Raw genomic sequence first — 57,259 nt, forward strand, 5'->3', positions numbered from 1 at the left:
AATCCTGCAAGTCTGCTGGATCATGCAAGTAGAGTAGTTTTCACAGGCTCAGCGAGAAAATCTACTCTCAACAGGCTCTTTATACGTCCTATACACGACGCTGAAATTCTTCCCGGCGCTCATCAAGCCGCTCCCTGACTGTGACGCAGCTGGAACAGGTCGTAATTGGCCTGCATGGAGAGCCAGAACTCGGCGCTACCGGCACCCGCCTGTTCCAGTGCCAGAGCCATATCCGGTGTTACGGAGGCACTACCATTGATGAGCCGGTTCAGGGTGTTACGATGGCAGCCGAGCCGCTCTGCGACTACGGCCACGCTGTCGATTTTGTGGCCGTCCTCATCCTCGATCAGCCGTTGCCGGATGATCTGGCCCGGATGCGAGGGGTTATACATGGACATGGTGTTTTCTCCTGTCAGTGATAATCGTCATAGTCCAGCAGGTACACATTGCCGTCTCTAAGCTCGAAGAACAGTCGCCAGTTGCCCGACACCTTGATGGCGTGCTGGCCTTTCAGCTTCCCGGTCAGCGGGTGCAGTCCCCAGTTGCCGGCGGCAATATCGTCAAGGCAGGTTGCAGCGTCCAGCACAGTCAGGCGGTCACGGAGGCGATCAACATGATCAATGCGGACGCCCTTCGTAGTGCCTTTCTCGAAAAACAGCTTTAGCCCTTTGTGCCTGATGCTTTTGATCATTCGCTCGCCTTTGCCTACACCGACACAATTGTAGCGCGTCGCGCGACAATGTTCAAACTGAGCTTGCGCGTTTTCGTAAATCGCCCCCTGACACACGCGCCAAGCCGTAACTGAGCCGCGAAAAGATGCTGGCCACAGTGTTGCAGCTGCTGGATACTACGGTAATTTCGTGTGGGTAATACCCAGTACGCAAAAGAGAATAAATCATACGGTCTGAATACACTGCGAAGCTGCCATGTCGATATCAAAGGCAGCGAGATCCAGTTTCACTTTCGCGGCAGAGTTTTTAAGTGAGAACAGCTGTTTAAGCTGTAACTTCATCGTAATGTGTACCAATCCGGAGTGCCGATATGAAACTCGAAGCTTCCTGTCATTGTGGCGCGGTGCGGTTCAGCTGCGACAGCGTGGCGCCCTATCCGTTCATGTACTGCTACTGCAGCATCTGCCGTAAAACGGCGGGCGCCGGCGGCTTCTCCATCAATCTGCATGCCGACGCCGACTCGCTCGTAGTTGAGGGTGAGGAGTCGATCAATGTTTATCGGCCCTATATGGATCATCCAAAGCGGGACGAGCGCAGCCCCGGCGAGCGGCGTTTCTGCAAGCACTGCGGCAGCATGATGTGGGCCTTCGATCCGCGCTGGCCGGCACTGATCCATCCCTTTGCCTCGGTCATCGACAGCCCCCTGCCCGAGCCGCCTGAGCGATATCACATCCTGCTGGATTCAAAACCCGGCTGGGTACCGGTGCCCGCGGGCGACGGCGAATGCCGCTTCGATCATTATCCGGACTGTTCGCTGCTGGACTGGCACCGCAGGCACGGACTGGCAGAGGAATAGGCGAAACTGCAGCTGCTGGCGAACTCAAACCGGGTCACTTCCCGGCAAGGCCCGGCTTGCCCGGCCAAACAACACCGTCGCAATCAGCCCGATAACAGCAAACCCCGCCACGACCCCAAATACATGCTGGTGGCCCGCGGCCCCGGGAGAGGAATCGATAAGCCAGCCCATCAGCGGACCCATGAAGATATCCGGTGTGAAGCCGACAAAAGACACCACGCCCACCGCAGTGCCGGTCCGTATTAGCGGGACATTGCCCTCACCGAAAATGGCGAAATACAGGCCGCGCAAACCATAGATACCCGCACTGGTACCCGCGATGGTCGCCAGCAACAGCCACGGCAGTCCGGGCACGATCAAACCGGCCGCGATCGCCCCGCTGCCCAACATGACGACGGCAAAACTCAACAACAGCATGACCGAACCACTGAACCGGTCCGCCAGCAATCCCGCACCGATGGCCGCGACCGGGCGCATCCAGAACGAGACAGTGGCGATAGTGGCGGCCTCCACCTCGTTGTAACCGAAGGCGTCCCTGGCATACAGGGAAAAACCATCGGTGCTTTTGTAGGCCACGTAGGCACAGAGCACGATGACCGACTGGCACCAGACCGTAGGCATGGCCATGACTTGCCGCAGGCCCCGCAAACTATCCCGGGTACCGGCCAGGGTATCGCTCCGCGGCGTCGGCGGCACGAACAGCCAGACCAGCAGCGCCGACAGGACACACATCCCGGAAAATCCCTGGATGATTGTAGCCAGTGCCTGCTCGCGCTGGGCGAGGGTCGCGGTTTCCACATCCGCCGGCAACAGGGCCGCGAACACCAGAACCGATACCGACGCCATGACCGCCGCGAACAGTCCGCGGCCGCCGTCCAGCAGGCCAAAGGTCCTGCCCTGGTGAACACTGCCCAGCTCCCGGGTGGTTTTGATCAGGGCCCCCCAGAACAGCAGGATGGTGGTCAGTCCCCAGAATCCGTAGAGCAGGGTCAGCACGCCGATGGGCGGTATGGTGGCCATGACTACCCCGCCGAGGGAAGTCGCCAGCAATGCCGCCACCAGCAGGTTGCGGGCGGAAAAGCGGTCCGCCAGCGGGCCGCCGGCGAAGTAGGACACCATGGCGATGACGCCATACAGGGAAAACGCGGTGCCGAGCTGAAGATTGGTGATGCCGAAAATGTCGATGAAGGTGGGACGGAAAATGCGCGACAGGACGAAGGGCAGCAGAAAGATGGCCTCACCGGCAATGATGAGGGCGGCGAGCGCCAGGAAACCGGAATTTCCACGGACTCTGTCCCTGGTTGTCTTAATGGCAGAGATAACAACACCTGTTTTTATTCATTTGGTATGTCCCGGACTCACCGGATGTCTCGGAACTTCCAGATCCGGTAATCCCGTTGCATCTTGCAAATAGAGGAGTTTGCGCCTGGCGATTCTCAGAATTTCGTTTGGAAACCATCCTGTTGATTTGCTCTTCTTATCATACAAGAGGTCTCGGTCGATAACACTGACAATGGCGACGGGCTCTATCGCATTCTCCAGTGTATGATGAAGAGCCTGACCGAAACAACCAAAGGCCCCATCCATGTCCGTCCGCACTGGTGAACAGCCCGAAGGTTTCCGCGTTTACCTGCGGCCCCGGGTACTGGGCATGCTGCTTCTCGGTTTCTCCGCCGGGCTGCCACTGCTGCTGGTGGGTGGGACATTCAGCGCCTGGTTGCGCGACATCGGTGTCGAGTTGACGGCGATCGGCTTTCTCAGCTGGGTGGGGATTGCGCATTCCATCAAGGTGCTATGGGCGCCGGTAGTGGATCGGGCCCCTCTGCCCCTGTTATCCCGGCTGCTGGGTCGGCGCCGGGCCTGGATGCTCGCCGCGCAGATCACCATCGCCGTGTCGCTGGCCGGTATGGCACTGACCAACCCGCTGGAGAATCTCTGGCTGGTGGCGGTGTTTGCCGTGCTATCGGCTTTTGGGTCCGCCACACAGGACGTGGCCATCGATGCCTACCGGGTGGAGGCCGAAGCCCGCCACCGTCAGGCGGCCATGGCCGCCACCTATGTCACCGGTTACCGGGTGGCCCTGCTGGCCGCCGGCGCCGGCGCACTGCACGTTGCCAACATCGGCAGTTGGAATCTTGCTTACGGCGCCATGGCTGCGCTGATGGGAGTGGGCATGCTGACCACGCTGATCATCCGCGAGCCGGCGGTCACCATCGACCGGGCCACCGCCATCCTCGAAAAAAGGGTCACCGACTATCTGGATGACACCGATCACCAGGGAATGCGTCGGGATCTGACCGCCTGGTTTATCGGCGCCGTGATCTGCCCGTTTGCTGACTTCTTCAAACGCTACGGGATGGCTGCCGTGGTAGTGCTGTTGTTTATCGGTACGTTTCGTATCAGCGATATTTTCATGGGGGTACTGGCCAATCCGTTCTATCTGGACCTGGGATTCAGTAAAGCCGAAATCGCCAATGTGGCGGCTGCCTTTGGCCTGGCGATGACGCTGATCGGCGCCGCCCTGGGCGGCGTGCTGGTGGCGCGCTTCGGTATCGCCCCCCTGTTGATCGGGACTGCCCTGATGGCGCCAGTCACCAACTTGACGTTTTCCTGGCTGGCGCTGATCGGCCCGGAAACCTACGGGCTGGTCATCGCCATCATTGCCGACAACATCACCGGCGGCATGGCCATCTCGGTATTGATCGCCTATCTGTCCAGCCTGACCAACACCGCCTACACTGCCACCCAGTACGCGCTGTTCAGCTCGGTGATGACCCTGCCCGGCCAGTTCCTCGGCGGTTTCACCGGCATCCTGGCCGCCAGCGTCGGCTGGTTCTGGTTCTTTGTGACCGCCGCGATTCTCGGGCTGCCGGCGTTTCTGTTGGCAATTCTGTTGCTGCGGATCGCCCACCCCGACCAGGTTGAGCGTCCCGGCATGCGAGACGATAACAGCGCGGTTCCCTGAATCCTCGGGCGCGAATCGGGGCATTTGCAGGTATTATTCCCCCGGCCGCGATGACACCATCACTGCTGTGGCTGCGTGCTCTTCGCCATGCAGGTATTCACTTCGGCACAGAATGGGCACGTGTCTTCACCGTCGACCGCTGTCATGGACAAACCTCCCGATGTCACGTTCCGAAAACCTGACGCGATATTTCTGCCAGCTCACTTGCGCCAACCGGCCTGGCGGCGCCCGGTTCCAGATCACCCAGGCATACAGGCCCTACCGAGACGCGGTGCAGCGCGAGCACCTTGTTCTGGAACGCACCGAACATGCGCTTGACCTGGTGATACTTGCCCTCGACCAGCGACAGCCTGGCCCGGTACGCGGAGAGTATCTCCAACCGGGCCGGCAGTGTGGTGATGCCTTCATAGGCAAAGTAAATGCCAGACTGAAACGCAGCCACGTATTCCCCGCTCAAGGGCTCGGATACACTCACCTCATAGGTCTTGGGGAGTTTCGTCTGCGGCGAGCTGATCCGGCGTGACCACGCCCCGTCATTCGTCAGCAGTACCAGGCCCGTGGTATTGAAGTCCAGCCGCCCGGCAATATGCAGCTCATCCTTGCGGGGGTGCTGAACCAGATCCAGTATCGTCGGGTGCTTGGTGTCCTTTGTCGCACTGAGCACACCCGCGGGCTTGTTCAAGGCCAGATAGACCGGCTGCTCGCTCTGCAGGCAGACACCATCCAGCTCAACGCGGGTGAACTTCGTCACCGCCTGCTGAACCGAATCCGCCACAATGCCATCCAGCACTATCCGCCGTTGTGCCAGCAACAGGCGAGTGTCTGCCATGGAGCAATCACTGTTCTGGCTGATAAAACGATCGAGCCTGGTGGTATAGGGCTTCATGACAGACTGGCGAACCGCGGGGTCAGGTCTCGCATTGTAACATCCACTCACCCAGCCCAAGAAGATCAGGTACCGATCCCCCTCAATGAAAAACGAAATCTCCTTGAGCAAGACTGATCCAGGGTCGATAGTGATATGACGAAATCGTCGACTTGAGCCTTCCCCAATTACGCTGCGCATTTATTGTTGCAAATGAGAACCATTCGTATTAATGTCAGGCCATCCAACCACATTGGGAGATTTCAAATGAAATTACGCTTTGTCTGTAGCACACACCGCAGTTGGCTAGAGTCTGATATCGGAGCGACCCAGGCTTGCTGGCTGAGTAGTTATAATCAGGCTCTTGGTTTGTCTAATGCGCTGGAAACAATCAAAGCGGTGAATTATGCCGGTTCTGCACTGGAAGCCGCTGAGCTGCTCATCTTCACCCATGGCCGGCATGGCGCGGGGGACATTCAGCGTTTCATTGATTCCGCAGTGCTACTGTGCCACACCCTGAGCGGGATCGAGCAGCCGCGTCTGGTATGCGGCGTCATCGGTGGCTCTATTGCGCGGCTGCAGGAGTTAATGCTGCAAGGCATCGAGCGCACAACGGTGCTTCAGGGTTGCCAACGCCTGCTCACAGTGGCTGAGGAGTCGCCGTTGCAAAGCCAGGTGATTTCCCGCGGGGAGCTGACATTCCCGTCAATCCGGAACGTGCATTGAGGCAAAATCGCCACCGTCCTCATGCATGCAGCGGTGTAATACGTCACCGCCCGTTTGCGCGTTGTAGTGACGTGGACGCAGCCGCTTGCACAATATGTGTTCAAGCTAAAGCGGCATCCCTCGCTTCAGCTCGACTGATAGGTCCTGCACATGGCGGAGGATTCCACTGAACCGACACTTATCTCATCGGCCTGGCATTCATAATCATCGTTGAACCGGCAGCCGGTAACCTTGCAGGCACCAACACCAGCTGTATTCCGGTTCCTGGCGTGTCGACTGGCGACGTAGAAGGTGTCGCAATTGGGTGTGGCGCCATCGCCTACGGTAATTGCCCTGGCGTTGCAGGCGCTTTCAAGATTGTAGACACATTCCGAGACCTGACACCCCTTCACCCGGGGCATTTCCACTGCGATATTGGCCATGACAGTTTCTCCCTGTGGCTTTCCGGCCCTTGAACAGACCGCATTACTGTGGGTTTTTCTGAGTAAAGCACGGACAAGGTATTCCCTTATTGACTGCGATCAATTACGCGGTCTTAATTTCCCTACCCTCATGGTTGAATAACCGCGATATCGCGTAGCCCTGGTTAATCGGGGCTATGGGCTTCATTGCCTTTTATCTGGGGAACTGTGAGCATCAGCAGGAAACCGGCCAGCAGGAACAGCAGGATGGTGCTCATGCCCCAGCGCTGGCTGCCTGTTGCCGCCGTCACTGCGCCCACCAGCAGCGGGCCGGCAAAGGCCGTGGCCTTGCCGGAAAAAGCAAACAATCCGAACATCTGCGCCCGCAGGTGTTCGGGCGCTGCCCGCCCCAGATAAGAGCGGCTGGCGGATTGCAGTGGACCGACAAAAATGCCGAGCAGCATACCGAAGGTCCAGAACCAGGTTATATCCTGAACCAATAGAATTGCGGCGCAACTTGAGGTCAGGCCCGTCAGCGCCAGTAATACCGTGTTGCGGCCGCCAATGGCATCGTCCACCCAGGAAAACGCCAGCGCGCCCAGCCCGGCTGTGACATTGAGGGCAATGCCGAACTCCAATACCTCGGTGGTGCTCATATTGAATGTGCCGGCGGCGTAGACGCCGCCAAAGGTAAAAATGGTTGCCAGGCCGTCAGTGTAGAGCAGGCGGGCGATAAGAAAGCGCACGATATGCCGATACTTACGGACATTGACCAGAGATTCTTTCAGTTGGCCGAGCCCTTCCCGGGTGGATCGCCAGGCGGTGAGTCCGGATTTGGGTCGGTCTGGCGTAAAGAAAAAGATCGGCAGCGCAAACAAAAGATACCAGACGGCCACCAGCACGAAGGTGGCCCGTACATGCTCGGCTTCTTCTCGGTCGAACCCCCACAAAGCGGGGTCGGCCTCGACAAAACCGAAGAGCGCGATCACCAGGCTAACAACGCCGCCAACATAACCCAATCCCCAGCCCCAGCCGGACCAGCGACCGATATTCTCTGAGGTCGTCAGCTCCGGAAGCATGGAATTATAGAAAATGAACGCAAACTCCGCTCCCAGAATGGCCATGCCGACCCAGAAGGCCGCCCACCAGAAATCGCTGATGTCCGGGCGAACAAACCAGAGCATGGCACAGGCGATGACGCACAGAAGCGTAAAAACGATAAGCCATGGCTTGCGGCGGCCCGATTTGTCGGCGATGGATCCGAGAACAGGCGCCAGTATCGCGACCACTATACCGGCAACACCGACAATATTGCCCCAGTATTCGGTGCCGGCCACCTCGTCATCAATGACACCCTGGGAGAAGTAGCGGGCGAAAACGAAGGTCAGAATGATGGTGAAAAAAGCGCTATTAGCCCAGTCATAAAGAGCCCAGGACCACAAGGCGATCGGTTTGACCGGTTGCGGCGTGATTCCGGTTTGCGGGTCTGAGGTCATGTCGCAGGTTCCGTTCGCAGTTCGGATCAAGAATGAGAGACCAGATAACTTAAGCATACACGTTGTCAGGCTCCAGGCTATCAACCAGTATGAGCCAAGCGTTCCGGGTTTGAGTTTGATATCCTGAGAAACCGTGACTGAGACCACGTCGATACGGGAACCCGCGCTGGGGCGGCACAGTCCATTCAATGGATGCCGGATTTCGCGACCCGGTATCAGATCAGCGGAGTATTGACGGTAAAATGACAGGACTCCAACAGATGTTCGCCTCCGCCAAGATCGGCCGCAGTCTCAGCAAAGAGGCTTACAAGGAAGGGATCGAGGCACTGCGCACCGAATTGCTCGAGGCGCAGATCGCATTGCGCGAGCGCAATATTCCGGTCTACCTGATCATTGCCGGCATGGAAGGCGCCGGCAAAGGCCAAGTGGTGAATGCGCTCGACGAATGGCTCGATGCGCGTGGTGTCAGCGTCTACGCGTTCTGGGATGAAAGCGACGAAGAACGGGAGCGTCCGCGGGCGTGGCGTTTCTGGCGGGCGATGCCCCGACGTGGCGAGATCAGTGTGTTCTTCGGCGGCTGGTATCTGTGGCCGATCGAGCAGCGCTTCGCGGGCGCCTGGGACGACGCCGCTCTCGACCAGTCCATGAGCGGCGTGCGCGAACTCGAACGGATGCTGATCGACGATGGCGCAGTGATCGTCAAGTGCTGGTATCACTTCGCCGAAGATGTGCAGCGGCAACGCCTGAAGGCACTGACGCGCAGCGACCGCAGCCGATGGAAGATGCTGCCGGAGAAATCGCACTTCAGCGAACAGTATCAGCAGTTCGAGGAGATCGCCGACCGGGTCGTGCGCAGCACCGACATCGGCCGCGCTCCCTGGCATATAATCGAGGCAACCGATCCCCGCTACCGCGACATGACCACTGGCCGGATCCTGCTGAATGCAATCCAGAAAGCCCTGGCCCAGCCACCGCACGCCGATCGCAGGCTCGACGACTCACCGACCAATACCGATGACGAGCTGTTGCCGAATTCGCCAGAGACGCGCATCACCCTGCTCGACAGTATCGACCTGAGCCAGACCATCGAGCGCAGCGAATATCGCAAGCGGCTCGACGAACTGCAGGCCGAGCTGAATGATCTGGCCTGGCGTGCCTATACGCACAAGATCTCAACCGTACTGGTGTTCGAGGGGGTAGACGCGGCCGGCAAGGGCGGCGCGATACGTCGTGTCACCCAGGCGGTGGATGCGCGTCTGCGCGAAGTCATTCCGGTCGCGGCGCCGACCGACGAGGAGAACGCGCACCACTACCTGTGGCGCTTCTGGCGTAATATCCCGCGGGCCGGCCGGATGACAATTTTTGATCGTTCCTGGTATGGCCGGGTGCTGGTGGAACGGGTTGAGGGCTTCACTGCACCCCCCAACTGGGCACGTGCCTACCGCGAGATCAATGACTTCGAGGAACAGCTCAGCGGCGCCGGCATCATCGTCCAGAAGTTCTGGCTGCAGATCAGCAAAGACGAGCAGCTGGCGCGCTTCGAGGCACGTGAAAACACGCCCTACAAACGTTACAAGATCACTGATGAAGACCGGCGCAATCGTGAGAAATGGGACGAATACCGCGAAGCCGTCAACGAGATGCTGGCACGCACCAGCACGCCACATGCGCCGTGGCACCTGATTGCCGGCAACGACAAACGCTTCGCCCGTATCCAGGTGCTGGAAACCGTTACCGCCGCCTTGCGCGAAGCCCTGCGGAACAAGGCGGGTTGAGTCAGTCCGCCTTGTTCACTTCGGGGGTCAGGTCTCGCATTGTTGCATCTGCCTATAGCTTTTAAGGCATTATCCCATGACAGGGGATAGACCGGCAGGCGGACCCAGGCCCGCCAGACATGTATCCAAAACACCAGGGATGCGAGTCGTACCGCTTAAAAGCGGTACCTGCCCCTAACCGCCAACGTACGTCCGGGCTCAACAGCCACCAGATGGCTGTCGGGAAATAACGGGACGTCATTTGCGTAAGAGAAGGTCTGCTCATCGCCAAGGTTGCGGGTAATAAGGGATAGGTCCCACTGACCGCTAAGGGGCCCAAAAATAACACTCGCATTGTATTTTACGAAGGAGTCCTGGACGGTGTTCTCATCGAGATCGGCTGTCGCGTAGTACTCACCGCTGTAATTCACATCAACAAGCAAACGAAGGTCGTAGTTGTCACCAATCAACTGTGTATATTCCGCAGCCAGGGAGGCCGTCCACTCTGGAACATCCTGATTGGTACGCCCCGAAAGGTCATTGATTCCCAGGGCCGAACAATCCGCACCTGACTGCCCCAGGCCCGCTTGCTGCATCGTGAAGATCTGCAGACCTGTACAGCCAGCGCCTGCATAATCGTCGAACTCAAAATTGATGTAGCCGACATTGCCTGAGAGCAGCAACTTTTTGGTGGCCATCCAACGACCATCCAACTCAAAACCCTGGCTGGTCGCCTCGGCCGCGTTACCAACAATAAACCCGGTATTACCGGTAAACTGCGTAGTCTGCATGTCTGCGAATTCCATATGAAATATCGCTACGTTTATTTCAGCCGTGCCACCCAACAGAGCTATCTTTGCGCCCAGCTCGTAGGATGTGGCCTCTTCCGGATCGTAGATTGCATCTTGTGGATTGCCCGCAAGCGAGAAAGCATTGAAGCCACCTCCCTTGAAGCCACGAGCGAACGACGCGTACAGCATGGTATCGTCAGTCGTATTCCACTGCAGGCTGGCGGTTGGCGAGAAGTCATCTTCGGCCAGTGCCAATTCATTATCGTGCGCACCACTACCCATCTCAATCAGGGGATTCAAAGCCCCGACAAGCGGGTCCGGTAGTTTGGTGCCAGGCGCTGGAAGATGCGGCTGGGTTGCGGCTACTTTCCCATAAAGGTTTGCGCCCTGGACGGCACTTTTCTCTTCATCCGTGTAGCGCCCACCAATGTTCAATCGAAGTACGTCTGAAATGTTCCACGTGACTTGTCCGAATATTGCCCAGGTATCGGACTCCTGGTCGAGGTAATGAATACGCTGAAGACCGTTGAGCCCTAGTGCGCCCAGGCTTGAAGGCGCCCAGAACTGTGTATCCCCACTCACTGCCAGGTCGGCACTCTGGTAATAGAGCCCCGCGATATAGTCGAGGGCCCCGCCTGTATCAGAAGAGAACCGAACCTCAATGCTATCCTGCTCATAGTCCTCCGATTCAAACAAATTAGCCACTGCCAGTGGGCCGAAATCAGCATCGTTATAGCGATCGAAGCTGTACTCTGAGCGGGCTATAATTGCGGTCACAGTACCGGGGTCAAGCTGCCAGTTAAAGGTGACAGCCGCCTCATCTCCATCTCCCTCATGAAAGAAACTGGTACCCTCGTCCATTTCTCCAACATAGCCACCGAACGGATCTACTCCCGGACCGATATTGGTCTTGCCATTCAACTGACCATCTATAAGACCGAGTGAAGCAAGGCCTGCTGTAGAGATAGGCGCCAGGCTGGACGGAATCTGGCTCGTCTGAATGATTTCGTAAGCTGCGCCGTTTACATCGAAATCATAATGCTCATACCTGATTACAGCGGACAGGTTGTCCGTAATATCCCAATCCATGGAAAGTCGCCCGGTCCACTCCTCGCTCTGGGGGTCGTCCGAATCGTAGTAGGCATTGTTTGTCCAGCCCTCTTTCATTTCCCGCGTAAGAAAGAACGCCCTGGCACGCACATTATTGGACAGCGCACCCGATACATAGCCACTGATTTCAGGGCTATCATATTCCGCTTCATAGGTTGCGCTTATTTCCGCTTCGAACTCTCTGGTCGGCCGCTTTGAGGTAATATTCGGTGCGCCAGCTGCGGTATTCTTGCCAAACAGGGTCCCCTGTGGCCCACGCAAAACCTCCAGTCGCTCCATGTCAGCAAAGGTAAAACGCGACTGTACGCCTCGGCCCCGAAATACACCATCCAGGAATATACCAACAGACTGGTCACCACCCGCCTGCAGGTCCGAGTTGACACCACGGATTGAAATTGTGTCCTGTATGGCGTTACGGGAAACTTTAAAGTTGGGTAAGTACTCGGATGCGGATTCCAGATTCTGGACGCCCGTATTTTTCAAAGCATCACCCGTGACGACAGATATCGAGACGGGAACATCCTGCAGGCTCTGCGCCCGCTTCTGGGCAGTAACAACGATCTCTTCCAATGCCTGGGACATAACCTGGCTACTGGCAAGGACCACTGCCGTAGCTATTAACGTGCGCGAAAAATTGTTATTCATTATTTTCATCTCCAGTTGGCGAACTACTGGAGTAAAGGTATCTCACGCATGTAACCGGATGAATGATCGAACCTATTAATCAGCATGATCATTTAATTCACAGCCACCATCTCGAACTCAAAACAGCTTCGCGGCCGTGCCGGTGACTCACATAAAACTGTTTTCATATGCTATTAAAGGGCTTACCACCGATGCGTCACCCAAGAATACCTTTTCGGCGAGTGGCCCATAGCGGCTTTCCAAAGCAGCACGCTTGATTTTCATTGTGTGAGTAGCAAGCCCATTTTCCGTATTCCAGTCGCTGGCTGAAATAATCACGCAGGCGATTCTTTGATGACTATCGAGTTCGGCATTGACCCGCAAGGTTTGATCGTACACTGTTTTTTCCAGTAAAGGTCTTTCTGTGTTTTTCCCGACCTCGGACAATTGCACCAGCAATACCGTCTGCGGGAGCCCACTACCCATCAAGCACATCTGCTCCAGATAAGGACTTGTCGAGAACTTACTCTCAACCGGAAGCGGTGCGACATACTTGCCTTTCGCTGTCTTGAAGATTTCCTTGACGCGTCCGGTTATCGTGAGGAAGCCCTCTTCATCAAGCTCTCCCCTGTCACCGGTATGAACCCAACCATTGATGAGTGTCGCGGCGGTTTTATCCGGTTCGTGCAAATAGCCGAGCATGACCGCCTTTGCCCTGATTAGAATCTCGCCATCGCCGGCAATTTCAATTTCTGTGTTAGCCATCGGTTTTCCCAGGGTTCCTGCCTTACGATCCCAGGGTAGGTTGCTGGTGCCGGAAAGGACTTCGGACTGGCCATAGATTTCACACAGCGGCATATCGAGTGACTCATACCATGCGTGTAAAGATACCGGGGTGGGCGCAGACCCGGTCAGAAGTATGCGCCCTGCATCCAGGCCAAGATTCTGCTTTATTTGTGCCCTGGTTTCTCCCGCTGTAGAGGGATCGGCCAGCAATTTTTCGAGCGATTCCTGTCCACCGACACCAGCCAGAACGGCGTCCTGGAATTTACGCCAGAGCCTGGGAACACATTGGAAAAAAGTCGGCCTTATCGTCTGCATATCGGCGGCAAATGTTAGCTGGCTTTCATTAAACCCGATGGTGCAGCCGGCATACATACTCATAAAGTCGATGACACCGCGCTCGAAGCCGTGCGCAAGCGGCAGGTACGAGATGAGGCGGTCTTCCGCGACCATATTGAATGTCTGGCCGATATTTCGAACGATATGGCCCGCGCCTTCGAAGCTGTACATAACCCCCTTTGGTCGCCCTGTCGAACCAGAGGTATAAATGGTGGTCAGCTCATCAGTGGCCTTCCGATTCGGGTTGCCGGCCAGGGGCTCATAGTCTGAAAGCAGATCATTCCAGAAAAAATCTGCGCCCGGTACATCGGCAAATGGCAGCGCAATAACTATTACATTAGCGGGGAGCATCTCCCTGACGCGAGCCCAATTTTCAGCCTGGCCAACGAAGAGAATCCTGGAACCGCTATGATCGAGAATATAGCGAGCATCGTCCCCAGTCATGCTGGTGAAAATTGGCGCACTGCTATAGCCACTCATCATGACTGCGAGGTCAGCCATTATCCAGTGTGCACAATTTCCAGATAGAATTGACACCCGGTCGCCCGGCTCCAAAGTCATCGCCTGGAGAGCTGCCGCGATCTGGCGGGCCTGCTGCCCCACCTCTCGCCAGGTGAAGTCATGCCAGGCTTGGGCTACAGGTTGACGCAGGTAAATCGCATCGGGTTTCTTGTTCTCCCAGTGATAAAACATATCCAGAGGAGACTCATTGCTTACAAAATTGGTCATGGTTTTCGGCCTCTGGGTAGCTGATTATTATATGTCTTTTCTATCTGCCACTGCATGGAGCTGTACGGGGTACTCCTGTCGTTACCCGATATAATGCGGGTTTCACGATGGCCGGGGCAAGCGGCAGTGATATACTCTAGCAATCATCGGTTACCCGGTGAATGACAAGAATCGATAAACAACATGACTAATTCTTTCAATCCCGGAATGGCTGTGTGATGGTACAGAGAAAGAGTTCAACCCACTACGTTTCCGTACTGCTCCGCCATGCACGGTCAATCGGCCTGGATGTTAAAAAGATTCTTGAGGAAACCGGAATACCCGTTGATTTTGGAGAGGCAGAAGAAGCCTGGATAAATAACGAGCTACTGGCCAACCTGGTCAAAGCCATCTGGTCCGGCACCAATAACGAAACATTTGGATTGGATCCAACTCCAATGCGAATTGGCACCTGGGCACTGGCGTGTGAATTCATGTTGGGAGCGGATACGCTCGGCGCGCTATTCCGCAAGGGAGAAAGAGTTCTATCCTATTTGGCTCCTGATTCTGCCGGACTAAAGATACACCATGAAGGTAGCTACGTTGTTGTAATGCCACAGGTCTACCTGGGCGAACGTGATCCGGATCGCTTTTTAATCGAATTCATGACGGCGCTATGGCATCGTTTCCCCAGTTGGGCTATTGATGAGAGAATTCCACTGAAAGAAGCTTTCTTCTCCTATCCGGAACCTGACCATTCACATTTCTACGAGGAACTATTCCACTGTGATGTCCGGTTTCAGCAATCCGCCTGCGGTTTCATGTTTCATGAACGTTATTTAAAACGGCGTATAGCGCGAACCCTGGTTGAGCTTGAAGCGTGGTTACGCAATTCACCTGCTGATTTGTTATATATGCCTGGCCGCGAGAACAGTATCCAGGTGCAACTGAAGGCATCGTTAATTGAGATTGCCAAAGAGTCCACCCGCTATCCTGCGTTTGAATCCCTTTGTCGCGACATGGCAATGAGTCCCCAGGTAGTGAGAAGAAGGCTTGCCGATGAGGGCACGTCCTACCAACAGATCAAGGATGCCGTTCGCTGTGAGACAGCCCGAAGCTTACTACTCAATCCGGAAAATTCGATAATTGATGTCGCGCTAGGCACCGGGTTTAGTGAATCCGCCGCGTTCAGTCGGGCATTTAAAAAATGGACTGGAGAGAGCCCCGCTCACTACCGCTCCAGTCGATTGGAAACATAGCTACATGCCGGGCGCGCAACAACCAATCATTGATACTTACGCCAATACACTACGGCTAATCAGTTCTTTCATAACCTCACTGGTACCACCATAGATGCGCTGGACACGAGCATCTACATAGGCTCGAGAAACACCGTATTCCTGCATGTACCCGTAACCGCCATGCAATTGAAGGCAAGTATCAGCTACCCTACCCTGCATTTCCGAACATGACATCTTCGCCATACTCACAGTCGCCACATCGAGTTCGCCACGCATAAACAACTGCTTGCACTCTTCAACAAATGACCGGTGTATGCGAGCATCGGTTGCCGCTTCCGCAAGTTTGAATCGGGTATTCTGTAATTGCGATATTGGCGCGCCGAAAGCCTGGCGCTCCTTAACATACGCTACCGTAACCTCTATTAGCCCTTCGGCAGCGGCTACCGCGCCGATTGCCAGGGCAAGTCGTTCGCGTTGAAGTTCACCCATGAGCACAGTGAAGCCGCGATCCAACTCCCCTAGTATGGCATCAGAGGAAACCCGTACATCCTGGAAAAACAGTTCTGAGGTATCACTGGGATGCAGACCAATCTTTTCCAGATTGCGACCACGCTGAAATCCGGGGGTATCGCTATCAACCATGAAGAGCGTTGTACCTTTCGCACCCGATACTTCCATATTGGTACGTGCGGCAACAATGACCAGGTCGCAGTGCTGTCCATTGGTGATGAAAATCTTGGAACCGTTAATAATGAAGTCGTCACCGTCTCGCCTGGCAGTGGTTCGCATGCCTTGCAAGTCACTGCCGGCACCGGGCTCCGTCATCGCCACAGCACCAACGCATTCACCGCTCACCATCTTCGGAAGATACGTCCGCCTCTGGCTCTCTGAGCCCCGGTTGAGTATGTAATGGCACACAATGTCAGAGTGCACCGCCATTGGCCCGCCCACTGCCGCGCAGTTTGCCCTGCAAAATTCCTCATGTATGACCATTGAGAACAGGAAGTCTGCGCCAAACCCGCCATATTCCTCGGGAATATCCACTGCGAGCAGGCCCTGCTCCCCCAGCGTGTTCCACAGTTCACGCGGAAATATTTCATCTTTCTCCCACTGCCGGTAGCGTGGAACTACATACTCGGTGACAAAACGACGGACATTTTCTCGAAATAGCTCCAGTTCTGGATTCATCAAATCTACCCCTTAGATTGCAACCAACGCTTCGCCAATGAGCGTTAGCTCTCCGTTGGCCTTTACGGCCCGAACTTCACATCGAGCGAGAAGCTCGTCACTTTTCCCAACCAGCTCGACCACCGTACCTGAGCAGGTAATTACGTCCTGTAGCTGTGTAAGGGCTGCAAAACGACTGGAGAATTTCCTGAGCTTTGCTTGTGGTTGCCAGTTGGTGAGCACTCTTCCAAGGTAGGCCATAGACAACATTCCCTGGGCAAAGACATCAGGCATACCCGCCTGCCTCGCCACATCACTGTCAATGTGGACAGGGTTGTGATCCCCGGAAGCGCCTGCGTACAGGGCGAGTGTCGTTCTGGTAATAGGGGGAAGCTCCAAAGCGGGTATTTCAGTGCCAACGCTAATATAAGACATGCGTAGTCTCCCGGAAACTAATTTCGATAGACGAGGGTTTGCTGGGCCGTGCCGACCAGCTCATTGTTTTGATTGGTATATCTGCTTTCCTGTACGATGAATTCCAGCGCTCCACCCTTCTTGTCGAAAATATCAACAATCCTGCTCTGCTGGGTAATGCGATCGCCCGCGTAGATCTGGCCCAGGTATTCAAATTCCTGGCTTCCATGGAGAATCCTGCCCATATCAAGGTCGAAAAGCTTTAGTATGGGCAACAGCTCAGGCCCCTCGAGATCGACGGAAAACATGAAGGTGGGTGGCGCAGGTATGGTTCGATAACCCGCAGCTTGCGCGGCACTCTCGTCGGTATAGATGGGGTTGGTTTCACCAATTGATTTCGCAAAAAAGCGCAAACGACCCTTCTCGATATCGACAACAAATGAAGGGAATTCGTGCCCGATTTTAGCTTTATCCAGCATTACACGCTCCTGTACATAGTAACCACGGCTGCGCCACCCAGGCCCAGGTTGTGTTGCAGCCCCACCCTGGCGTTTGGCACCTGGCGTTGGCCGGCGGTCCCTCGTAATTGATTGACGAGTTCGTAACACTGGGCGAGTCCAGTTGCGCCTATAGGGTGCCCCTTCGACATAAGACCACCGGAAGGGTTAACCACACACTTTCCCCCGTAGGTGTTATCTGCAGCATCCACAAATGCGGTAGCTTCGCCCTCAGCGCAGAGCCCCAGGCCCTCATAGGTAATGACCTCGTTTGTAGTAAAGCAATCATGGAGCTCCACCACATCGACATCGTCTACGCCGATACCCGATTGTTCGTATACTGACAGGGCGGCGCGACGGGTCATATCAGCACCAACCAGCTTGATCGGATCAGCCCAGGTCTCGGGTGTGTCGGTGGTCATGGCCTGGCCAACAATTTCAACGCGCCCCCGGATAGCATTGCGCCGGGCGAATTCCTCGCTACAAACAATGGCGGCACCCGCCCCACAGGTAGGCGGACAGCACATCAGCCGGGTCAGGAAATCCATATAAACTACAGGAGCGGCCATCACTTCTTCAACCGAGAGCGCGTTGTTGAAAAGAGCAAGGGGATTGGCCATAGCATGTCTTCGGGTCTTTACCGCTACCTTCGCAAACAGGTCTGGTGATGCACCGTATTGATCCATATAGTACTGGCCTGCCGCGCCAAAGCACCTGAGGGCCAGGGGCGCTTCAGGATAGTCGCCATCATCCAGGACTTTCATGAAATTATCGAAGGGCGACTCCCGGTCATCCCAATGAGAACCGAGCGCCCCCGGCTGCATTTCCTCGAAACCAAAAGCCAGGGCACATTCCACAGCGCCGCCCTGAACCGCCTGTCGAGCCAGGAACAGGGCGGTTGAGCCTGACGAACAGTTGTTATTAACATTGATTACCGGGATTCCGGTCATAAAGACATCGTAGACTGCATGTTGGGCAGAGGTGGAGTCGCCATAGATATAGCCGCCGTATGCCTGCTCTATCTGTGACGGATGGATGCCGGCCTCTTTTATTGCCCCGAGTATCGCGCTGGATGCCATCTCGCGGTACGATTTTTGCTGACCCGGCTTGGCGAATTTCACCATATCGACGCCAGCTATAAACGCATTACTCATGGTATATCCCCCGCCTACATGGTGATCCCGAGATTGCCGAATACCGGAACGAACGTATCCTGCATAGTTCGCGGGTGTTCAGCGTGACTGAAGTCACTTATCTGGTCCCACGCGGCCTCAATCTGCTCGGCGCTCAACTCCCCACTCGGGGTGAAACACACACCCTTGCTTCGCTCCCATCTCAACCGGGAAATCCAGCCGGCTCCCACCTCAAACAGTGACCCGGTTTCTTCGCTATCTTGCGCACACAATTTGATAACAAGCGGGGTGACAAATTCAGGTTTCAGCGCCTCTACGACTTCTTTTGGAAGTATGGACTCGGTCAGGCGAGAACCGGCCACAGGGGCAATGACGTTGGCCTTGATACCTTTTTTTGCGCCTTCTATAGCCAAGGTATTGGTAAGCCCTATCAGGCCGCTCTTGGCAAAGGAGTAATTCGACTGACCAAAGTTGCCGTAAATACCGGCCGCTGACGTCGTGTTTATAATGCGCCCATACCCCTGCTGCAGCATGATTGGCCAGGCTGCTTTAGTGACCTTGTAGGCACCGAGAGCATGGACTCTGTATATCAAGTCCCAGTCTTCATCAGTCATTTTCGAAAAGCTGGCATCGCGAAGTATGCCGGCGTTATTTACCAGCACATCAACACGGTCAAAATTATCCAGTGCCGTGCGGATGATCGCCTCACCATCCTCGACGGAATCGTAGCTGGCAACGGCTTCACCGCCTGCCTGGATAATCTCTTCAACCACCTTGTCGGCGGCCTCACTGCTTTTGCCGTCCCCACGGCCGCCACCACCGAGGTCATTTACTACCACTTTTGCGCCGCGTCTGGCGAAATCCAGAGCATGAGATCGGCCCAAGCCAGCCCCTGCTCCGGTAATCACCACTACCTGCTCGTCAAACCGTATCTTGCCCGTCATTTCCAGCTACTCCATACCCGATGCCTCATTGGAGATACTATGAACGCGGTTCGGGATGGGAGACAGGGCAAATATGCTCTTTAGATATGACTATTTTGATCACGCCAACCCGGCAGCTGGATTTCAGGGTGAGCCGGCGTGAAAGGCTCTAGCTGGATCACTATCCGGGCTCGTTGCCGCCAATCGTCACCCGGTTCTGCACATCCCATACGCCGGGAACCGACCAGACGTCGAGCGCGGCATACTTTTTCTCCTCCTCGTTATTGGCCAGTCCCTCGAGCGTGACCACATGGTCGGAGGTATCCACATGAAACTGCAGGGAATCCAGCATCGGATCCTTTTCCAGAGCCATGCGCACGGCGTCGGTGATTTCGTTGTCGGTATCCTCCTCAGCTGGCGTGACTTGCAGGTCATTATTCAACGTTTCGCAGCCATAGGCCCACCATGTCACCACCTCGGCAAGACGCCTGTGTATCAGGCTGCTAACCGTGCCGATCAAGCTTACGGCGCCGTTGTCGACATGTACCATGATCTCATGGCTGCCAGGGCCGGCGTCGCGAACCGTTTCAACTTTGTCGGCAGTTTTGGCGCGCAGCGTAAACTCGAGAAACAGCGGCTCGTGCAGGAGTTTTTTCATGACCTCGTCCCGTAACTGCCGGTCGCCATGTTTTTCCCCGGTCTCACGGCGAAGCTGGTTGTCGATGGACCAGCGGCCGCCTGCCATTTTCTCGGCGAGAGCCTGGGCGCGCCGCCAGGCGGCCACATTCTCCACTACCCCCTCCATAACCACCTGGTTATCGGCGCTTTTCAGTTTCAGGGGATAAGCATGCAAATTGATCCAGTGGTCGCGCTCGAGGGCGCCGTACAGCTCGTCTATGGCTGAGTCAATTTGCGCCACAGAACCCTGAGTGGATGGATTATCGGGCATAAAGACCTCCTTAACCCTGCAGTTAAAGCATTACTATAGCTCAAAATGTGGGGGCCATTCGGGGCCAGGGGTCGTTGCGGGCTTTCTACGCCCACACCCGCGCTTCATTCATTTGGGGGACGACACCTGGGACCGGGCGAGGCATCATGGTGTCACTTGGACAACCGGACAGGATGTATATGAACACAGATTTGACGGCGGGCCTGGCGCCAATCACGGAAACGCCGACCGAGATTGCAGCGTACCTTGAGGAACTGAATACCGGCGCGCTGATAATGTCGATCGTGCACATGACAGGCGATGCCAGTATTCTCGAACAGGTGCACGGCCCCAGGACCCTCGACGTGGTCGCAGCCGGCAGCGCATCGGGAGAGGAGCTGCTTGAGGGCGGCTACACCCGCGACGAGGTCGCGTTCGTGAGGGCACGTGCACTCGACGCGATCGCGCAGTGGCAGGCGCGGGGCTGCGAGCTGCCACCGGTTTCGGGAGCTACAATCACCGATCTTTACCGTTACATGTGTGGCGGCGCAGTCGAGGACGACTACCTGGAGTTCATCGACGAGGAAATCGCCCTCGACGGCATCGACCGGCGTGCCCCGCGGATGAATGATCCCGAGATCCGCTCCCGGGCCGGCGAATTTCCGGTCCTGATCATCGGCGCCGGCATGGGAGGCGTTCTCGCGGGTATTCGTCTCGGCCAGGCGGGTATTCCCTACACGATTGTCGAGAAAAACCCGGGCGTGGGCGGCACCTGGTACGAGAATCGCTATCCGGGTTGTCGCGTGGACGTGCCGGGACACAGCTACAGCTATTCCTTTGCGCCCAATCACGACTGGAGCTGCCATTTTCCGCTCGCCGATGAAATCCGGGCCTATTTCGATGAGTGTGCGTCGCGCTATCGCGTCACCTCCCATATCCGCTTCTCGACCGAGGTCGTTGCGGCGCGATTCGACGACGCCAGTAGTCGCTGGCTGGTTGAAGTCACCGACGGCGACGGCAACAGGGAGACCCTGGAGGCACGCGCGGTCATCAGCGCGGTGGGGCAGCTCAATCGGCCGAAGATGCCGGCGATAGACGGGCTCGAGCAGTTCCGGGGCACTCTCGTGCACTCCGGCGCCTGGCCCCACGGTCTCGACCTCGCAGGTCAGCGGGTCGCGGTGATCGGGGCAGGCGCCAGTGCGTTCCAGATCATACCGGAGCTCGCGGAAACCGCAGCCGAACTGACGGTGCTGCAACGCTCCCCCGCGTGGATGTTTCCCAATCCCGGCTACCATGCCCCGGTCGGCGCGGGGCAGAAATGGGCGCTGGAGAAGCTGCCACTGTACTCCAAATGGTACCGCTTCTGGCTGTTCTATACGTCCGTGGAAGGGGTGTACGAGCAGACACTTGCCGATCCCGACTGGGATAATCCGCTCTCGGTCAGCCCCGCCAACGACGCCATGCGCGAGGCGTTGACGGCGTGGATAGACTCACAGGTACAAGACCCCGCCCTGCGGGAACAGGTACTACCAACCTATCCGCCCTTCGGCAAGCGCATACTGCAGGATAACGGCACCTACCTCGCGGCGCTGCAACGGGACAATGTCGACGTCGTCACCAACGCGATCGAGCGGGTGACCGAGCGCGGCGTCGTGACCAGCGATGGCCAGTTGCACGAGGTCGATGCCATAGTCTGTGCGACCGGATTCCATGCGGACCGCTTCCTGTTTCCGATGACGATCGTCGGCCGCGATGGCATCGAACTCAATGAACAGTGGTCGGATACCAATGGCCGCGCCTACCTCGGCATTACCGTTCCCAACTTTCCCAACCTGTTCTGCATCTATGGTCCCAACACCAATCTGGTGGTGGCGGGCAGCATCGCCCACAACGCGGAATCCCAGGTAAATTACATCCTGCGCTGTATCGAACTGTTGCTGGAGCGCGGTTACAAGACACTCGAGTGCCGACAGGACGTGCACGACGCGTACAACCGGCGGGTGGATGAGGTGAATGCGGCGACTGCATGGGGTTCGCCACTGGTCAACAACTGGTACAAGAATCAACAGGGCCGGGTGACCGCCAACCTGCCGTTCAGGATCATTGATTACTGGAAAATGACCCGGCAACCGGATCCGGACGACTACGTCTTCGACTGAGTCGGGTCAGGTACCCACGGACTGCTCGACCCACTGGACGATGCCGTTCGTATTCATTGCCCCCGCCTGGCGCGCAATTTCACGGCCGTCGCGGAACAGGATCAAGGTGGGGATGCTGCGGATCCCGTACTGCCCGGCGATGGCCTGCTGTGCCTCGGTGTCGACCTTGCCGAGCCTGACACGCGGTTCGAGGCGCGCGGCGGCCTCTGCAAAGGCGGGCGCCATGGTCTTGCAGGGGCCGCACCAGGTGGCCCAGAAATCAACCACCAGCGGCAACCCGCTGCGTTCCAGATGCTGCCGGAAGCTGGCGGCCGTCAGGTCGACCGGTTGTCCCTCGAAAAGGGGCTTGCCGCACTTGCCGCAACGGGGCCCGTCAGCGAGGCGCTCATCGGGAACGCGGTTGACCCCGGTGCAGTGGGGGCAGACGATATGGGTCATGGTGGTCTCCGTGCTGGTTCCGGGCAGATTAGGTATTGCCTGACACTATCACTATAGCCAAGTCCACAACTTCGGGGGGTCAGGTCTCGCATTGTAGCATTCGCCGAACCCGAGCTAATCAATCCGATACGCCGCAACCTCTTGACTTCAGAAACCTGAAAACAGCCACCTTTCCCCGAAATGCTACAATGCGAGACCTGACCCCGCCCTTTTCGTGCTTTTGCGATGGAACATTATCAGTACTGCCGCGATGATCATCTGCAGGCCACCGTACAATAGCAGGGTGAGCAGGACGGCGTCGCCCAGCTGGGCTGTCGCCACCATCGAGGCGGGGAAAAGTGACGCCTTCAACAGCACGCCCAGGTTAACGTTGCGAACAATAACCTCGAACTCTATAGCGGTGGAGTCCGGCCGGGAAAGGCTGAAAAGGCGTGTCGCGAGCCACCCCGTCGCGGTGAGCGCGAGGGTGAAATAGACCACCAGCAGCACATTGTCCATGCCAAAGACCTCAATGTTCAGGCGCCCGGCGCTCAAGGAACCGGCCACAATCAGGGCGATGCCCAGCAGCGACGCCCTGATGCACCACTTCGATACTGTCACCGCCTGTCGCGGGTAAATGTGGAGATACGACATCCCGAGCGCCAGCGGCAATAGCAGTGTATAGGCGATTTCATTGACAATCTGGCCCGATGGCATGGTGAAATCCGCCGGCAGCTTGTCGCTGATCAGCGCCGCAAGGATCAGTGGGGTTGTGACCAGGCAGGCCAAAGTGGTCAGGCCGGTAATACTGATGGAGAGGGCACTGTTGCCGCGTGCAAAATAGGTAAAGATATTTGAGGTGGTCCCCCCCGGGATAGAGGCGATGAGGGCAATCCCCACAGCCACGCCACCCTGCACCCCCAGCAGACGTAAAAACCCGAATGTGGCGAGGGGCACCAGTACCAACTGCACTACCATGCCAAGGGTGACGGCGCCGGGCTCGCGCACGACGTCCCGAAAATCCCGCGCTGTGAGCGTGGCCCCCATTCCGAGCATTGCCGTTACCAGCTGGAAGACTGCAAACCAGTATTCGTGCTCGACATAAAAAGCTCCCATTCGTGCTATTCCCTTGTCCCGGGTGTACCGGCTTGCGCATCAAACCCTGCCGGGGTGATCCGGATCAGGCTGTGCCGCCGGATTCCTCCTCGTCATCGTGATGGTGGTCCTCGGAGTCGTCGCCCTCAATGTGATGGTGCTCGTGTTCGTCGGCATGGCCGTCATCACCATGATGGTGCTCGTGTTCATTGGCATGGCCGTCTTCGCCATGATGGTGCTGGTGCTCGCTGACATGGCCGTCATCACCATGGTGATGCTCATGCTCATCAGCATGGCCATCATCGCCATGATGGTGCTGATGTTCAGATTTATGTGGCTCATGCGAGGGATCGGCGGCCAACAGTCCCGTTGCGTATAAGCTAAGGCTGGCGACCAGCGCGAGTAAGGTTGTATTCTTCTTGTTCATCTATTTCACTCTAAATTCGTCACCCGTCGTGACCTCCCATTTATATCATTGGACTTCCAACAGAAACAAGTTTGGATGCCGGAAGTTATCCAATGAATTCACCTTGTGGAAGATTGTCGCTACTCCCGGCGTGATGCCTGCCTCTCGCCTGCTTACCTTGCAAGCGTTCTGGACTTTGCGGCCGCGTCGGCTAATCTCAACCTAGCACCTACCCGCGACTTCTATTTCAAGAGGTATTGTGGAATGAAATCAATTTACCGAATCAGTGCAGTGCTGTACTTGGCGGCCGGCTCACTAACGATCGTGCAAGCGAGTGAGCCTCTTTCGCTTCCCGCGGAACTCGATACGTTCAGGCACATCAATACCCTTGTAGTACCGGCGGCCGACAGCCCGATACAGGGTGTCCACCATTTCTACATGAACAGGAAGGGCCTCGAGACATTCAACAAGGATGCCAGTCGCAAGAGCTACCCAGACGGCACCAAAATCCTGGGCAAAGTCTACAAGCCGATTGAAACTGCCGATGGCCGGATCAAGGAAGGGCAACTGGCCGCATTCACCTATATGGTCAAGGATCCGGAATCTCCCGCAACGAAAGACACCGGGGGATGGCACTTCCTGAAATATGACGCCAAAGGCAAACCTGTGGAAATAAACCCGGTGAAGGATTGCTTTGGCTGCCATCGCCCGCATGAAGCAAGCGATTTTGTAATGTCCAGGCCACTGCAATAAGAGTAGCGAGCCCCCGCGGAACGAACGCCGTAACGAGGAATCGTGTTGGCCGAAGGAACCAAAAACGTCCGCTACGCCGTCCGCTGGCGGGTGCTGTTGAAGTACCTGGGCGTGCTGGGTATCGTGCTGGCCGCACTAAACAGCGTACCGCTGGGAGTCGCGGTGTTATTCGGCGAGTTCGAGGTGGCCGGTCGCTATGCCATAGTGTTGCTTGCGCTACTGGCGCTGGCGCTACCCCTGTCGCGCATGACTGCTCCCGGGCAACTACAGATGAACGAAGCCATGACGGTGGTGGTGCTGGTGTTTCTGCTCGGGTCGCTGGTATCGAGCTATTCCCTCGGCGCGGCCAGTGACAAATGGCTCGACAGCTGGTTCGAGGCGGTTTCAGGTATCACCACTACCGGGCTGAGTACTATGGGATCAGTCGAGGACAAGCCCCGCGCTTTCCTGTTCGCTCGATCCTGGATGCAATGGTATGGCGGCCTGGGTATCGTGGTTCTGTCACTGGTTCTCTTCCTGCGCAACAGCGTGGCCGCACGCCGGCTGATGGATATTGAGGCCACTGGCGAAACCCTGGTCTCCACCACACAAATTTACGCGCGGCGTATCGCCATCGTTTACGGGATACTCACAGTATGCGCCCTGACCGCCACCTGGCTGGTAATGGATGATGGCTTCGTCGCACTTTTGCACAGCCTCAGCGCAGTCTCTACCGGCGGCTTCTCGACCTTCGATAACAGCCTGGCAAGGCTGGAGCCTCTTGCGGCTGGCGTGCTAATGGGCTTTGCCTGGCTGGGCGCAGTGTCCTTACCGCTCTACTTCCTGATCTGGCAAAAAGGACCAAGTGCCTTGTTGCATGATCTGGAACTGCGTGCGCTGCTGATCGCCACTGCGGTGCTCGCCGGGCTACTTTACCTGTGGCTGCCGGCGAACGGCCATGGCTGGCCCGACGCCCTGCTGATGGGCATGAGCGCCCAGAGCACAACCGGTTTTTCCACCCTCGCCGTGAGTGATCTCGACGACGCCTCAAAACTCGCCATGATCGGGTCCATGCTGGCAGGCGGCAGCGTCGGCTCCACCGCTGGTGGCTTCAAGCTCTTGCGGCTTCTGCTGTTGCTGCGGCTGTTACAGCTACTTTTGGCGCGCGCGGCGGCGCCGCGCCATGCTGTCATTGAAGCTCGACTTGGCGCCCGTCGGATCGCTGACGAAGACCTGTGGCGCGCCATGCTGCTGATGGTAATGTTCATGCTGCTGATTTTTCTGTCGTGGCTGGCCTTCGTAGCACATGGTTATCCTCCGCTGGATGCCCTGTTCGAGGTGGTTTCCGCCAGCGCTACAGTCGGCTTGTCCACCGGCATTACGCGGCCGGATCTGGAGCCATTTTTAAAGGTCCTGCTATGCTTTGATATGTTGGCCGGACGGATAGAAATTTTTGCCCTGCTGGTGGTGCTTTACCCGGGCACCTGGTTCGGCGAGCGATCGGGGGCTTTATGAGAGCAGTATTCGTAGGGGCGGGATCGCTGGCGGTGATGACCGCGCGCCATCTGCTCAAGCGCGGTCACGACGTGGTGATGATCGAGTGCAACAAAAATCGCATCGAGGAGCTTGCGGAGGAACTGGACTGCGGATTTCTCCATGGCGACGGCAGCAAGCCGGCGCTGCTGCGCGAGGCCGACCCTGAACAGACCGACTTCCTGTTCTGCTTCACCGAAAATGACCAGACTAATATTCTCGCGAGTCTCGCCGGTCGCTCACTCGGCTATGACCGGGTGGTGCCAAAGATCGACGATCCCGAATTCGAGCACCTCTGCATCGAACTCGGCCTCGAGGATGTGATCATTCCTGCTCGCACCAGCGGTCGCTATCTTGCGGACATGGTCGAAGGTAACGATCACCTGGAGATCATCGCGCTGGTCAAAAACGAGGCGCGGGTATTCTCCTTCGTCGTCCGAGAGGGAGACGATAAGCCGATCAATGAGCTGGATCTTCCTGAAGAAAGCCGGGTGGTGCTGTTCTACCGCGACGATAACTTCGTATTGCCGGAGCCGGACAGTAAACTCAAACGCGGCGACGAGGTGATACTCATCACCCATCACCGCAACATCAAGAGCCTCCGCGAACGCTGGCGCGGCTGAACATCGTTCAACCATAAACGGTCGGGGTCAGGTCTCGCTTTGTAGCATTCACCAATAAAATGTTGGCGGCCTCAATCCTCCAGAACAAAGGTGATATGCATGTCCACCCGATATTCGATGATTTTGCCATTATCAAGTGCCACCTTTTGCTCCTTGATCCATGCGCCCTCAACATTTTTCAAGGTTTTCGTGGCACGTTCTATACCTTGCTGTATGGCATGCTCAAAGCTCTCTGGAGACGATGATGAGATTTCCGTTACTCGCGCGACTGACATAATTGAACCCTCTGTGGATAAAGTTTATGACGCTTTTAAAAGTGTAGTTCATCCGTTCAATTTTAAAAGGTGAACCCGACCTGATTCATGAATACTCTTTTTCATACCGGGCAGTGCTTGCCTATCCAGTGCATGCGCACTTCAATTCCAGCGAAATTTTGAATTGTAAGGCGAACAATTCCATACTCAGGAGATGGGATCGAACGGAGGATGGCGCCATGGTGCTCGCATTTTACTTCGGTGTTATAGCGTCGGTGGCACTGGTGATCGGCGGTATCGCGGGAACCTTCTGGCACCCGCGACGGCAAATTACTGGTGTCTTGCTTGCCTTCGCCAGTGGGACATTAATTTCCGCGCTGGCTTTTGAACTCTTTCCACAGGCTGTGGAGGCCGGTGGTTTGGTGCGCTCCACTGTCGGCCTTATCAGCGGCGCTGCGGTTTTTGTGGTGTTCAATACCTGGCTTGACCGCAAGGTGGCACCCGCTGCAGCGACAGGCGATAAGGCGATAGAAACCAAAGTCATTCGAGAAGGCGCGCACCGTGGCATGGGCTTTGCCTTACTGGCCTCTGTCACCCTGGACGGGATGCCGGAAAACCTGGCATTGGGAGCCAGCCTGAGCTACGAGGCCAACCTGACACTGCTGATGGCTATCTTCGCATCGAACTTTCCGGAATCAATGGTTGGCGCGATATCCATGCGCCAGGGAGGCCAGAAAAGATCGACGGTGATTATTATCTGGTCCGGGGCCGCGCTGGTTCTCACCCTGATGGTGGTTTTGGGAAATCTCACCAGTGCTGCAACGAGCGACAACCAACTCGCCTTCCTGCTCGCCTTTGCCGGGGGTGCGGTGATCGCCTCTCTGGCCGACACTCTGATGCCGGAGGCGTTTGAAAGAGGCCGCCCGTTTAATGCCTTTGCCACAGCGGCCGGTTTTGTGGTGTCTTTTGTTCTGGCGTTCGGGTGATGGCATTAGAACCTTGCATCACGTCACTTGGGCAGCGAGACAATCTCCTCATCTCTGGCCGTGCACTTCAGCGGCCGGTCTTGATCCCGGAATCCGCTTTCTGCTGATCGTTGGGGATCTCCATGCCCCGTTTAACTGCCGGCCGCCCGCCTACCCGATCCAGCCAGCCATTCAGATGAGTGAGGTCGTCGGTCTCCTTGACCCCGGCCTCGACCAGTTCATCACGCGCACTCAGGGCCCACGCATAACTGGCGATATCGGCGATACTGTATTCCCCACCGCCCAGGTAAGGGGTTTCGCCCAGGCGCTGGTCCATAACCCCGAGCAGGCGCTGCGCTTTGTTTCGATAGCGTTCAAGTGCGAGTTCAATGGTTTCGGACGCCGCAGTCTTGAACCAGTGCCATTGGCCGACCATTGGGCCCAGGTGCCCCACCTGGAAGAAAAGCCAACCCAGTGTCTCTGTCCTGGCGCTTCCGCTGTGGGGCAAAAAATGCCCGGTTTTCTCCGCCAGGTAAATCAGGATGTTACCGGACTCAAACAAGCGCAGCGACTCACCGGCTGCATCGACCACATCGTAATCGACAATGGCCGGAATCTTGCCATTGGGGCTGACCCGGCGGAATGCAGGCTCCTCTTGCTGCCCCTTGCCGATGTCGATGGCGGTCACCTTGTAGGGGATACCCAGCTCTTCCAGCATGATGGAGGCCTTGTGTCCGTTGGGTGTGCTCCAGGTAAATAACTCGATCATAATTTGACCCTCTCTGGATTACATGACAGGTGTATCGACCGCTCATGTGGTTCCCAAAGGGCGAGTTCGAACCGAAATGCTACAATGCGAGACCTGACCCCCAGCTGTGTGACCCCCAGCTGTGACAGCCAGCTGTGTTTCACATCATTCAGGTCAGGGACCCCGCGGTCCGCGCCTGCCCATCACAAAAAACACGATTGCCAGCACAATGCCAATCACGAATAACAGCCCTGCGATATCGACGGAGATCGCGGCAATGCCGGGCAATCCCAGCACTGCTGCCACCAGCGCGACCACCAGAAATACTATTGCCAAACGTAACATCGCTGCACTCCTTATGTTGTTACCGATGTAATAAACATAGCAGATTCTATTGATTTGGCGTCATGCGCGGATTTTCAAACTGGCATTCCTGTTGAATTATCCCAGAATATGTATAGCAGGATTGCGATGGCAGCGTGCTCTGGCACGCCGACGACACAAACGGAGGTCACATGTCTACGCTGGATTTAATCGACGAGCGCTACCCGCATAAGGTCAGCGCCGAATTCAACGCCAGGAAACTAGCCGAGGAAACCGCCGCGACTTTTGTAAAGGAATACGGCTTTCATGACGAACAGGTCCGTGTCATTGCGCCCGGCGACAGCCACCTGGAATCAAAAGTGGAACCGGAAGACCGGCGCATCGCCGGTACCCTGGTCCGATCGCATGTCGTACTTGGCTTGGCGTTTCTCGTAGCCGGCCTCATTATTGCGTGGCTGCTGGTGACCTTCGGTCCGCCGATTACGCGTTCCAACCCGATAATGACATTCATCCCATTTGTCCTGTTACTGCCAATGATCGGCATGCTGATCGCGGGAGCCATTTCGCTGCGACCGGATCACGATCTCGTGGTTCACCAAGCGAGGACAGCCTCCGAAGAAGGGCACTGGACTGTCGTTGTCCATTGCGCCAGCCATGACGAACAAAATCGCGCAAAGGACTTGCTGGGGGACTCCGTGCGGACACTGTAGCCCGGGGCAAATAATGATGGTTCGATCACAGGCTGAATCCGTAGATTGCAAGCCACAGAGTGGCGCCCGCTGTGACATAGGCGATTAAAGCCAGAAGACCATCGCGGGATACCAGGGAGAGCCCGAAAATCCCCAATGCCGTACCCGCCAGAGATGACGAAAAGGGTATGAGTTCCAGCAGCGGCATACCTGTGGCGATGATCAGGCAGAAGACGGCAATCACGACTGTTGCCGGTCCCTTCACCAGAAAAATCAGTCTCGGTTTGAGGAGATGATCGATGAAGCGTGCGGATGGGCGCAACCACCTGGTTGCAGATTTCATTCGTTCCCGGGGTACGGTGCGATGCAATAACCAGGGGGGGAGCCAGAAGTGACGTCTTCCAGCCAGCATCTGCGCAGAGACCAGTGCCACAATAATCGCAGAGAGTGTTGGAAACAGGGGAATGCCACTCAGTGGCGAGGTGATCAGTACCCCCACCAGAAGTAACAGCGGCGCAAAGGAGCGGGTTCCCACCGCTGAAACAATTTCCTCAACCGTGATCCGGGAGTGATCCGTCTCCGTTGCCCGGTCAAGTTGGTCCAGTAGCTCTTCGAGGTTTTTGACTTCATGGTCGAGGTCTTTTTCCATAGAGTCTGCTCAGGATTCTAGTCTGGTTCCTAAAGATAGCCTTCCGCATGCTGTTCATGTTGATTCCCTGCTGACTTTCACTTGGATAGTAGCTGCAGATTTTTAGAAACGTTAGCATGCCCATCAAACCGCAGCTAAAACCACCGAGACCAAACGCCTTGAAGGCATCACTGCGATGCGGTGCTTGTGGCACTGTTGCATAGGCAAGTTTCGGGGGCACAAGTTCCGGGTTCCGGGGTCAGGTCTCGCATTGTAGCATCTGTGACTACTCTGGCTGTAAGCCAGTGAATGCTACAATGCGAGACCTGACCCCGGCCCTGCCAATACCTCTATCTCAGCACTGATGATGTAGTCCAGTAGCGGGTATTGTTCCAGCAGGTAGTCTGCACCACCTGCTTCAATGAGGCCCTGTCGGCCACCGCGCATGCCGCCTCCGGCATTCTCGCCGTAGAGACCATAGAGCCTGTTGACGACATCCATGCCTTCAACGACTTCACCAAAGGGAGAAAATCCGTCTGCATCCAGTCGTGAGTTGTCGCCCAGGTTGATATAAACCTGGGTGGAACGGGTGTCCGGTCCAGTCATGGCGAACGCAATGCGACCGGGCGTGTTGCCGGCCTGCACCGGATCATCCGTAATAACCGCACTCTTCCAGGCGGCAGTGACCCGCGGTTCGGGGCTCAGCCCAAACTGGGCAATAAACCCCGGAACAACCCGATTGATATGCACCCCGTTATAGAAACCATTCTTTACCAGTTGATAAAACCGGTCAGCGCCATGCGGGGCCCACGCGCGCTCCACCTGCACCGTGAACGCGCCTTCCGTTGTCGTGAATCGTGCCCGATAGTGATCAGGAGCGATGCTATCCCAGGCGGGGTCTTGCGGATTCACCAATAGATCCATATCCGGCCCCGGCACAACCTCAACAGACGTAGCCGCCAGCAGTCCGGCCAAATAGGGCCCCCAGATCGACGGCCGGGAATGGGTGCCGTGACCCCGGGTCATCTCAGTGATGGGCAGCACTATCGCCCGGGCGCCGGGAATACGCGCAGTTTCACGCTCAAGGATCCCGAGCTCGGGCGGATTCACCTGGTCATCCGCGGAATTAATGGCGATGAGCGGTGCCGTGATTTTATCCAGGTGTGGGGCAGGGTTATAAAAGCGCGACGCATCAAAGGCGTAAATAAGATCATTGGCGTCGATACGCGAGCGATAGCGTTCAACCAGATCATCCATCAATGTCTCGGACGTCTCACGCGTAGGCGCCATCTGCTGATACTGCAATGGGCTCGATACCATGAAAACCAGCGCGTACATTGCCGCCTTCAGGCCCGGAGGCTGTTCCTCATAATTCCCCTCCTGCCAGGCCGGGTCCTGGGTTACCGCATCAATCATCATCTTTCGTGTCATGCGATTACGCCCGGCAATTTCCACGGGCAAGCTGGCCAGGGGCAACAAAGCATCCATGAAATCCGGGTAGGTATAGCCATATACCCAGCTCATCATTCCGCCCATGGAAGTACCGGTCACCAGCCTCAGGTGGTCCACCTGCAGGTGTTCGGTGAGCAACTCGTATTGAGCGCGAACCATGTCGCCATAGGTATACCGCGGGAATGTTGCCCGCAGGCCGTCGCTGGGTTTACTCGACTGGCCGTGACCAATCGCATCGGGCAGGATGATGAAGAAGCGGGATGCGTCCAGCAGCTGCCCCGGACCAAAGAGCACGCCGGCGAAGTTCTCGCTGAAGAAGCCGGAGCCACTACCGGTAGTGCCATGCATTATCAGTACCGCATTGTTTACCCTGCCCTCTGCATCACGTTGCGGTGTACCGATGGTCGTGTAGTGCTGCGTGAGATCCAGTACCGAGCCATCATCAAACGCGAAGGCCTGAATGGTAAAGTCACCCTCTTCGGGCAGTGGATGCTCCTGGGCGACAACGGGCATTACCAGCAGGCTAAAAAGCCCGAGCAGAATGCCGCAACATTGTGCGCGTAGAGAGGTATCAGGCATCATTTGCTCCTGGCATGACATGAGTTCTTGTATCCGCAAGAAACGGATATCGTAGGACCCCATGGTGCCAGCTTCAGAAAGGGGATAACAGCCGCGGGGGCACAAATACATCCGGGCACTTCGGGATGCTACAAAGCGAGACCTGACCCCGGAAGTTCGATGGAAGAAATTTCCCCCTGGCCCCTTGAGCCGTCTTACACTTCACTCAATGATATGATGCCTGAAGACAGACTTCGTTGAGCAGCCAAAGAGAGGATCAGGTGATAGGCGATCGTAGCGTAAATGTATTTACTGATGAAGTGATGCTGGGCCACAATCCGGAAGTGGATCAGCCCTTCGTGCCCAGTCGTGTAGAAAAACGCGTGCGGACCATGCTGCAAGGGCTCAATTTCAAGTGGAGCTATCCGGAGCACCCCGGGCGGCTGGCCGCGATTATAAAATACCTGGAAGAAAACCCTGTGCCGGGTGTTAGCTTCAAGTCTGGCCCCAGCGCCACTTACGACCAACTCGGCAGAGTACATACCACGACCTATCTGGACCATATTTTCTCGCTGGCGGGACAACGAGCCTGGCTGGATAGTGATACCACTGCCGTATCCCCTGATAGTATCAAGGCCGCCGCCGCGGCGGCGGGCAATGCCATTGCGGCTGTGGAAAGTGTCATCAATGGAGACTCGCAAAGCGCATTCGCACTGGTACGGCCACCGGGCCACCATGCTGAACCCGTTCGGGCGAGGGGCTTTTGTCTATTAAATAATGTTGCTGTGGCAGCGGCCCATGCTCAAGCGAAGTTAGGCTGTGAACGTATCCTGATAGTTGACTGGGATGCACATCACGGTAATGGCACCCAGGAAATCTTCTGGGCTGATCCCGATGTGCTTTTCTTTGACACCCATTGCGCGGCCCCGTTTTATCCTGGCTCAGGACATTTGAGTGAGGTAGGCGGCGGCTTCGGTGAGGGCTATACCATCAATGTGCCATTGCCTGAGACCTCCGGGGATGTCGCTTTCGAGAAAGCCTTTCGTGAAATACTGATTCCGGCTGCCCAGCATTTCAAACCCGACCTGGTGCTGGTCTCGGCGGGTTTCGACCCACATCACAATGACATGGCCCTGAATCTCACTTATGGTGGTTTCAAGGTTATCAGCCGTATTGTTCAGGAGATTGCCGACCAGCACTGTGATGGCCGGTTAGCCCTTGTACTGGAGGGTGGTTATAACCTGATATCTCTCGCCCGCGGTGTTCACGCTGTGCTGGAAGTACTGGCCGGGGGCGAGATACCGGAATTGGCAGAAAGCGGGGTCGAGGCAGTTACGGAAGCTGCCATTTTTCATCAATCAGCGTTCACTGACGATGAACCTGGATTCAACGAATAAGTGCAATTCAGGTATTCATGCGGTGCTATGCTGCAACGCGAGACCTGACCCCGGGGTTAATCCGAAGTGCTACAAAGCGAGACCTGACCCCGGGATTAATCCGGGGAGGTGGTCCAGGTGAGGGCGCCGTTGCGGTGGCTGATGTCCACGCGACTGAGGCGCTTGAGTGTGTAGTCGCGTGCAGCGATAGTGCTTACCGCGATGAAGTCGGCGCGGGCGAGTTCGGGGGTGAGTTCGAGGCGCACGTAGCCATTGTGGAGGCCGTCGGTCCATTCGACTTCCGGGTTGGTATCCGCCAGCCGCTGGTCCATCAAACCGGCGCCTTCCGCGCCAAATTCAAGGAAATCGCCGGGAGAGGTGATGCCACTGGTGCCCAACTCAAGCCCCATGGAGTGGCCAGAGCCGTCGTGCAATGCATTGCGCCAGAAGCTGTGACTGTCGCCGGTGAGCACCAGCAGGTCGCTCGTACCGGCATCGCGACCGAGCTGGTAAAAGCGTTCGCGCGCCTCGGGATAGCCATCCCAGGGGTCGAGGTAGAGGGGCATCTCGAGCTCTCCCAGCCGGGCAAAGCGCTCGGCGCGCGCCAGGTTGCCGGGGTCCAGTCGTGCGGACAGATAGGCCAGATCTTCTGTACTGAGACGGGGCGATAGCGTGCGCGCCATGGGGATGGCATTACCTATCAGCCGCCAGGGCTCGCCGGCACGCACGGAGTTCGCCAGCGCCGCGGCGGCAAAGGTTTCCATATCCCCCGACAGCATGGTGCGACCGGGCGCCCCGACCTCCCCCATCATGAACTGTCTTGCGGCGGCTGCATCCATGGTGGCCAGTGCGGCTTCGTCGTAGTCCACCTGCTGGGACCGGCCGCTGTGGCGGGTCTCCAGGGTCACCAGGCTGGCCAGGTCGCCAAAACGAAAATGGCGCCAGTAGGCCGCGGGGTCTGCGCCCTCCAGCGGTTCGCGCACGGGCATCCACTCGTACCAGGCCTGCAGTGATGCACTGCGCCTGGGCGCCCAGGGCCCCTCCTCTTCCGGCTGGTGGTTCTGGGCACCTCCCATCCACGGGTTATTGGTGGATTCGTGGTCATCCCAGACGGCCAGCAAGGGGTGCGCCGCGTGCATGCCACGGGCCTGGGGATCGGCCTTGTACTGGGCATGGCGCTGACGATAATCCTGCAGGGTCACAATCTCATGCGCCGGCAGATGCGCGCGGCCCAACCGCTGCCCGGCCTCGGCACCATAACCGTCCGGCCCGTACTCATACAGATAATCACCCAGGTGCAGCACGAACTCCACCCGTGAATCCAGGGCGATGGCTTCATACGCATTGAAGTAGCCAAAGGGATAATTGGAGCAGGAGGCAATGGCCAGCCCCACCCGCGCGAGAGGGCCATCCGCCAGGGTTCGGGTACGGCCGACCACTGAGTATGTGTCTGCGCTTCTGAACCGATAATAATAGCGTGCGCCGGGCTCCAGTTCGCCAACAACCACCTTTACCGTGAAATCACGGCTGGCATTTGCGGTTTGCACCCCTGTTGCAACGATTTCACTGAAGCTCTCGTCCCGCGCCATTTCCCAGGTTACCTGCAGCTGCGGGGCTGCGGTTGTCACCCGGGTCCACAGCACGATTGAGGACTGGTCGGGGTCACCACTGGCAACCCCATGGGCAAACAGCGGTGCCGGTGCAGCGGCTGCGGAGCGGCCTTTTATGGCCATGGGCAGTAGCAGGGTGGAGGCCAGGCCGGCCAGGGCGCGGCGGCGGGTTACGGTATAAGACATGGCACATTTTCCTGTCGTACTTTAAAAAGTCGAATAGTAAAAAAGGCCGGCGCAGGGCCGGCCCAATCAGGCGATCAACGTATTACAGGTCGATGGTGAACGAAGCAGAGACCGTCCGCGGGGCCCCGATCCACGCACCCTGGCCGGCGATGCCACCCAGGTAGCTCTCATCAAACACGTTGTTCATCAGCAGGGTCACGCTCCAGTTATTACCGGTGGATGCCAGCGCCTCGCCATTCAGGGTCAGGTACAGGTCAGCGGTGATGTAGTCGTCCGCTATCCAGCTGTTGTCCAGCCGAATCGGGCGCTCACCGGTGTACTTGCCGCTAATGCCCGCCAGCAGGTTGCCATGGCTATAGTCCAGGGAAAGCACCAGTTGCTGATCGGGAATACCGACCACATCGTTGCCGGGATCAATACCCAATCCAGTATCTACGGCCGGGTCGCCGGTACCAACATAGGTGGCATCGCTCCAGGTGTAGGCGCTGTATACGGACAGGCGATCAGTCAGTTTCAGGTCAGCCGTCAGCTCAAGTCCCTCGGCCTCAATACCCCCGGCATTGAAATAGGTGCCATTGGTGCCGATCAGGTAATTCGGGCCAGCGGCACTTTCCGGGCTCAGGAAGATGATTCGGTCGTTGAAATCCACCTGGTAAAACGTGGTGGTCAGGAAAAGGTCACCGCTGCGGTAACGCAGGCCCAGCTCGACGTTCTCTGCCGTTTCCGGGTTCAGCGCGCTGAGGTCGGATTCCGGACGCTCGAGAATCTCATCGTAGATCGCCTTGAAGTTCTCCGAGTAACCGGCGAACACCTCCAGGCCGTCGACCGGTGTCTGCCACAATACACCGCCGGAGAGCAGCACATCGGAATCTGAGTTCACTTTCACGTTGGTGGTCTCGCCGAAGTTATCCTCGCGCTCCACATCCACCAGGAACTGTTTGATCCCTGCGTTAAGGGTCACGGAACCGAGTTCAATACTGTCCTCGAGATACCACTTCATCACCTGCTGGGGATAGGTGCGATCGTATTGCGTCCAGTAGGGCACATTATCAAATTCAATACCAACCCGCGCGTCGACCAGTTTCTGCCAGGTGCGGGTTTCATCGCGCTGCTGGTCTTCGTACCAGAGCCCGCCGCGCACTGTGTTGTCTAACCCTGCCAGGCTCGTCATCCATTCGCCATCCAGGGTCAGGCCGGTGCGCTCTTTCTTGTAGTTGGTATGGCGATAGGACTGTACCGGTATGGCGCCCGGCGCGTAGCAGGCAGGATCATAGTTGGGTCCGGCGCCACCATAGGGAAAGGTGATGGAGGAGACGCAGCCCGCCTCGGGGGACAGGGCATTGCCGAGACCGTCAACAAAGAATATCTGGCCAAGCGCGGAGCCACCCATTACCGAGGTCGTGCCCAGGGCTTCGCTCTCCGGGCCGCCCTGGTCATCCGCAACATTCACCAGGTAGGGTGGAATCCAGTCTCCACGGCCTTCATTATCATGGTAGTAGCCGCCGGCACTGATGCGCAGCGTAGATGATACCTCCATATCCGCCTTGACATAGGCCAGCAGGTTTTCCCGCAAGGTGGACCAGCCCTGGCGATACACCTGGTCTACATAGGGAATGCCGGTCCAGACATCGGTAAGACGGTCCCATTCGGGATTACTGGCGAATTCCTCGGGCGAGAACAGACGCTGGTAGTTATCTTCGTGGGTATCGTCGTAAGAAATGTAGGCTGTGACCTCGGCCACCCCCAGCTCCGATACCAGCTTTGCCGCCAGGTGGTCGCGCTCGTTTTCCGCGGCGCCGTTTATCCAGTCGGTGGCACTCTGGTGAGACGCCGATAGCCAGGCGCGCGTGTTGCCACCGAAAGTGCCGGTGTCGTAACGAACGTAATAACGCTCGCCGTCGTCTTCACCCAAGCCACCCTGAAAGCGCAGGCCCGACTCTTCCGCCGGGTCATCGGTAACAAAATCGATAGTGCCGCCCAGGGCATCCAGTGACCGGGAAGCGATATCCGCGGTGCCCTGGGATACGGCGACGGTGCGAAGGTTGGCGGAATCCACATAGCGATTGGCTTTGGCGCCACCACCATAGCCGCTGCCACCATTGGGAATACCATCGATGGTGGTGCCGATCTGCTGCTGATCGAGACTGTTCTGGAAGCCGCGCACGGCAATAGTGGTGGACCAGTCGTCAAAGCCGTAGCTGTCGCCTTCCTGAACCGACACACCAGGCAGGTTGTCAATCAGTGCGTTTACGCTGGTGAGCGGTGACTGTTGCATCTTCATGCTGTCGGTGACCACGTTACTGCCGAATACCTGGCTGCGGGCAACCACAAATATCTCTTCCAGCTGCTCGTTGCCGGCAGGTGCCTGTTGCGCCTGGGCCATGCCAACGCCTGCCCACAGGCTGGCGGCTATCGCCAACCGTGTCGCGGAGTATGAAAAACGTCTTTCAAAGTGTTCCAGGTTCATCTCGATCCCCATTGTAATGCCGGCAGCCAGGTCACCGCCGGTGGTGCGAAACGGACAGGTGCCCCCTCTGGCGTCCATCCGATGTGAGACGCCACAGTAAGGTTGGCAGATGACTGTTAAATGACCGGCGGTTGACAAGTTGATGACATAAATTGAAGTTGAACGTTCTATGGGTATTGCGTCATGTTTACTCTCCCTGTCTGGCCAGCATTATAGTGTAATAAAAATACATTTATTAGGTGAAGCACGAGCGTAATTCGCGTATAAATGTAATTTACTTACAATAATAGCGCGCAGACAGGGAGTGACCATGAGCCAGCTGAACGCCGGGATCGCAGCGGTTACCAACCGCATTATTGAGCGTAGCGCGGATTTGCGAGCGGATTACCTCGCCCAGGTGCAGCAGGACAGGCAAGATCGTCCCGTGCGCGGCAAGTTGAGCTGCGGCAACCTGGCGCACGGCTTTGCCGCCTGTGGCGAGGAAGACAAGAACAGCCTGAAGCTGATGGAGGCGGCCAATATCGCCATCGTCACCGCCTACAACGACATGTTATCCGCACACCATCCCTACGCCGACTACCCGGAAAAAATCAAGCGCGCGCTCCGCAAAATGGGGTGTACCGCCCAGGTGGCCGGTGGCGTACCGGCCATGTGCGACGGCGTTACCCAGGGCCAGCCGGGGATGGAGCTGAGCCTGCTGAGTCGGGACCTGATCGCCCAGTGCACGGCGGTGGCACTGTCCCACCAGATGTTTGACGGCGTGCTCGCACTGGGTATCTGCGACAAGATCGTGCCGGGGCTATTGATGGGCGTGCTCAGTTTCGGCTACCTGCCGGCGCTGTTTGTACCTGCCGGGCCGATGCAGTCGGGCATGGCAAACAAGCAAAAACAACGGATTCGCCAGCTCTATGCCGAGGGTAAGGTGGACCGCGAAGAGTTGTTGCGAGCCGAATCCGAGTCCTACCACAGCGCGGGCACCTGCACGTTTTACGGGACCGCCAACAGTAACCAGGTGGTACTGGAGGCGCTGGGGCTGCAATTGCCCGGCAGTTCTTTCGTCAATCCCGACAACCCCCTGCGGGAACGGCTGACCGAGGAGGCCTGCTTCCAGGTGGCGCGCATTACCGCACTGGGCAATAACTACCGGCCAGTGGGTGAAATCGTGGACGAACGCGCCCTGGTCAATGCCACGGTCGCCCTGCTCGCCACTGGCGGCTCCACCAACCACACCATGCACCTGGTGGCGATCGGCCGTGCCGCCGGTATCCGCATGAACTGGAATGACATTGCCGACCTGTCGGCGGTGGTACCGTTACTGGCCAGGGTCTACCCCAATGGCGAGGCCGACGTGAACCACTTTCACGCGGCGGGCGGCACTGCGTGCCTGTTCCGTCAATTGCTGGCCGGCGGTTTCATGCACGCAGACACCAAAACCGCCTGGGGCACCAACTTTGCCGATTTCACCCAGGAAGCGATTCTCAATACCGAGGGCTCCGGCGACGGGGTGATCTGGCGACAATCACCCATGGAGCCACTGGACAGGCAGGTACTGACTACCGTGGACCAGCCGTTTTCCGCCGAGGGTGGCCTGCGTTTGCTGGAAGGCAACCTGGGACGCAGTGTGATGAAGGTGTCCGCAGTGGCGCCGGAACACCGGTCTGTAGAGGCACCCGCCGTGGTGATAGACGACCAGGACGATCTGGCGGCGCTGTTTGCAGCGGGTGAGCTGAACCGCGACTGTGTGGTAGTGGTGCGTTTCCAGGGTCCGCAGGCACTGGGTATGCCCGAACTGCACAAGCTCACGCCACTACTGGGCAGCCTGCAGGACCACGGCCATCGAGTGGCACTGGTCACCGACGGCCGGATGTCCGGAGCCTCGGGTAAAGTGCCGGCAGCCATTCACCTGGTGCCGGAGGCGGCGGCCGGCGGCCTGCTGTCCCGCCTCAGGAATGGCGATATACTCAGGGTTGATGCGGTAACCGGAACCCTGGAGTTCATGGGTGATCTTGCACAACTGCAGGCCAGGCCGGCTGCACCACAGCCGGACGCCGGCCAGCGCGGCTGCGGTCGCGACCTGTTCCGGATAAACCGCGCCGCCATGGGCACCGCCGAGCGGGGTGCTTCGTTCCTGTACGGAGACCGTTAATATGCGCTGGAATTTGATCGCCGATATCGGTGGCACCAATGCCCGCTTTGCCGCCCTGCCGGACGGCCAACTGGTGGGTGAGTTTGAATTCCACCACTCGGTCCTTGAATACCCTGCCTTCAGCGACCTGATCATCAAGCTCCGGGAGGAACTGGCGACAATCGCTGACATTCATACCGCGCCCGCTTCGGTGTGCCTGGCAGTCGCCTGTCCCGCCGACACCGAACAGATTTCCTTTACCAACAGCCACTGGTCCTTCACCCGGCACGACCTGGTGCAGTGGCTGGACTGCGAGCAGATCGCGGTTATCAATGACTTTGAAGCGGTGGCCCACGGTATTACCGCGCTGGACGCGGCCGACTACCTGCAAATCGGTGGCGAATCCCCTGTTCCCAACAAGGCCATCGGCCTGATTGGCGCCGGCACCGGCCTGGGTATGGCCGCCCTGCTGCCGGTGGATGACGATTATCACGTGCTTGACACCGAGGGCGGCCATGCGGATTTCGCGCCGGTTGACCCGCTGCAGATCCATGTACTCAATTACCTGCGCGCCATCTACGGCCGGGTGTCACTCGAGCGCCTGCTGTCGGGCAAGGGCCTGCTGAACCTGTACCATGCCATGTGTGACCTGCACTCGGCAGAGCCGGTCCTGACACTGCCTGCGGAGGTGGTGGCCGCCAGCCTTGCCCGGACCGACCCGCTGGCGCTGGCGGCACTGAATGTCTTTTGCGAGGCCTTTGGCGCCACCGCCGGCAACCTGGCGCTGACCCTGGGCGCCAGGGGCGGCGTTTACATTGCCGGGGGCGTCATTCCGCGTTTCAGCGAGTTTTTTATCGCCAGTGGCTTTCGCGACAAATTTGAAAACAAAGGTCGCTTCCGGGCCTACCTGCAACCGATTCCCGTGTTCCTCGTTACCCGTGACAACCTCGGGTTACTGGGTGCGGCCAAATATCTGCAAAGGAGAAACCCGTGCGTGAACTCTTAGCCGACACCCGTGTAATACCCGTCATCACCCTCGAGCGCGTGGAAGACGCGGTGCCCATGGCCCGGGCGCTGGTAAACGGGGGCCTCAAGGTACTCGAAGTGACCCTGCGCACCCCCGCCGCTGCCGATGGCATACGCCGTATACTCGCGGAGGTGGCAGGTGCCATTGTCGGTACCGGCACTGTCTGCACCCCGGCACACGTGCAACTGTCCTGCGACCTCGGTTGCCAGTTCATGATTTCACCGGGATTTACCGACCAGTTGCTGGCAGCGGCGGCGCAGGCCCCGTTGCCACTGATGCCCGGTATCGCCACCGTTAGTGAAATGATGCGCGGCATGGAGTATGGCTACCAGGACTTCAAGTTCTTCCCGGCAGAAGCCGCCGGTGGTGTTCCGGTACTCAAGGCTATTGCGGGCCCCTTCGCAGATGTGCGATTTTGTCCCACCGGAGGTATTGGCCTGGGCAACTTTCTGGACTACCTGGAGCTGCCCAATGTGATGTGTGTCGGTGGCTCCTGGATACTTCCAGCGGACCTGGTTGCCGCGCAGCGTTGGGACGACATTGAACAGTTGGCACGGGAAACCGCAAACTTTCGAGGCATAAAATGAGTAGCGCAGTAGACTTGATCATATTCGGTACCCGGGGCGATCTCTCCAGGCGCAAACTGTTCCCCGCACTCTATCAACTGGATCGGGCCGGCCTGCTCGAGGATGGCGTTCGTATCGCCGGGCTCGCCCGGGACGATATCAGCAATGACGAGTTTGCCGCGGATATTGAACAGACGCTGCGCGAGGCCTTTAGTGAAGCCAATATCGATGATGAGTCCTGCGAACGTTTTTGCGCACGATTGCAGTACCTCTATGTCGATTTTGCCCAGCCCGACCAGTACTCCGCCATCAAGCAATGGCTGGCCAGCGATCGTATCGCGATCTACTACCTGGCAACCCCGCCCAGCCTGTTCGGCATGATCTCCGAGCATCTGGCCGGCGCCGGCTGCATAACCCACGATTCGCGTATTGTGCTGGAAAAACCGATAGGCCACGATCTGGCGAGCTCACGGCAGGTAAATGATGCGGTCGCCAGTTGCTTTGATGAGTGCAATATTTACCGCATTGATCATTACCTGGGCAAGGAGACGGTACAGAACCTGCTGGCACTGCGCTTCGCCAACCGCATGATCAATTCCCAGTGGGATAACAGCTGCGTAGACCACGTCCAGATCACCGCCGCGGAAACGGTGGGCATTGAGGGGCGCTGGTCGTACTACGACAAGGTGGGCCAGCTGCGCGACATGATCCAGAACCACGTGCTGCAGTTGCTGTGCATGGTCGCCATGGAGCCACCGAACTCCCTGCGGGCCGACGAAATACGCGCCGAGAAGGTAAAGATCCTGCGCGCACTGAGCCCCATTACCGCCGCCACTGTTGCCGAGCAGGCCGTACGTGGCCAGTATACTGCAGGCTGGGTGAACGGCACCCCGGTGGTCGGTTACCTGGACGAGGAAGGCAGCGAGAGCGATAGCAGTAATACTGAAACCTTTGTCGCCCTCAAGGCCTATATCGACAACTGGCGCTGGGCGGGTGTGCCCTTTTACCTTCGCACTGGCAAACGCATGGAGAGCAAGGTTACCGAGGTGGTGATTACCTACAAGGATCCGCCCCACGCCATATTCCCGGAAAATGAGTATGTCGCCTGCAACAGGCTGATCATCCGCCTGCAGCCCAATGAAGGCATTGAACTTGAAATGTTATCCAAGAAACAGAGCCTGAAAGAGCGCATGAGCCTGGAAAAACGGCACCTGAACCTGGATTTTTTCGATTCATCGGGTGAATCGCGGATCGCCGATGCCTATGAGCGCCTGTTCCTGGAAGTGATAAACGGCGACCAGTGGCTATTTGTCAGCCGGGAGGAAATAGAAGCATCGTGGTCCTGGTGCGATGCCCTGCTGGATGCCTGGAAGGAAAAAGGCGTTGGTGTCAGTGGCTACAGCGCGGGCTCCTGGGGGCCCTCGAAAGCGGAGATGCTGATCGAGAAAGACCAGTGCACCTGGCATCGGTCTTAGGGCTTCCCCCTTACCGTGTCGGTAAAACCGCGCCGGTAAACGTCCAGACCCGGTATTCCGGCAACCCGCATCCCTGGGGAAAAACGATTTATGCATAGAAACACGTTACTCGAGCAACTGAGCAGCAACACGCTGAAGCTCAGCAAGTCGGACCAGAAGGTGGCGGCGATTATCACCAGCGAGCCCGCCGCTGTTATTCACTACTCCATCGCCCGACTCGCCGCGCTGGCCGGGGTCAGTGAACCCACCGTCAGCCGGCTCAGCCATAAACTCGGCTGCGATGGCTATACCGATTTCAAGCTGAGGCTCGCCCAGGAGATCTCCAGCGGTGGTCGCCTGTTCGTCGAGAATATGGATGCCACCGATAACACCCAGACCATTATCAACAAGATATTGTCTTCAATAGAAACCAGCGTCCACAGCATGCAACAATCCACGTCGGCCGCCTCTATTGAATCGGCAACCGCCATGCTGGCCGACAGTCGCAGTATCTATTTCTTCGGTATCGGTGCCTCCGGGCCCGTGGCGCTGGATGCCCAGCACAAGTTTTTCCGGTTTGGAATTCCGGTGGTAGCGCAAACCGATTACATCAACCAGCGCATGATGTGTTCGATGCTGGGGCCCGAGGACGCGGCGATCTTCATCAGCTATACCGGTCGCACCCGGGAGATTGTCGCCAGCGCAGCGGTAGCGAGTGAGCGCGGCGCGCGCACCATCGGGCTCACCCAGCAGGGCTCGCCCCTGGCCGGGCACTGCCGGGAGGTGCTGAATGTAGTCGCGCTGGAAGACACCGACCTGTATACGCCCATGACCTCCCGCATTATTCACCTGGTACTGATCGATATACTCGCCACCAAGCTGGCAATCACCCTGGGTGAAAAGGTGGAGACCAATATCCGGGCCATCAAGCGTAACCTGCAGGCAACACGCCATGATGGCTGAAGACTTTCAGATTGACGTCAATTTGTAGTTTTATTACAAATAGTCCCGTGATATGGTTATTGTGTAGCTTAATTACATAACTGCGGGAGATAGACTGACATGGCACGCATCGCAATCAACGGATTTGGACGCATCGGCCGTAATATCTTTCGGGCGTGGCTGGAACAGACCGGCAGCACGCAGCAGATCGTCGCCATCAATGATCTTGGCGACCCGGCAATGAATGCCCACCTGCTGAAGTATGACAGTGTGCACGGCACCCTCGCCCAGGATGTCAGCCTTGACGGCGCCACCATCCGGGTAGCCGACAAGGCCATCGTGTGCAGCCAGGTACGGGACCTGCACGCCCTGCCCTGGCGCGACCTGGAAATCGATATTGTGCTGGAATGCACCGGCGTCTTCACCACCCGCGCCAGCGCCAGCGGCCACCTGGATGCCGGCGCGAAGCTGGTGCTGATCTCCGCTCCCGCGAATGATGCGGATGCCACGGTAGTCTTCGGCGTGAACGAGTCGATACTGGACGGCTCCCAGAAGATCGTATCCAACGCCTCCTGTACCACCAATTGCCTCGCTCCCCTGGCCAAGGCCCTGCACGAGGGCATAGGCATTGAAACGGGCCTGGCGAATACCGTACACGCCTACACCAATGACCAGCGCCTGTCCGATGTCGCGCACAGCGATGTGATGCGCGCGCGCTCGGCAACGCAATCGCTGATCCCCACCAAGACCGGTGCCGCCGCGGCAGTGGCCCTGGTACTGCCGGCACTGGCGGGCAAACTGGACGGCCTGGCGGTGCGAGTACCGCTGATCAACGTTTCGCTGCTGGATTTAACCTTCGAAGCGAGCAGGAAAACCACCGCCGAAGAAGTCAACCGCATTATTGAAGACGCGGCGCCGGGGATGCGGGGCGCGTTGCAGGTAAACCAGCTGCCGCTGGTGAGCATTGATTTCAACCACAACCCCGCCTCCTCCATCGCCGATCTGTCGTTAACCCGGGTACGGGGCAAACTGGTGAAAGTACTGGCCTGGTACGACAACGAGTGGGGATTTTCCAACCGCATGCTGGATACGGCGGGGGCGATGCTGGCGTTGTTGCCAGAGCAGGAAAGCAACATACCGGCCGCGACGAGTTTCGAGCCGGCCTGAGCTTACTGAAAACCGGTCGTCGGCGCGCTGTAGAGACCCCTTTAACCGCAGGCCCGATCAATATAGCGCGGGACCGTCGGATCGTCGGCGGGCACCTGTGCACAAAAGCGGGCGAAGTGCTCGCTGTTCTTGGCCTGCAGGTAACTGACCAGGCGCTCGGCGCCGCCTTGTTCAACCAGTCGCTGATAGGTGCCGCGCTTGCGACCGATATAGCTGATGCTGGCCACCTCGATATCCTGGATAGCCCAGGTACCGTCTTTGCGTAACAAGGGCAACCTCAGTGGCAGCGGCGGCAGCCAGTTTTTGTCCACGATGGCGTGGATGTAGCCCGCCTGGCTATGTTCCCTGACGGTGATCGTGTCGGGTTCAACGTGCACTGTCACATCCCGCAGCTCGCTGCCATCGCCCGCTCCCGCCAGCACCTCGAATACATACCGCGTGAGTGTGTCAGCCAGGGCCTCCTGCAGTTGTTCCTTCTCCCGGGGGCTTAACAGCCTGTAGTGTTGGGCGCCCAACAGGCCCTCCAGCATGACCTCCAGGTCCCAGTGCTCCAGCAGCGGCAAAACGACGCGATTATGGATACGCTCCACCACAGCCGGATCCTCAACAGCAGGGCCATCAAGAGCCGACCGCATCGCCTGCGCCTCAGCCCAGAGTGCGGCAAAGGCCCGGGAGATATCCTCGGCACCGGGCTCGGAGACCGGCACCGCCGGGTCGGCTCGCCCCGGGCTATCGGCCAGCCCCGGATTACCGGCCAGTACCAGCCAGCAGACCACAGCAGCGGCAACAAAGGCGCGTATGCTCATGCACCCTCTTCGGTAGCGGGCTTGTCTTCAGTTCTCCAATAATGCCGCAGCAAAACTATCAGAACCGCCAGCATGCCACCCAGCAGGGTACCGATAACACAGATCAGGGCGCGCTGGGGCTTGGCTTTCTGCTCCGGTACCACGGCGGGGTCTATGGTTTTGAACGCGTACTCGGGGCGCACATTGGCCATCATCACCGTTTCGGTCTGCGACTGGATCAACTGGAAAAACATGGACTGCAATTCGGCCAGGGATGTTGCCCTCACCTGCTCCCGCAGGTAGGCAATGGATTGTTCGGCTTCCTCCACATCCTGGGTGCGCAGGGTGGCATTAATGTCCTCCACCAGCCAGGTTACCCACTGCTGGGCCACGATGGGGGACAAGTGGTCTATGGCCACGGTGATAAACCCGGATTTGGTATCCTCACTAACCGTGAGAATTTCCTGGAACGCCCTGTAGGCCTCCTGGTCACTGGGAGCCGCCTGTTTCGGTGGGTCCACTTCCCGCACCCACTCGTCGCTCTCCACATCGAACAGCGCCGGATCAAGCTTCAGCTCGCCGCTGCTCTGGTTCCAGGACTCCGCCGCCATCAGCGGCGCCAGCAGATCGCGCCGGTCAATAAAATCAGCGAGGAAAACGCGGGATTGCATGATCTTCAGTCCCATGTCGGTCTTGCTGGTCTCACCACCACCGGGCAGGGACACGCCTGCCAGGCTGGCCAGGCCGCCGTAACGTTCCATCATGGAGCTGAGCCCGCCACCGGAGGACTCTGCCGGTGCCAGCAGCGCCTCCGCACGGTAGATGTTGGGCTGCCACAGGGCAAACAGCACGGCAATCACCGCAGCAATCGCGGTAATACCGATAATCAGCCACTTGCCGGCCCAGAGCACACCGAACAGCTCGCGCAGGTCGATTTCGTCATCAGCGTAATCCGCCGGGTAGCCGTAGGCCGGCCCGGCCATGCCCTGGGAGCTGGCTGGGGATGTATTGCTTGGCGGTATGGTCATGCGTAACTCCCTACAGCCTGGCGACAGCGGCGATGGAAACAAGGCCCTGATAGATGATCTGGGTGACATCGCGCCACACGGCCAGGCTCTCCTTGTAGGTACTGTCTACCGGCACCACAATGGTATCGCCCGCTTCCAGGGCAGTACCCTGGCTGGCAAAGCGCCACAGCTGTCGCTGCGGGTTCCGGACCTCGCCATTGGCCTTGACGATATAGATCTCCTGGCTGTCCGCGCGGTTGGTAAGGCCAGCCGACAGGCTCAGATAATCCTGCAGGCTCAGGTTCCGCTTGAGATTGTGGGTACCCTGGCGTCGCACTTCACCAATCACCGTAACGGTACTGGTGCGCCTGGGAATATGCAGGGCATCACCGTCGGTCACGTTGATATCCGCGGTGGTGTCACCAGCCAGGGCGACCGGCAGATCAATGAGCATTCGGCCCTTGCCCTCAAAGTTGCGCAGCTGATCGGTTATTTCCTGCACTTCGGCCAGCGAGGTAGTGTTCTGCTCCTGCGTGAGCAGGCTGCTGGCCACACTGCGCTGGATGCTTTCGGCAAATTCCCGGGCGCGGGCGGTCTCCTGCTCGGCCACGATCTCACGGGTAAATACCGCGCCTTCCAGAAAGCCTTCACTCGCTATGCCGCCGGCGCGAGCAATCACATCGCTGAGGGTCTCCCCGGGCTGAATCAGGTATTCGCCCGGAAACACTACCTCGCCGCTGATGTTGATACTGTCAGTAGGGCTCCAGTCAGGGATTTCCCGTACCGTGAGGTGGTCGCGGGACTTGAGCCCCGGGCTGGAGGCCTCCACCAGGGCCGTTACCAGATCAATTTCCCGGTAGCGTGCCTGGATATTGCCCCCGTCCATTTCGGTCAGGGTGCGCAATTCCGCAAAGCCCAGGAAGGCGGAGTCTTTCAGCCCACCGGCCGCGCGCACCAGTTGCGCCACGGTAGTGCTGTTTACCAGGGGGTAGGTCCCCGGGGCCTTCACCGCACCGGATACGGACACCAGGCTCACCGGTTCCATGTCCCGCGCCTGGGCGCGCAGTTTCCGCACGACCGGCTGCAGCAATACCTCGCGGGATGACTCCAGCACACCGGGCCGACTTGATTCTTCGCTCTCTTCCCTATCACCGGCTGGTAACAGGTCCTCTGAATCCGTTGATATTTGCTGGTAACCCCGGTCGACATCGCCGGCAATGTCGGCCAGCTCGGGCAGTGAGAAAATCAGCACCTGGTCGCGCGCCTGCAGCAGCGGGTCTGCGGCCGAACCGGATTCGCTGATCGCCTGACCCGGCTGGAACTGCAGGATGTCGATATCCTGGCGGGCGTTGATAATGCGCACTATCAATGCATACTCGAGGTCCACAAAGGGCAGCGTGTCACGCGCCACGTCACCCAGCAGGTCCGAGACACGCAGGCCCTCGCGCCAGCCATAGTTACCGGGACGATAGACGGCGCCTCGCAGTTCCACCGAATTCGCCAGGGCGTCGCCACTTTCCTTTACCAGCAGGACATCGCCGGGCACCGCCTTGCGAGCAAGGGTGGCGGGCTTGCCGAGATCGAGCGTAATGGCATCCACCAGGCCGCCAGTCGCGGACTGGCGCCGTAATATCGCCGCGGCGGCATACGCCTCCCGGGTCAGGCCGCCGGCCATACGCAGAACGTCCGCCATGGTCTCGCTGCCTGCAAGCTCATAGAGCATGGGGCGCTTGACCTCCCCCTGCACTTCCACCAGGCCATCGAAGGGCGGCACAAACACCACGTCGCCCGCCTGCAGGCGAATGTCCTTGCTGGCGTCGCCGCGCAACAGCAGGTCATAGGTATCGAATGTGGCCACGGTAACGCCACTGCGCTTCACCTGTATATTGCGCAAGGTCCCGATATCGGTGACCCCGCCCGCCTGGAACAGGGCCTGGGTGATGGTGGTGAGCGCGGAGACCGAGAAGGCACCGGGCACGGACACTTCACCGGCCATGAAGATGCCAATCGCACGCAAGCGACCCATGGAGACCACGCTCTCAACACCGATCAACTGCTGCTGTACCCTGGTTTGAATAAGTTCACGCGCGTCTTCGAAGGTCAGCCCCGACAGCGTGATCGTACCCAGCTTGGGGAAGTTGACCTCACCATTGCGGCCAATCTGCAACTGGTACTCGGCATTCTCGGTACCGAACAACTGCACCATCAGCTGATCGCCAACACCGAGGCGGTAAGTGCCGGGCACGGGCGCATCATCGGTGGGGGCAAAGGTGCTCACTTCCTGGTCAAACAGGGCGCGACCATAGCGTTCGGTTTTTCCATCAGGGTCGCTGGGCCGCTGGGGTGCAACAGCCTTGTCGGTGGCGGGCTTGCTGGGTACCAGCTCTTCAATGGGCTGGCCCAGTGTCGGGGATGTTGCGGAACCACCGTTGCCGAGCTGGCTTAGAACCGAGTCGACATCGACGCCGTATTGCCGCGCCAGGCTCTCCTGCTGTGACTTGGGCAGGTTGCGGAATTGCTCCACCATCTGCGGTGACAGGGTTTGTGCCATCGCCGGCAGGGCGGCTGCCCACAGTGCCAGGCAACACACTGCCAGCCAGCTGCGTCGGTGCGCCCGCGGTTGATCCGGGTGGCTGCCACCCTGTTGCCATGCCGTGTTCATCACTCTGTTCCCCTCGGTCACACCTGGTTATAAGTGCCGTGAGCCCCTGTAGGGCTCCTGCCGGCTTATATTTGTTGCTAACGCGCCTGGTTCGGTCCCAGCAGCACGATAAACTGGCCGCGGTCGTTGATTACCTGTTCCACACGCACAATGCCACCCCCGGCATTGATATCGATTCTGTTGCGATAGGGCTCGCGGCCCTCGCAATCCTGGATAAAGCGTTTGCCACCGTCTTCCAGTGGCTGCGATTGCCAAGGCTGGCACTGGTGGGTTACCGCCCGGGCGCCGCTGCTGATGATACGTGCTCCCTCGTGGCCGTGAATATCGATCTCGCGATCCAGGGGGCCCAACTCAACAACACGGCTGATGGTCCACCCGTCAAATACCAGCAGATCGCCCTGCTGGTTACTGAACAGGGTGTCACCACCGTGCCTTACCGCCAGTAAATTGGTGCTGTAGCCGCCCAAACGGGCTTGCCAGCGATACGCCTGCAGTGCGTCATCATCGGCCTGGAATGCCTGCAACAATGCGCTTCCCTGGCGGGATGACACGGTACAGGCCGCCAGCAGGCAGGTGGTGAGTATCAGCAACACAAGGCGGCTGCAATGTTTCATGGGCTTATCCTGTCACCGGCCTGGCTGAAGACATCAAAGCGGGCACCGCGCAGGTCCCACCAGATATTACCGCTGTGGTTTTCCAGGCGTTGGCCGCCGTCGCGCTGGATCGGTCGTATGCGAGTGGCGTAGGCACTGCGGGTTCTGTTACCGAACAGGCCGTCCAGTGGGATTCGAAAAAACATGCCCTTGTCAAAACTGCCTTCACCAAAATCCTCGGAGGATACGTCGGTAAAAGTCGCCCACAGGCCGACCATCCAGCCATTAGTAAACGTGCGGCGCAGCTCCACTGTGGCGCCAACGTCTTTTGCCAGATAACGGCCCGCATGCACCGCCACATCGTAATTGTAAAACGGTGTGGCCCAATAGGCACTTAAAAATGCAGTGGTTGTCTCGTAATCCAGGTGATCGAAGCTCTTGTCAAAGTCACGCTGGCGCACCCGGTTGGCGGAAACCCCAAAGGCAAACCGCGACTGCACAGGCTGGTATAACACTTCGCCACCCACACCGCTGTACATCTCCTCGAGCACACCGCCGAACATCCGGTAATGGAGCACCGGGGACAGGCTGCCGCGCTTCTCGAGAAACAGGGAATCGAGCCCATTATCCCCTTGCTGAAGGTATTTGACCACATCCGAACGTACCCGGGGCAACACCGAGTCCGATTGACGCCTGCTCTCATCAAAGGTGTTGTGGATATCAAAGGCATAGGAACCGCGCAGTGCCCAGTTGCGGGGCAATGCCAGTTCGGCACCCACCGCGAGGTAAAACTGGTACCGCAGCGGATCGTCCGGATCGAACAGCTGGACCCGGTTGTTGACGTTGATCTCGAAATTCACCTTGCGGGTGACAAAATTGGTCTGGTGCTGGGGATTTTCCAGGGCGCGACCGGGCAGCACCCGCAGGTTCTGGCTGGCAAGGTCGGTGCCCTGCCAGTAACTGCTGGAGGGGCGCAGTGCGCTCAGGGTATGCACCCGGTGGCCGTTTTCCTCGATCACCAGCTGCAGGGAGCGCACCGATGGCGGCAGGTGCAGATCGACCAGGGCCATGGCCTTTGCGGCGGCATCGGCCCAAAGCACATGGTCTTCGTTGCCGATCACCAGCACCGCGGTCTGGGTGAGCTTGTCAATCCGCGCCTCTATCAACAGCAGACCCGAGCGCTCCATGTCGTATAGAAGGCGGTCGTACCACAATCTGGGATTCAGGCCTTCCGGCATCTCATCCGGCGCCATGGTGGCACTGGATACAAACACTTCGGTCTGCCGCTGGGGCGGTTCGGCGGTGGTATCCATCCGTGCCGCCAGGGCAAGGCCCCAGGTTTCGTCGTGCTGGCGGGAAAGCGTCAGCTCCACCCCCGGCAGCGCCTGCCAGGCCAGGCCAAAGGTCCAGGGGCTGGGCGGCGCCGGCACGCCGCGCCGCGCATCAAACTCGTACTGGTCGGGGTTGTACTCGATGATTGCCTTGAGTGGCCAGCGCTCGAAGTGGTAACTGGCACCGCCGAACACACCGACCTCCTCGCCACTAAAAAAGGTGTCGAAATTGACCTCGCCACCGGTGCCGTCGTCGCTTCGTTCACGCTGTTCGAAGCGGTCATCCACATAGGTGAGGGGGTTGGTGGCAACGCCCTTGTCGGCCAGGCGCCCCCAGCCCAGGCCCAGGGTGAAGTCGAGGTTGCCTATCTGCTTCGAGGCCACCACATATTCGGACCCGAATACACCCGTGCCCACGGCATCCCGTATACCCACGGCGACCTGGGGCAGTAGCCACCGCTCTCGCCACAGCCGGGCCTTGATCTCGTAATTTCGGTCCCAGAAGAAAAAGTCGTTAAAACCCGTATAGCGGAACGTACCTTCCAGCCAGGGAGTGGCCTGGTAAGTGAGCATGTAGGATTCGGTGCGCTCTTCGAAGGCGACCGAGGTGGTGAAGGTACCGTCCGCCTGCATCCGGGCGGTGGGGATATCGATGAGGCCCGTGGTGCCGTAGTCCGAGGCCGCACTACCCTGGCAGAAGCACGCGAACAGTAGTGCAGAAACCCCTGGCCAGGCCACAAGCGATGCATTGATACGAGAAACGGGGCGCCGAAGCGCCCCGCCGGGCCACAGGAGCATAAGGACTTTCTATCTTGGTGGTGGTACTGGCTACAGTAGTGAGTGGTACCGGATCAGTTGGTACCGGTGGTGCCAGTGGTACCGGTGGTGCCGGTCCCCGGCGTACCATTCGTACCGGTGGTCGTAGTTGTGGTAGTTCCGTCTGTGGGCTCGTCGTCATCGTCGTCTTCATCACGCTGATCAACGCCGTCACTGCTGAAGGCACCGGATGCACCGGCAATCGCCACTACGCCAACCAGGCCTGCGGCCACTGCGTCTGCAGGTGACATGCCGGAGATGTCACCGGCTGCTGCCTCGTCGCTCTCTTCGGACTGCGCAAAGGCAGCGCTCGAAAGAATCATGGCCGATGAAAGAGCAACCGCAATTGAAGTTCGCTTGAATGACATTTTTCTACCCCTGTTAATCTTTGGATTTTTGTGCTTGTTGCAGATCTGATGCGGCTCGCGTCGCCTTGACTGAGCAAAACGTCTGTGAATACCCATCAAAAAAGACTGCAATATGCTCTGTATGAGGATACTGTCGTTTTTACCCCAAAAGTGCAAGCACGAGATGAGGTTTGGGCGTAATAGTCGCCGCGCCGGGCATGGCCTTAAAACTGTCCCCGGCGGCAAAAGCTGCGCGCCCGGAGAGGATCATCACGGCTGTTTGACGCTTTCCAGGGTTTTGGTGATCGCAGCCACCGCCGAACCGATATTACTCAGCTCCGCCGGCAATATCATGGTGTTGTTGGTCTTGGCCAGTTTGCCGAATTCGTGCACGTACTGCTCGGCAACCCGCAGTGCCACCGCATCCTTGCCCCCGGCGGTATTGATCGCCTCGGCGACATCGCGCAGGCCATCGGCGGTGGCTTTGGCAATCAGGCCGATCTCCGTGGCCTTACCTTCCGCTTCATTGATCTGGCGCATCTTGTCCGCTTCCGAAAGATTGATCATTTCCTGCTTCATGCCCTCGGAGACATTGATCTTGGACTGGCGCTCGCCCTCGGACTGGGCCACCACCGCGCGGCGCTCGCGCTCGGCGCGCATCTGCTTCTCCAGGGCGTCGAGAATCGTCGCCGGCAATTCGATATCGGCGATCTCGTAGCGCATCACCTTCACACCCCAGGGTTTGGCGGCCTCGTCCAGCACTTCCACGACCTTCTGGTTAATGGATTCGCGCTCCTCGAAGGTCTTGTCCAGGTCGATCTTGCCAATCACCGAACGCAGCGTGGTCTGGGCCAGCTGCATGGCGGCGTAACTGTAATCCTGGATGCCGTAACTGGCCTGCTTGGGATCAACCACCTGCAGGTACAGCACGCCGTCCACCACAATCTGGATGTTGTCCCGGGTCACACAGGCCTGGCGCGGTACGTCGAGGGCATTTTCCTTGAGCGTGTGACGGTAGGCGATGCGGTCCACGAAGGGAATCAGCAGATGAAAGCCGGCTTCCAGCGTTTTGGCGTACTTACCCAGACGCTCCACCACAAAGGCGGAGCGCTGGGGGACAATCCGCGCCGTTTTGGCCACGGTAATAATGACGAGGACGAGAAACGCCAGTGAGATAAGTGTTGCGATTTCCATGTGTTGCTTCCGATGTGAGTTTAAGTCCGTTTAAGCGTCGGGCGGTGTTGCCGCGACCTGCAACAGGATGCCACTGTGGCTCAGTACCCAGGCACTGTCGCCTGCTTTGAGCACATCACTGGATTCGGCATCCCACTTGGCGCCGTTGAGCTGCACATGGCCGGTGCCCTGCTCGAAGTCAGTGAGCACCTTGACCCGCTTGCCCGTTAGCTCGATGTTGTCGGGGTTTGTGTTTTGCGCGTTTGTTTCCTCGCCCTGCAGCCAACGCCTGAAATGCTGCCTCAGCCCGAACAGGGTGCCGACACTGATCAGCGCAAACAGCAGCAACTGCACCGCCAGGCTGTCAACCAGCCCCACCAGGGTTAACACCCCCACTATTAATGCGCCAATCCCGAAGAACACTGCGACCATCCCCGGCGCAAAAAACTCCGACACCAACAGCACCAGGCCCAGGAGCAGCCAGAAGGCATAGCCGTTGATCAAAAGGGGTTCGAGCATGTTGCGAGCCTTTGGTTGTAAGGGCTGGGGTCAGGTCTCGCATTGTTGCATAAGGCGGGGGGTCAGGTCTCGCATTGTTGAGGGATGGGGTCAGGGGAGATGGTCAGGTCTCGCATTGTAGCATTTGCGATTAGCCAGGTTGCCAAGAGTAAGGCGCAACTAACAAATGCTACGATGCGAGATCTGGCCCCGCAACCTGGATACTGGTGACGACGCGGAGGGCTTTGTGGACGGCGGCCTCGGTGGTGTCGTCGCGGGCGAGCGCGACGCCCAGGCGGCGCTCACCCCGGACCTCGGGCTTGCCGAACAGGCGCAGGTCTGTGTCGGACTCGGCAAGGGCGGCATCCAGGTTGCCGTAGCGCATATCGGTGGAATTGCCCGCCACCAGCAAAACGGCGGAAGCAGAAGGGCCGTACTGGCGTATCAAGGGAACCGGCAGGCCGAGTATTGCCCGGGCGTGCAGCGCGAACTGCGACAGGTTCTGTGAAATCAGCGTCACCAGGCCGGTGTCATGTGGCCGCGGTGACACCTCGCTGAAATAGACGGCATCGCCCTTGACGAACAATTCCACACCAAAGAGGCCGCAGCCGCCCAGGGCCTTAGTCACCGCCCCCGCTATGCGCCGCGCCTCTGCCAACGCGGCATCACTCATGAGCTGGGGCTGCCAGGACTCCCGGTAATCGCCCCTCTCCTGCCGATGGCCGATCGGCTCGCAGAAACTGGTGCCGTCGCGATGGCGCACCGTCAGCAAGGTAATTTCGTAGTCAAAATCCACAAAACCTTCAACGATCAGCTTCCCGGCACCCGTGCGACCACCGGACTGGGCGTACTCCCAGGCGGAATCGATATCATCTGCCGTCCTGACCGTACTCTGGCCCTTGCCTGATGAGGACATGATCGGCTTGATTACACAGGGCCGCCCGATGGCCTCCACCGCAGCCAGGTATTCTTCCCGCGTTTCGGCAAAGCGGTAAGGCGAGGTGGCCAGACCCAGCTCTTCCGCCGCCAGGCGACGGATACCTTCGCGGTTCATGGTGAGTTGGGCCGCGCGCGCCGACGGCACAACCTGCCAGCCTTCCGCTTCCAGTTTCACCAGTTCAGCCGTGGCAATCGCTTCTATTTCCGGCACGATCAACTGTGGCCGCTCCAGCTCCACCAGCGCGCGCAAAGCCTGGTCATCGAGCATGTTAATGACATGGCTGCGATGGGCGATTTGCATGGCGGGCGCATTGGCGTAGCGATCGACGGCGATCACCTCACAGCCCAAACGCATCAGCTCAATAGCGACTTCCTTGCCAAGTTCACCGCTGCCGAGAAGCATCACACGCGTTGCGTCGGGGGTGAATGGCGTGCCGATTGTGGTCATTGATGGTGCTCCGGATCGGAATCAAAAGCGCCATCTTATCATCCCGAAGCGCTGCTCGGCAGCGGGCAGGTATGGTTCAGTCAGGCTGTATGGGTCAAAAACCAAACTTGTGCTGGGTCGGGGATGATTCGGCAACAGCGAGTGGGTGAGTAGCCCGGCTGGTTTGTTCCAGGCTGGATAAACTCAGGCCCAGCAATCGCACCCCCTGCGGCACGGGCAACAGGCTCGCCAGGATCGCGTGCGCCAGTGCAGAGAAGTCCTGCCTGGTCGCAATACCGGTTGCTACCGAGCGCGCCCGGGTGATCTGCTGGAAGTCCGCATACTTCACCTTCAGGGTAAGGGTGCGCCCACTGGCATTGTTTTTCTCTATCCGGGACCAGACGAGGTCAATGATGTGTTCCAGGGCGGTTACCAGGGCGTTATCGTCGTGAAGGTCCTCAGTGTAGGTGCGTTCCCCACCGATGGATTTGCGAAGTCGGTCCACGCGAACCGGCCTGTCATCCTCTCCCCGACACGCCCCGTAAAGATAATCGGCGGATTTTCCGAAATGGGTCTGGAGAAACGCCAGACCCTTCTCGCGCAGATCCGCACCGGTGTGGATACCCAGGGCCGCCATCCGCTCCGCGGTTCTGGGGCCCACGCCATAGAACCTGCGCGCCGGCAGTGTGGCAGCGAAGTCGGCGCCTTCATGGGGACGGACCACGAACATACCATCCGGCTTGTTCTGGTCCGAAGCGACCTTGGCCAGGAATTTGTTGTAGCTGA

54 protein-coding genes (2 of these 54 only partly in view) are annotated in these 57,259 nt (G+C 58.1%); 19 read left to right on the forward strand and 35 right to left on the reverse strand.

Annotated elements, in window-relative coordinates; genetic code table 11:
- From CWI75_RS18955 to CWI75_RS15555, 3 genes are all read right to left on the reverse strand, one after another.
- Positions 1-28: the 5' end (the start) of a type II toxin-antitoxin system RelE/ParE family toxin gene (locus CWI75_RS18955; RefSeq protein WP_101522448.1), read on the reverse strand. 134 nt of this gene lie to the left of the window's left edge; the window shows 28 of its 162 coding nt (coding positions 1-28); it begins with the start codon at positions 26-28; its stop codon lies beyond the left edge, outside the window.
- Between the two features lie 94 nt (positions 29-122).
- Positions 123-398, reverse strand: coding sequence for a HigA family addiction module antitoxin (locus tag CWI75_RS15550; protein WP_206604757.1), 276 nt, complete (start codon positions 396-398; stop codon positions 123-125).
- Between the two features lie 14 nt (positions 399-412).
- Positions 413-691 (reverse strand): type II toxin-antitoxin system RelE/ParE family toxin, encoded by a 279-nt coding sequence (locus CWI75_RS15555; RefSeq protein WP_101522449.1) that lies wholly within the window; start codon positions 689-691, stop codon positions 413-415.
- Between the two features lie 171 nt (positions 692-862).
- Here CWI75_RS15555 and CWI75_RS18960 point away from each other — a divergent pair, with 171 nt between their 5' ends.
- Positions 863-985, forward strand: coding sequence for a hypothetical protein (locus tag CWI75_RS18960; protein WP_420913260.1), 123 nt, complete (start codon positions 863-865; stop codon positions 983-985).
- 56 nt (positions 986-1,041) lie between these two features.
- On the forward strand, positions 1,042-1,527 hold the full coding sequence (locus tag CWI75_RS15565) for a GFA family protein (RefSeq protein ID WP_101522450.1): 486 nt from the start codon (positions 1,042-1,044) through the stop codon (positions 1,525-1,527).
- Positions 1,528-1,551: 24 nt separating this feature from the next.
- On the opposite strand, the gene CWI75_RS15570 is transcribed toward CWI75_RS15565, so the two are convergent.
- Positions 1,552-2,865: an MFS transporter gene (locus tag CWI75_RS15570; protein WP_206604763.1), complete on the reverse strand. Its 1,314-nt coding sequence runs from the start codon at positions 2,863-2,865 to the stop codon at positions 1,552-1,554.
- 247 nt (positions 2,866-3,112) lie between these two features.
- Between CWI75_RS15570 and CWI75_RS15575 the strand changes: the two genes are divergently transcribed.
- Positions 3,113-4,492 carry an AmpG family muropeptide MFS transporter gene (locus CWI75_RS15575; RefSeq protein WP_101522452.1) on the forward strand — a complete coding sequence of 460 codons (1,380 nt, stop codon included), beginning with the start codon at positions 3,113-3,115 and terminating at the stop codon, positions 4,490-4,492.
- 163 nt (positions 4,493-4,655) lie between these two features.
- On the opposite strand, the gene CWI75_RS15580 is transcribed toward CWI75_RS15575, so the two are convergent.
- Positions 4,656-5,378, reverse strand: coding sequence for a pseudouridine synthase (locus tag CWI75_RS15580; RefSeq protein ID WP_101522495.1), 723 nt, complete (start codon positions 5,376-5,378; stop codon positions 4,656-4,658).
- Between the two features lie 348 nt (positions 5,379-5,726).
- Between CWI75_RS15580 and CWI75_RS15585 the strand changes: the two genes are divergently transcribed.
- Positions 5,727-6,083: a hypothetical protein gene (locus CWI75_RS15585; RefSeq protein WP_101522453.1), complete on the forward strand. Its 357-nt coding sequence runs from the start codon at positions 5,727-5,729 to the stop codon at positions 6,081-6,083.
- A 125-nt stretch (positions 6,084-6,208) separates the two neighbouring features.
- Here CWI75_RS15585 and CWI75_RS15590 read toward each other — a convergent pair whose 3' ends face one another.
- Both CWI75_RS15590 and CWI75_RS15595 read right to left on the reverse strand, forming a co-directional pair.
- Positions 6,209-6,505, reverse strand: coding sequence for a DUF1540 domain-containing protein (locus CWI75_RS15590; RefSeq protein ID WP_175580231.1), 297 nt, complete (start codon positions 6,503-6,505; stop codon positions 6,209-6,211).
- 164 nt (positions 6,506-6,669) lie between these two features.
- Positions 6,670-7,980 (reverse strand): MFS transporter, encoded by a 1,311-nt coding sequence (locus CWI75_RS15595; RefSeq protein ID WP_101522454.1) that lies wholly within the window; start codon positions 7,978-7,980, stop codon positions 6,670-6,672.
- Positions 7,981-8,240: 260 nt separating this feature from the next.
- Here CWI75_RS15595 and pap point away from each other — a divergent pair, with 260 nt between their 5' ends.
- Positions 8,241-9,755 carry a polyphosphate:AMP phosphotransferase gene (gene pap / locus CWI75_RS15600; RefSeq protein WP_101522455.1) on the forward strand — a complete coding sequence of 505 codons (1,515 nt, stop codon included), beginning with the start codon at positions 8,241-8,243 and terminating at the stop codon, positions 9,753-9,755.
- 155 nt (positions 9,756-9,910) lie between these two features.
- Here pap and CWI75_RS15605 read toward each other — a convergent pair whose 3' ends face one another.
- Complete coding sequence (locus tag CWI75_RS15605; protein ID WP_162300109.1) at positions 9,911-12,280, reverse strand: TonB-dependent receptor; 2,370 nt, start codon at positions 12,278-12,280, stop codon at positions 9,911-9,913.
- 147 nt (positions 12,281-12,427) lie between these two features.
- Positions 12,428-14,110: an AMP-binding protein gene (locus CWI75_RS15610; protein ID WP_101522457.1), complete on the reverse strand. Its 1,683-nt coding sequence runs from the start codon at positions 14,108-14,110 to the stop codon at positions 12,428-12,430.
- A 218-nt stretch (positions 14,111-14,328) separates the two neighbouring features.
- Here CWI75_RS15610 and CWI75_RS15615 point away from each other — a divergent pair, with 218 nt between their 5' ends.
- A complete protein-coding gene (locus tag CWI75_RS15615) occupies positions 14,329-15,348 on the forward strand; it encodes an AraC family transcriptional regulator (protein WP_101522458.1) in 1,020 nt (339 codons plus the stop codon).
- A gap of 36 nt (positions 15,349-15,384) precedes the next feature.
- Here the strand turns inward: CWI75_RS15615 and CWI75_RS15620 are convergent, their stop codons facing one another.
- From CWI75_RS15620 to CWI75_RS15645, 6 genes are all read right to left on the reverse strand, one after another.
- Positions 15,385-16,518: an acyl-CoA dehydrogenase family protein gene (locus CWI75_RS15620; protein WP_101522459.1), complete on the reverse strand. Its 1,134-nt coding sequence runs from the start codon at positions 16,516-16,518 to the stop codon at positions 15,385-15,387.
- A gap of 12 nt (positions 16,519-16,530) precedes the next feature.
- On the reverse strand, positions 16,531-16,932 hold the full coding sequence (locus CWI75_RS15625; protein ID WP_101522460.1) for a MaoC/PaaZ C-terminal domain-containing protein: 402 nt from the start codon (positions 16,930-16,932) through the stop codon (positions 16,531-16,533).
- A gap of 17 nt (positions 16,933-16,949) precedes the next feature.
- Entirely contained in the window at positions 16,950-17,390 is a 441-nt protein-coding gene (locus CWI75_RS15630) for a MaoC family dehydratase N-terminal domain-containing protein (RefSeq protein WP_101522461.1), read from the reverse strand.
- Positions 17,390-18,562: a lipid-transfer protein gene (locus tag CWI75_RS15635; RefSeq protein ID WP_101522462.1), complete on the reverse strand. Its 1,173-nt coding sequence runs from the start codon at positions 18,560-18,562 to the stop codon at positions 17,390-17,392. The genes CWI75_RS15630 and CWI75_RS15635 overlap by 1 nt, the downstream gene beginning before the upstream one ends.
- Before the next feature lie 14 nt (positions 18,563-18,576).
- Positions 18,577-19,485 (reverse strand): SDR family oxidoreductase, encoded by a 909-nt coding sequence (locus CWI75_RS15640; RefSeq protein ID WP_101522463.1) that lies wholly within the window; start codon positions 19,483-19,485, stop codon positions 18,577-18,579.
- A gap of 160 nt (positions 19,486-19,645) precedes the next feature.
- A complete protein-coding gene (locus CWI75_RS15645) occupies positions 19,646-20,413 on the reverse strand; it encodes a BON domain-containing protein (protein WP_101522464.1) in 768 nt (255 codons plus the stop codon).
- Positions 20,414-20,592: 179 nt separating this feature from the next.
- Here CWI75_RS15645 and CWI75_RS15650 point away from each other — a divergent pair, with 179 nt between their 5' ends.
- Positions 20,593-22,551, forward strand: a complete 1,959-nt coding sequence (locus CWI75_RS15650) for a flavin-containing monooxygenase (protein WP_162300110.1) — start codon at positions 20,593-20,595, stop codon at positions 22,549-22,551.
- 6 nt (positions 22,552-22,557) lie between these two features.
- Here the strand turns inward: CWI75_RS15650 and trxC are convergent, their stop codons facing one another.
- The 3 genes from trxC to CWI75_RS15665 all read right to left on the reverse strand — a co-directional run bounded on the left by trxC (position 22,558) and on the right by CWI75_RS15665 (position 24,490).
- Positions 22,558-22,989, reverse strand: coding sequence for a thioredoxin TrxC (gene trxC / locus CWI75_RS15655; RefSeq protein WP_101522466.1), 432 nt, complete (start codon positions 22,987-22,989; stop codon positions 22,558-22,560).
- A gap of 183 nt (positions 22,990-23,172) precedes the next feature.
- A complete protein-coding gene (locus CWI75_RS15660; protein ID WP_101522467.1) occupies positions 23,173-24,084 on the reverse strand; it encodes a bile acid:sodium symporter family protein in 912 nt (303 codons plus the stop codon).
- Positions 24,085-24,148: 64 nt separating this feature from the next.
- On the reverse strand, positions 24,149-24,490 hold the full coding sequence (locus tag CWI75_RS15665; RefSeq protein WP_101522468.1) for a hypothetical protein: 342 nt from the start codon (positions 24,488-24,490) through the stop codon (positions 24,149-24,151).
- A 243-nt stretch (positions 24,491-24,733) separates the two neighbouring features.
- Here CWI75_RS15665 and CWI75_RS15670 point away from each other — a divergent pair, with 243 nt between their 5' ends.
- Genes CWI75_RS15670 through CWI75_RS15680 form a run of 3 tightly spaced genes read left to right on the forward strand, consistent with a single transcriptional unit; the run spans position 24,734 to position 27,357 of the window.
- Positions 24,734-25,222, forward strand: a complete 489-nt coding sequence (locus CWI75_RS15670; protein WP_101522469.1) for a cytochrome P460 family protein — start codon at positions 24,734-24,736, stop codon at positions 25,220-25,222.
- 42 nt (positions 25,223-25,264) lie between these two features.
- Complete coding sequence (locus CWI75_RS15675; protein ID WP_206604758.1) at positions 25,265-26,716, forward strand: TrkH family potassium uptake protein; 1,452 nt, start codon at positions 25,265-25,267, stop codon at positions 26,714-26,716.
- On the forward strand, positions 26,713-27,357 hold the full coding sequence (locus CWI75_RS15680; RefSeq protein WP_101522470.1) for a potassium channel family protein: 645 nt from the start codon (positions 26,713-26,715) through the stop codon (positions 27,355-27,357). Before CWI75_RS15675 ends, CWI75_RS15680 begins: the two co-directional genes overlap by 4 nt.
- Positions 27,358-27,428: 71 nt before the next feature.
- Here CWI75_RS15680 and CWI75_RS15685 read toward each other — a convergent pair whose 3' ends face one another.
- Positions 27,429-27,632 carry a dodecin family protein gene (locus tag CWI75_RS15685; protein WP_101522471.1) on the reverse strand — a complete coding sequence of 68 codons (204 nt, stop codon included), beginning with the start codon at positions 27,630-27,632 and terminating at the stop codon, positions 27,429-27,431.
- Positions 27,633-27,850: 218 nt separating this feature from the next.
- Between CWI75_RS15685 and CWI75_RS15690 the strand changes: the two genes are divergently transcribed.
- Complete coding sequence (locus CWI75_RS15690) at positions 27,851-28,597, forward strand: ZIP family metal transporter (protein WP_101522472.1); 747 nt, start codon at positions 27,851-27,853, stop codon at positions 28,595-28,597.
- A 67-nt stretch (positions 28,598-28,664) separates the two neighbouring features.
- Here CWI75_RS15690 and CWI75_RS15695 read toward each other — a convergent pair whose 3' ends face one another.
- Both CWI75_RS15695 and CWI75_RS15700 read right to left on the reverse strand, forming a co-directional pair.
- A complete protein-coding gene (locus CWI75_RS15695) occupies positions 28,665-29,345 on the reverse strand; it encodes a glutathione S-transferase N-terminal domain-containing protein (protein WP_101522473.1) in 681 nt (226 codons plus the stop codon).
- 153 nt (positions 29,346-29,498) lie between these two features.
- Positions 29,499-29,669, reverse strand: a complete 171-nt coding sequence (locus tag CWI75_RS15700) for a DUF1328 domain-containing protein (RefSeq protein WP_101522474.1) — start codon at positions 29,667-29,669, stop codon at positions 29,499-29,501.
- Positions 29,670-29,839: 170 nt separating this feature from the next.
- Between CWI75_RS15700 and CWI75_RS15705 the strand changes: the two genes are divergently transcribed.
- The gene (locus CWI75_RS15705) at positions 29,840-30,358 is read left to right on the forward strand and encodes a hypothetical protein (RefSeq protein ID WP_101522475.1); all 519 of its coding nucleotides are present in this window, start codon (positions 29,840-29,842) and stop codon (positions 30,356-30,358) included.
- Between the two features lie 25 nt (positions 30,359-30,383).
- Here CWI75_RS15705 and CWI75_RS15710 read toward each other — a convergent pair whose 3' ends face one another.
- Positions 30,384-30,986: an exopolysaccharide biosynthesis protein gene (locus CWI75_RS15710; protein ID WP_101522476.1), complete on the reverse strand. Its 603-nt coding sequence runs from the start codon at positions 30,984-30,986 to the stop codon at positions 30,384-30,386.
- A 291-nt stretch (positions 30,987-31,277) separates the two neighbouring features.
- A complete protein-coding gene (locus tag CWI75_RS15715) occupies positions 31,278-32,996 on the reverse strand; it encodes an alpha/beta fold hydrolase (RefSeq protein WP_101522477.1) in 1,719 nt (572 codons plus the stop codon).
- Positions 32,997-33,256: 260 nt separating this feature from the next.
- Here CWI75_RS15715 and CWI75_RS15720 point away from each other — a divergent pair, with 260 nt between their 5' ends.
- Positions 33,257-34,372: a histone deacetylase family protein gene (locus tag CWI75_RS15720; RefSeq protein ID WP_175580232.1), complete on the forward strand. Its 1,116-nt coding sequence runs from the start codon at positions 33,257-33,259 to the stop codon at positions 34,370-34,372.
- A gap of 95 nt (positions 34,373-34,467) precedes the next feature.
- Here the strand turns inward: CWI75_RS15720 and CWI75_RS15725 are convergent, their stop codons facing one another.
- Both CWI75_RS15725 and CWI75_RS15730 read right to left on the reverse strand, forming a co-directional pair.
- Positions 34,468-36,147 (reverse strand): alkaline phosphatase D family protein, encoded by a 1,680-nt coding sequence (locus CWI75_RS15725; RefSeq protein WP_101522478.1) that lies wholly within the window; start codon positions 36,145-36,147, stop codon positions 34,468-34,470.
- Between the two features lie 82 nt (positions 36,148-36,229).
- Positions 36,230-38,692: a TonB-dependent receptor domain-containing protein gene (locus tag CWI75_RS15730; protein ID WP_241521259.1), complete on the reverse strand. Its 2,463-nt coding sequence runs from the start codon at positions 38,690-38,692 to the stop codon at positions 36,230-36,232.
- A gap of 232 nt (positions 38,693-38,924) precedes the next feature.
- Here CWI75_RS15730 and edd point away from each other — a divergent pair, with 232 nt between their 5' ends.
- The 6 genes from edd (at position 38,925) to gap (ending at position 45,895) form a co-directional block, all read left to right on the forward strand.
- A complete protein-coding gene (edd, locus tag CWI75_RS15735; RefSeq protein WP_101522479.1) occupies positions 38,925-40,760 on the forward strand; it encodes a phosphogluconate dehydratase in 1,836 nt (611 codons plus the stop codon).
- A gap of 1 nt (position 40,761) precedes the next feature.
- The gene (gene glk / locus CWI75_RS15740) at positions 40,762-41,745 is read left to right on the forward strand and encodes a glucokinase (RefSeq protein ID WP_101522480.1); all 984 of its coding nucleotides are present in this window, start codon (positions 40,762-40,764) and stop codon (positions 41,743-41,745) included.
- The gene (locus CWI75_RS15745; RefSeq protein WP_101522500.1) at positions 41,730-42,353 is read left to right on the forward strand and encodes a bifunctional 4-hydroxy-2-oxoglutarate aldolase/2-dehydro-3-deoxy-phosphogluconate aldolase; all 624 of its coding nucleotides are present in this window, start codon (positions 41,730-41,732) and stop codon (positions 42,351-42,353) included. The genes glk and CWI75_RS15745 overlap by 16 nt, the downstream gene beginning before the upstream one ends.
- On the forward strand, positions 42,350-43,807 hold the full coding sequence (gene zwf / locus CWI75_RS15750; RefSeq protein WP_101522481.1) for a glucose-6-phosphate dehydrogenase: 1,458 nt from the start codon (positions 42,350-42,352) through the stop codon (positions 43,805-43,807). The genes CWI75_RS15745 and zwf overlap by 4 nt, the downstream gene beginning before the upstream one ends.
- 90 nt (positions 43,808-43,897) lie before the next feature.
- The gene (locus CWI75_RS15755) at positions 43,898-44,749 is read left to right on the forward strand and encodes an SIS domain-containing protein (RefSeq protein ID WP_101522482.1); all 852 of its coding nucleotides are present in this window, start codon (positions 43,898-43,900) and stop codon (positions 44,747-44,749) included.
- A gap of 99 nt (positions 44,750-44,848) precedes the next feature.
- Positions 44,849-45,895 carry a type I glyceraldehyde-3-phosphate dehydrogenase gene (gene gap / locus CWI75_RS15760; protein WP_101522483.1) on the forward strand — a complete coding sequence of 349 codons (1,047 nt, stop codon included), beginning with the start codon at positions 44,849-44,851 and terminating at the stop codon, positions 45,893-45,895.
- 41 nt (positions 45,896-45,936) lie between these two features.
- Here the strand turns inward: gap and CWI75_RS15765 are convergent, their stop codons facing one another.
- The 10 genes from CWI75_RS15765 to dinB form a co-directional block, all read right to left on the reverse strand.
- Complete coding sequence (locus CWI75_RS15765) at positions 45,937-46,701, reverse strand: ABC transporter substrate-binding protein (RefSeq protein WP_101522484.1); 765 nt, start codon at positions 46,699-46,701, stop codon at positions 45,937-45,939.
- Positions 46,698-47,708 carry a Wzz/FepE/Etk N-terminal domain-containing protein gene (locus CWI75_RS15770; RefSeq protein WP_241521260.1) on the reverse strand — a complete coding sequence of 337 codons (1,011 nt, stop codon included), beginning with the start codon at positions 47,706-47,708 and terminating at the stop codon, positions 46,698-46,700. Before CWI75_RS15770 ends, CWI75_RS15765 begins: the two co-directional genes overlap by 4 nt.
- Positions 47,709-47,718: 10 nt before the next feature.
- A complete protein-coding gene (locus tag CWI75_RS15775) occupies positions 47,719-50,349 on the reverse strand; it encodes an SLBB domain-containing protein (protein WP_101522485.1) in 2,631 nt (876 codons plus the stop codon).
- Positions 50,350-50,426: 77 nt separating this feature from the next.
- Positions 50,427-50,963 carry a hypothetical protein gene (locus tag CWI75_RS15780; protein ID WP_101522486.1) on the reverse strand — a complete coding sequence of 179 codons (537 nt, stop codon included), beginning with the start codon at positions 50,961-50,963 and terminating at the stop codon, positions 50,427-50,429.
- On the reverse strand, positions 50,960-53,071 hold the full coding sequence (locus CWI75_RS15785) for a YjbH domain-containing protein (protein ID WP_101522487.1): 2,112 nt from the start codon (positions 53,069-53,071) through the stop codon (positions 50,960-50,962). The genes CWI75_RS15780 and CWI75_RS15785 overlap by 4 nt, the downstream gene beginning before the upstream one ends.
- Before the next feature lie 53 nt (positions 53,072-53,124).
- Positions 53,125-53,457, reverse strand: a complete 333-nt coding sequence (locus CWI75_RS18355) for a hypothetical protein (RefSeq protein ID WP_155523016.1) — start codon at positions 53,455-53,457, stop codon at positions 53,125-53,127.
- Between the two features lie 249 nt (positions 53,458-53,706).
- Positions 53,707-54,630, reverse strand: coding sequence for an SPFH domain-containing protein (locus tag CWI75_RS15790; RefSeq protein WP_101522488.1), 924 nt, complete (start codon positions 54,628-54,630; stop codon positions 53,707-53,709).
- 30 nt (positions 54,631-54,660) lie between these two features.
- Entirely contained in the window at positions 54,661-55,128 is a 468-nt protein-coding gene (locus CWI75_RS15795) for an NfeD family protein (RefSeq protein ID WP_101522489.1), read from the reverse strand.
- A gap of 169 nt (positions 55,129-55,297) precedes the next feature.
- Positions 55,298-56,494: a formate-dependent phosphoribosylglycinamide formyltransferase gene (gene purT, locus CWI75_RS15800; RefSeq protein ID WP_101522490.1), complete on the reverse strand. Its 1,197-nt coding sequence runs from the start codon at positions 56,492-56,494 to the stop codon at positions 55,298-55,300.
- 94 nt (positions 56,495-56,588) lie between these two features.
- Positions 56,589-57,259 carry the 3' portion of a DNA polymerase IV gene (gene dinB / locus CWI75_RS15805; protein WP_101522491.1) on the reverse strand. It continues 442 nt past the right edge of the window, so 671 of the gene's 1,113 nt are visible here — the last part of the coding sequence; the start codon falls outside the window, past its right edge — the gene reads right to left on this strand; the stop codon is at positions 56,589-56,591.

Source organism: Kineobactrum sediminis, from assembly GCF_002868715.1.
GTDB lineage: Bacteria > Pseudomonadota > Gammaproteobacteria > Pseudomonadales > Halieaceae > Kineobactrum > Kineobactrum sediminis.

Excerpts from the sequence above, each read along its gene's own strand:
- CWI75_RS15550 (WP_206604757.1), bottom strand. The coding sequence starts at position 398 with ATGTCCATGTATAACCCCTCGCATCCGGGCCAGATCATCCGGCAACGG.
- CWI75_RS15555 (WP_101522449.1), bottom strand. The coding sequence starts at position 691 with ATGATCAAAAGCATCAGGCACAAAGGGCTAAAGCTGTTTTTCGAGAAA.
- CWI75_RS15565 (WP_101522450.1), top strand. The coding sequence starts at position 1,042 with ATGAAACTCGAAGCTTCCTGTCATTGTGGCGCGGTGCGGTTCAGCTGC.
- CWI75_RS15575 (WP_101522452.1), top strand. The coding sequence starts at position 3,113 with ATGTCCGTCCGCACTGGTGAACAGCCCGAAGGTTTCCGCGTTTACCTG.
- CWI75_RS15580 (WP_101522495.1), bottom strand. The coding sequence starts at position 5,378 with ATGAAGCCCTATACCACCAGGCTCGATCGTTTTATCAGCCAGAACAGT.
- CWI75_RS15590 (WP_175580231.1), bottom strand. The coding sequence starts at position 6,505 with ATGGCCAATATCGCAGTGGAAATGCCCCGGGTGAAGGGGTGTCAGGTC.
- CWI75_RS15595 (WP_101522454.1), bottom strand. The coding sequence starts at position 7,980 with ATGACCTCAGACCCGCAAACCGGAATCACGCCGCAACCGGTCAAACCG.
- pap (WP_101522455.1), top strand. The coding sequence starts at position 8,241 with ATGTTCGCCTCCGCCAAGATCGGCCGCAGTCTCAGCAAAGAGGCTTAC.
- CWI75_RS15605 (WP_162300109.1), bottom strand. The coding sequence starts at position 12,280 with ATGAATAACAATTTTTCGCGCACGTTAATAGCTACGGCAGTGGTCCTT.
- CWI75_RS15610 (WP_101522457.1), bottom strand. The coding sequence starts at position 14,110 with ATGACCAATTTTGTAAGCAATGAGTCTCCTCTGGATATGTTTTATCAC.
- CWI75_RS15615 (WP_101522458.1), top strand. The coding sequence starts at position 14,329 with ATGGTACAGAGAAAGAGTTCAACCCACTACGTTTCCGTACTGCTCCGC.
- CWI75_RS15620 (WP_101522459.1), bottom strand. The coding sequence starts at position 16,518 with ATGAATCCAGAACTGGAGCTATTTCGAGAAAATGTCCGTCGTTTTGTC.
- CWI75_RS15625 (WP_101522460.1), bottom strand. The coding sequence starts at position 16,932 with ATGTCTTATATTAGCGTTGGCACTGAAATACCCGCTTTGGAGCTTCCC.
- CWI75_RS15630 (WP_101522461.1), bottom strand. The coding sequence starts at position 17,390 with ATGCTGGATAAAGCTAAAATCGGGCACGAATTCCCTTCATTTGTTGTC.
- CWI75_RS15635 (WP_101522462.1), bottom strand. The coding sequence starts at position 18,562 with ATGAGTAATGCGTTTATAGCTGGCGTCGATATGGTGAAATTCGCCAAG.
- CWI75_RS15640 (WP_101522463.1), bottom strand. The coding sequence starts at position 19,485 with ATGACGGGCAAGATACGGTTTGACGAGCAGGTAGTGGTGATTACCGGA.
- CWI75_RS15645 (WP_101522464.1), bottom strand. The coding sequence starts at position 20,413 with ATGCCCGATAATCCATCCACTCAGGGTTCTGTGGCGCAAATTGACTCA.
- CWI75_RS15650 (WP_162300110.1), top strand. The coding sequence starts at position 20,593 with ATGAACACAGATTTGACGGCGGGCCTGGCGCCAATCACGGAAACGCCG.
- trxC (WP_101522466.1), bottom strand. The coding sequence starts at position 22,989 with ATGACCCATATCGTCTGCCCCCACTGCACCGGGGTCAACCGCGTTCCC.
- CWI75_RS15660 (WP_101522467.1), bottom strand. The coding sequence starts at position 24,084 with ATGGGAGCTTTTTATGTCGAGCACGAATACTGGTTTGCAGTCTTCCAG.
- CWI75_RS15665 (WP_101522468.1), bottom strand. The coding sequence starts at position 24,490 with ATGAACAAGAAGAATACAACCTTACTCGCGCTGGTCGCCAGCCTTAGC.
- CWI75_RS15670 (WP_101522469.1), top strand. The coding sequence starts at position 24,734 with ATGAAATCAATTTACCGAATCAGTGCAGTGCTGTACTTGGCGGCCGGC.
- CWI75_RS15680 (WP_101522470.1), top strand. The coding sequence starts at position 26,713 with ATGAGAGCAGTATTCGTAGGGGCGGGATCGCTGGCGGTGATGACCGCG.
- CWI75_RS15685 (WP_101522471.1), bottom strand. The coding sequence starts at position 27,632 with ATGTCAGTCGCGCGAGTAACGGAAATCTCATCATCGTCTCCAGAGAGC.
- CWI75_RS15690 (WP_101522472.1), top strand. The coding sequence starts at position 27,851 with ATGGTGCTCGCATTTTACTTCGGTGTTATAGCGTCGGTGGCACTGGTG.
- CWI75_RS15695 (WP_101522473.1), bottom strand. The coding sequence starts at position 29,345 with ATGATCGAGTTATTTACCTGGAGCACACCCAACGGACACAAGGCCTCC.
- CWI75_RS15700 (WP_101522474.1), bottom strand. The coding sequence starts at position 29,669 with ATGTTACGTTTGGCAATAGTATTTCTGGTGGTCGCGCTGGTGGCAGCA.
- CWI75_RS15705 (WP_101522475.1), top strand. The coding sequence starts at position 29,840 with ATGTCTACGCTGGATTTAATCGACGAGCGCTACCCGCATAAGGTCAGC.
- CWI75_RS15710 (WP_101522476.1), bottom strand. The coding sequence starts at position 30,986 with ATGGAAAAAGACCTCGACCATGAAGTCAAAAACCTCGAAGAGCTACTG.
- CWI75_RS15715 (WP_101522477.1), bottom strand. The coding sequence starts at position 32,996 with ATGCCTGATACCTCTCTACGCGCACAATGTTGCGGCATTCTGCTCGGG.
- CWI75_RS15725 (WP_101522478.1), bottom strand. The coding sequence starts at position 36,147 with ATGTCTTATACCGTAACCCGCCGCCGCGCCCTGGCCGGCCTGGCCTCC.
- CWI75_RS15730 (WP_241521259.1), bottom strand. The coding sequence starts at position 38,692 with ATGGACGCCAGAGGGGGCACCTGTCCGTTTCGCACCACCGGCGGTGAC.
- edd (WP_101522479.1), top strand. The coding sequence starts at position 38,925 with ATGAGCCAGCTGAACGCCGGGATCGCAGCGGTTACCAACCGCATTATT.
- glk (WP_101522480.1), top strand. The coding sequence starts at position 40,762 with ATGCGCTGGAATTTGATCGCCGATATCGGTGGCACCAATGCCCGCTTT.
- zwf (WP_101522481.1), top strand. The coding sequence starts at position 42,350 with ATGAGTAGCGCAGTAGACTTGATCATATTCGGTACCCGGGGCGATCTC.
- CWI75_RS15755 (WP_101522482.1), top strand. The coding sequence starts at position 43,898 with ATGCATAGAAACACGTTACTCGAGCAACTGAGCAGCAACACGCTGAAG.
- gap (WP_101522483.1), top strand. The coding sequence starts at position 44,849 with ATGGCACGCATCGCAATCAACGGATTTGGACGCATCGGCCGTAATATC.
- CWI75_RS15765 (WP_101522484.1), bottom strand. The coding sequence starts at position 46,701 with ATGAGCATACGCGCCTTTGTTGCCGCTGCTGTGGTCTGCTGGCTGGTA.
- CWI75_RS15770 (WP_241521260.1), bottom strand. The coding sequence starts at position 47,708 with ATGACCATACCGCCAAGCAATACATCCCCAGCCAGCTCCCAGGGCATG.
- CWI75_RS15775 (WP_101522485.1), bottom strand. The coding sequence starts at position 50,349 with ATGAACACGGCATGGCAACAGGGTGGCAGCCACCCGGATCAACCGCGG.
- CWI75_RS15780 (WP_101522486.1), bottom strand. The coding sequence starts at position 50,963 with ATGAAACATTGCAGCCGCCTTGTGTTGCTGATACTCACCACCTGCCTG.
- CWI75_RS15785 (WP_101522487.1), bottom strand. The coding sequence starts at position 53,071 with ATGCTCCTGTGGCCCGGCGGGGCGCTTCGGCGCCCCGTTTCTCGTATC.
- CWI75_RS18355 (WP_155523016.1), bottom strand. The coding sequence starts at position 53,457 with ATGTCATTCAAGCGAACTTCAATTGCGGTTGCTCTTTCATCGGCCATG.
- CWI75_RS15790 (WP_101522488.1), bottom strand. The coding sequence starts at position 54,630 with ATGGAAATCGCAACACTTATCTCACTGGCGTTTCTCGTCCTCGTCATT.
- CWI75_RS15795 (WP_101522489.1), bottom strand. The coding sequence starts at position 55,128 with ATGCTCGAACCCCTTTTGATCAACGGCTATGCCTTCTGGCTGCTCCTG.
- purT (WP_101522490.1), bottom strand. The coding sequence starts at position 56,494 with ATGACCACAATCGGCACGCCATTCACCCCCGACGCAACGCGTGTGATG.